This window comes from Rhodococcus sp. ARC_M6 (genome assembly GCF_022810305.1).
Taxonomy (GTDB): domain Bacteria; phylum Actinomycetota; class Actinomycetes; order Mycobacteriales; family Mycobacteriaceae; genus Rhodococcus_F.
In genome coordinates this window covers 1-57,671 of the sequence record NZ_JALGQH010000036.1, presented here as the reverse complement: position 1 = coordinate 57,671, position 57,671 = coordinate 1, and the positions used below count along the sequence as shown (strand labels likewise).

Genomic DNA, 57,671 nt, shown 5'->3' with positions numbered 1-57,671 from the left:
GCGGGCACCGAATGTTTCGACGGGTAGGTGGGCAGCTTCGTAGAACTGCCGTCCGACGCTCGGCCAGGTGGCGACTTCCAGTGCTTCGTAGCTGGTTTCGGCAGCCCAGGCCGCGATCTGTTCCAGACTGAGCATCGGTAGGGCGGCGGTCAGAAAACCTAGCTTCACTCACCTGTTCTAACAGTGTGAGCGCGTTCGAGTTTCGACAGTCTTGGTCAGTGAGAGGCTGCCGCGATTGTGGCCGTGACACGTCCCCGCGGGGATCCTGCTAGTTCTCTGTCGGAAGTCTTCTTCGATGACGTGCGCACGGGGTCGGGATTGAATGCGGACCTTCCTAAAGCAACTTTGGGTACTGTCGACGCTATGACTTCACCGAAAGGCGCATGAGCAGCCACCGCACGCTCGCCGTGCAGATCGACGGACTCGCCATCGAGGATGCGGAGATTCCGCCGCCGAAGATCGGCATGGTGCTCGATTTCCCGCTTCAGTTCACGGAACTCCCTGCCGAGGACATGGACACCGTAACGATTCGTGCGGTCCTCATAGCCGATGGACATCCCCCAATCTTTCAGTACACGGGGAAGGATTCACCGCGCCGCTGGGAATGGAGCGGGGTACTACGCGGTGACGGGTGGGAAGCGTCGTGGCGAGGATTTTGTCCACGCTCCGGTCATGTGGAGTTGACCGGTCGATTCTACGGAACGCTGAGTCACCAGATCACATCACGAGTGCGTGGGCGCGTGACGCGGGTCCAGTTGGTCAGCATGCGATACCGGAGAGAACCCGACAGTCACGGGTGGGCGATTGTGCCAGGACACCGCTCACTGCGCGAGGTCACCGAATCACCACGGTTTTTCGACACCGACGTGTTGATGCGTGACGACGTGTACGAGGTGGACCGCGAAGACGGGGCATGGATCGAACTCGACCTCGACGACGTCCCACCCCACCCCGTTCGGCCGCGTTTCGTTCCGGGTGATGTGAGTGCGGCGGGAGATGTGTTGTGGACGGTCGACAGCGGACTACCACTCGTAGCGAGCATCGACTCCGAACATGTTGTTACCGAGCATCTCCTACCCGGGCCGATCGGAGTCTCACGGCACGTGTGGGCCACTCCGGGCGGGTGCTGGGTGGCCGGTACGGACGGAAGCTACCGATGCACACCTGGATTCGAACCTCGCCGCGTCAGCGACCTCGCGGTACACGCCGGTGCAGTCGTCGGGGAAATTTTCCTTGCCTGCTCACCGGGTGGACGGTGGTGGTTGCACTCGCCGGACTGCGATCCGGTTGCAGTGAAGACTCCGGACGAATACGTCAACAGTATTGCTGTAGAAGGTGATTCGTTTCTGGTATTGCTCGAGGCGAGAAAATCCGATCGAGAGTCGAGCAGGCGGTTGATCCGGGTCACCACTGCCGGGGACGTCACTACCGGGCCTGTCCTGTCGTCGATTCCGGGCCCACGTAGGCAGCGACTCTTCCTCGCTGGATCCCCGCTGCGTCTGTTCAATTCCGGTACCGCGTCGACAATCCTTCCCGACCTGTCACTGGGCGATGCGCACGATCTCGGTTGGGAACCGTTCTACGTCAAGCAGGTTGGCATCTATGTCTGCACGGTGGCTCATCCATCGAGCGGCACCCTTCCGATCGGACAGCGGCCGGTCGCCTGTGACCCGACACAACGATATCGACTGCTCACGCTCCTCGATGCCGCCACCCTCGAACCGGTGAAAAGCGCACCGATCTTCGCAATCCGACCGGGAATCGCGGTCGATGCAACGGGCACAGTGTGGATCATCGCGGACGGCTTGAAGTCCCTTTCCGAGCAATCCATGCAGTGGCCGAATCCGCTGGATGTCGCGACGCTCCTCGACTACCTGTGATCCAGCCGATCGCCTCGACGCGCCACCACATCAAGTGGCTCCTGATTCCCGCATGAACCCAAGCATCGACAAACAGGACAAATTCTTCACTGGGCGGGATCAGACGTCGAATACGGGTTGTCCAGTGGCCAGCGGACTGACAACACGCCCACTATCCCGATCATGCAGGAAAGCTTCGTCGAACTCATCTGGAGCGTGCGCGTGAGGATCGAACGACTCAACAGCCGAATCAAGATCTTCGAAAGTGCAGGCGCCCAGGCGGTTCCGCGAAGACATAAGGAATAGAAATGGAAATTCAAGGAACGGAAAGGCTTGTCATTCGCCTCTACCCTGACTATGGCCATCCCAGTTCTCTCTGGCCCTCGAAGGAACTGGTAAGAATCAGCCGGCCGAGGCAGCCGTACGTTCTCCCCAGCCAAATTGGGATTGACGATGCTCTGGGAAAGAAGATACTGGCGTGGACTGACCGCTTCCAAAAGTTTTTCGTGGAGGAGGTCGACGGTTTCGCATCGCGGCCGCGTTGGCTTCCCGGGATAAATGTCTTCGACTGGTATGACGAGGGCTACGAAATTATTGAGGAGCTTCGCGCACAGTTCCCCGACGTGCAGGTTAAGCCCCAATTTGCGCAGTATGTTTTTTCGGCTAACGAGCGCCGGGAAAGCATGGGGCTATTGCCGATCAGCCTTCCCAACGAACCGAAGGCTGGCTATATAAGCATTACTGATGTCCTGCACCCCAAGGGGCCAAAATAGTCGGCGGGTGACCTACGGCCGTGGGTGTTGCCACTGTCGACGTTCGGGCCTCGTGAGTTTGCGGATCAGATCGGCAAGTTCTTCCGGCTGATCGATCATCGCGTGATGGTGGGCGGGCCGCAGGACAGAGAAGCGGCCGCCCAGATAGGTGGCCAACCGTTGTTGCTTGGCCATCCATCCAACGGACCACGGTGTGTTGCGGCCGGTGTGGGCAGCAACGACATTGATCGGAATATCGGGGAGAATATGGTCCGTGGAGTCTCGTAACTCGTTGAGCTCCAACGCCATATCGGTGTATGCGACGTATTCGACGAGTGCGGCTTCGAGATAATGCGGATCGCGGTAGATGCGCTTCACCCAGTTGTCCATGGTGGCGGACGGACCGTCCGGTGGAACGGAATGATTGAGCATTCTGCGAGTGGTGGTGCCCAATAGTCGTTGAAGGCCGGTGGTGATGAAAGATGTTGCGACGGTATGGGATGCGGCCAGAAGAATATCTCGGGAGATGAGGCGCTTCGGGTTTTTCTCGGCGCTGGAGTCGAGGAGCAGTACGCCGGCGGCTCGATCGGGGAACAGTCGGGCAAAGCCTTCGGCATAGAATCCCGCTATCGAGTGGCCAACTACCACAGCGGGTTCGGGGATTCCCAGGGCGTCGAGTACGTCGATAATGCGCTGGGCCTCGCCATGCACGGTCGGCGGTTCCGGCGACGGCTCACTGAGCCCGAAGCCGGGCCGGTCGAAACGAACGACTGTGTGGTCCGGCGAGAGATGGCGGGCACAGTCGTCCCAGTCGAACCAGTTGCCGGCCAAGCCTCCGCAGAGGACGACGACGGGTCCGTCGCCCTCCACGAGAAGGTGCAGCCTGATCCCACCGACAGTCATCATGTCGCCTGGCGGTTTCACGTGAAACAGGCTCTACTGGCGTGGTTTCGCAAGCGGGAAGGCCAGGGTTTCGCGGATGCTGCCACCGGTGATCAGCATGACCACACGGTCGACACCCATCCCGAGTCCACCCGTCGGAGGCATTGCATGCTCGAGAGCCTGGAGGAAGTCTTCGTCCACTTCCATGGCTTCGGGGTCGCCGGCCGCTGCCAGCAGCGACTGCTCGGTCAGGCGGTTGCGCTGATCCACCGGGTCGGTGAGCTCGCTGTAGGCCGTCCCGAGTTCAACGCCCCACGCCACCAGGTCCCACTTTTCGGCAACGCCCGCAATGCTGCGGTGTGGTCGGGTGAGGGGAGACATGGAGGTGGGGAAGTTGGTGTAAAACGTCGGAAACTCGGTGAAGTCCTCGACCAGATGCTCGTACATTTCCTGCGCGATCGCGCCCGTGTCCCAGTTGGCCTGGTACGGGATTTCGTTGTCGTCGCACAGTTTTTGGAGCTCGTCGAGGCTGGTTTCAGGAGAGACGTCGACGCCGAGCTTTTCGGCGACAGCCCCGTGCATCGTCTTGACCGGCCACTCGCCGGAGATGTCGACCTCCACCAATTCGCCGTCCGGGCCGGGACGCATGATGATTTCGCGTCCGAAGGCTGCAACGGCGGCAGCCTGGATGAGCTCGCGGCACATCCGCATCATGTCCTCGTAGTCGCTGTGCGCCTCGTAGGCCTCGAGGATCGTGAACTCGGGATTGTGTTTGAAGTCGACGCCCTCGTTGCGGAACACTCGACCGATTTCGAACACTTTCTCCATACCGGCGACGCACAATCGCTTGAGGTACAGCTCGGGCGCGATGCGCAGATACAGATCCAGGTTGTAGGCATTGATGTGTGTCAGGAACGGAGCTGCGTTGGCGCCGCCGTGCACCTGCTGCAGGATCGGTGTCTCCACTTCGAGGAATCCGCGGCCGTCGAGGGAATCGCGCAGTGACTTCACGACGGCACTTCTGGCCTCGAGCAGTTTCCGGGCCTTCGAGTTGATAGCGATGTCCAGATAGCGTTGACGGACCCGGGTTTCGGGATCAGCGAGGCCCTTCCACTTGTCCGGCAGCGGGTGCAGGCACTTGCCGTTCATCCGCCAGGAGGTGGCGATCAACGACAGCTCGCCTTTTCGGCTGCGGCCGATGGTTCCGCTGACCTCGATCAGGTCGCCGAGGTCGAATTCGGCGGCGAACTTCGCCAACTCTTCGCGCCCGACGTGGTCTTGATCGACCAGAACCTGGATATCGCCGGACCAGTCACGCACATCCGTGAACATCACTCCGCCGTAGTCGCGCACTCGTAGGATTCGGCCGGCGATACGCACCCGGGTGCCCTCGGGAGACTGTGCCGCCGCGGCAATCGTGTGCGTCGGCGGGTACGCGATGGGATAGGCGCTGATGCCTGCGTCGTGGAGCGTTGCGAGTTTGTTCATGCGGACGCGAACCTGCTCGGGCCTTCGCGGTCCCGACGCGATCAGTGCGGGTGCGGAGTCCGGCGGGCTGCCGTCGGCATGCAGACCTTCGGCAGTGACGAGTGCGGCCGGCAGTGCCTCGTGAATTCCGGTGTGTTTGGTGGCCTTGCTCGATCTACGGCTGAAGCTGGGAAGGACGACGAAGCCTTCGGCGATCGCGGACGCGAATCCGACGCGTGGGAGTTCACGGTTGTCTTCGAAGCACAGGAAGCGAGGTTCCCAGTCGGGCTGATATTTGACGTTCGATCGGTACAAAGCTTCGAGCTGCCACCAGCGCGAGAAGAAGACCAGCACGCCGCGCCAGATGCGCAGGATCGGGCCGGCGCCGATGCGTGAGCCTTCCTCGAACACCGACCGGAACACGGCAAAGTTGAGCGAAACCTTGACGACGCCGATCTCGTCGGAACGTGTCGCGAGTTCGGAGACCATCAACTCCACAACACCATTTGGCGACGAGGGTTTACGACGCATCAAGTCGAGCGAAACTCCGTTGGGTCCCCACGGAACGAGGGACAGCATGCCGACGACGGACTCGTCGTCCGTTCCCTCGCCCATCACGGCTTCGACGAGGAGGCAGTCGCCGTCGAGAGGATCACCGAGTCGGCCGAGCGCCATCGAGAATCCACGTTCGGTTTCGGTATCGCGCCAGTCGTCGGCGCGAGTGATGGCGGCGGCCATGTCTTCGGGTGAGACGTCGCGGTGGCGTCGCATCCGGACCGTCACGCCTTGGCGTCGTACGCGGGTGACGGCTTGGCGCACCGGACGCATATCGCGCCCGTTCAGATTGAATTCGCGAGTGCGCAGGATGGCTTCGTCGCCCAGTTGCAGGACGTTCAGGCCCGCCCGTTTGTAGGCGGTGGCTCCGGTTTCGCTGGCCCCCATGACGGCGGTCGCCCAACCGTATTGCGAGGCCAAATCCTGCCACGCCTCGATGGCGTGCGGCCAGGCTTCGGGGTCGCCGACGGGGTCGCCGCTGGCCAGGCAGACTCCGATTTCCACACGATAGGTGATCGCGGCTTTGCCACTGGGCGCGAAGATGACGGCCTTGTCGCGGCGAGTGGCGAAGTAGGCGAGGGAATCGTCGGCACTGTAACCCGCGATCAATCCGCGAAGTGCGGATTCGTCATTGCCGGTCAGTGCGTTGTTGGAGCGTTGGGCACGAAAGAGCGTGATGACAGCAGCGAGTAGGGCCATGGCACCGAGGAGGCCGAGGATTGTGTTGACGAATGCGCGAGGGTGGCCTTCGAAGTTTTCGTTGTCGACCGCTCCGGCGGCGGTGACGCGGTTCAGTGCCCACAGGAATCGCTGAGCAGTTCCCTCGAGTGTTCCCGGGAAAAGTTCGACCAGACCCCAGCCCACCAAGGTGGCCAATGCCAGGCCGACGATGAGGACGCCGAGAGCTTTCCAGCCGGCACCGCGTCTAACTCGTGTGTAGAACTCGGGGCGTGCCGCGATCAGAATTCCGACGACGATCAGCAGAACCACAATGGCGACGGCGCTGTTGATGTTCTTTTCCTGGATCGTGGTGTTGACGTTGTTGAGTGCGCCCAGGAACAGATAAATCGTCAGTATCCACCAAGCGATCCGCTTGCGACTGGCAAGCGCCGCGGCAAGCAGGCCGACGACGAGCGCCCACGACAGGCTCGTATCCGGTGCGTCGAAGTAGTAACTGTCGATGTACTCGCGGGGCACTCGAACGATATGTCTGAGCGTGGGAGAAAGGCTCCACAGGAAGACCAGGACGGAGAACACTCCGAGGATCAATCCCGAGATATGCGGGACCTGGCTCAGCCGACCCTTGTGGGGCCGACGCGATTTTCGCGGACTTCCCGGCGGAGATTCAACTAACTCTGCGGTTGTGTCCGTGGCTTCGCTGATAGGTGCCATCGAGCTTCCTCCCATACCGGTCGATCAGTCCTCACCGCTTCAGTGTGGTCTGTCGTGTCCGATTTTGTGCGAGGGAGGAGAATGTTGCTCATGACCGCCAACATTCCTGCAGTTCAGATCCGTGACGAAATGATCCGACTCGGCCAGTTTCTCAAGCTCGCAAACCTCATCGAGTCCGGTGCCGAGGCCAAGGAAGTGATTGCCGACGGTTTGGTGTCGGTCAACGGCGAGGTGGAGGACCGTCGAGGCCGTCAGCTTCGCGACGGCGATGTGGTCGAGATCGGCGGGATGGCTGCCAAGGTGGAAGCTCCCGCCTGATCCCGTTTCTACTTTTCGCGGACGACTATCCCGTCGTGGTCGCTGTAGACGATCTCGCCCGGATTGAAGGTGACGCCGCCGATTTCGACGGGCACGTTCTTTTCACCGGAGCCGGTCTGCGTGCTCTTGCGGGGGTTGGTACCCAGTGCCTTGACGCCGATATCGAGGGTGCGCAGGATCGCGGAGTCGCGGACCGCTCCGTTGACGATGACGCCGGCCCAGCCGTTGTCGACGCCGCGTCCGGCGATGATGTCGCCGACCAGTGCGGTGTGAATGCCGGCGTCACCGTCAACGACGAGGACACCGCCGTTGCCGGGTTCGCTGAGGGTCTGCTTGACCAGCAGGTTGTCCTGGAAGCACTTGATGGTGGTGATGGGGCCCGCAAAAACTTCGCGGCCGCCGAACTGGGTGAACTGCGTATCGCAGCTACGGATGTCGGGTCCGATTTCGTCGGCAAGGTCAGCAGTGGCTACAGGCTCAGTCATGCGTCACAGAATAGTCGGCACGTCAGGCCTGGGCCTGTTGGTCGGTTCTGAGGTGCTTGACGGGGCATCCGGTGGGGAATGTTCCCAGTTCTTCGACCTTGTAGCCGGCTGGGTAGCTGCGAATGCTTGGCTGCTCGCGTGCGAACTTTCGGGTGGTGCGTACCGGGAAGAGACGCAGTAGTCGGCCTCGGGCTTTGAGGGCGCCCCGCGAGATCAGGCGCATCGCGGCGGAAGGACGTTTGTACCCGAATGCGTCGAGAAGGTGGTTGTCCATGAGAGAGAAGGCAAATCCCTTGACGAGCGCTTTTGGTGCGAAGTTGTTGGGCGGGAACGTGCACATCAGGTCGAGGGTGGCGTCGGCGACCGCACGAGCGCCGGGGTCGAACGAAAAGTGCTCTCTCTCATAGTTATCCATGAACTCTGCAAACTTTTCGTACGTGTCGGGAGTGTCCTTGATGTTCATGTGTCGACCGAGTTGGCGGTAGTAGTTCACGGACCCGGCGATTTCGTTGGTGGTCATCTTGCGCCAACCGTAGGCATCGAGCCAGCGCACGGGAGTGACGACAAACGTGGACAGCACATAAACCATGTCGTCGTTGGAAATGTCGTACGAGCCGTGCATTTGATTCATTCGCCGGACACTTGTACGACCTTCGGGGCTCCCGAGGCCATGTTCGAGTATCGAGTCGAGGATCAGAGTGGTGTCGTCGTAGCGCTTTTGGACTTTGTCGGTGAACTCGCCGGTGGAGAACAGCAGCTTGCCGATGGAGGGCACCGCGTAGGTGCGGAACAGCGCAAAACTGAGTGCCTGAGTGACGTCCCACGGGAATTCTTGTGTGGTCAGGATGCGCGACATTTCCTCGTAGTCGGTTTCGGGATCGAGTCGATCCGTGCGACTGCGGAGTTCGTATCGCTTCATGGGAACACTCCAGGGCTAGGTGTGGGCTATGCCACCGAGAGTAGTTCTGACAACGCATGTTGTCTAGTGCTTCGGATTGGTCGGTATCCGATCGTTTCAGGGGTTGTAGCAGGGGTATCCGATCAACGGAATTGTCGAACCGAGGAGTTCCCATGAGCGTGCCCCGCACCGTCCGAATCCTGGCAGCTGTCGGACTGCCAATCGTCGCGTCAGTTATGTACGCGGGCACTGCATCCGCGGATCCGCCTCATCCCTTCGGTGGCGCCGCCGTGACCATCGGATGCCCCAATCAGGGTTCGTTGGCATCGTTTACCGGTTTGACCGGGCAGTCCGGTCCCGAAGCGAATCCGCCCATCGCCAAGGGTGACATCCGCTTCGAGTCCTTCCCGGCGGCCGCGCCCCTTCCGGCCGCCGGTCAGGTCACTGTTGCCTGGGTCAATACCGATACGGGCAAATCGGGAATCGTCGATTTGATGGGGTCCTATCCCTATCTCTCGGCAACCGTGAACACCGGACCTGGCAATGTGGTTGCGACCGCATTCGGCTCCATCAACTGGGGCAGTAGCCCTATCTGCCAAAGCAATCCGACGATCGGTCGATTTATTGCCTAGAAATCTCCGGTAGGCAGCGCTCGAGCTCGGTGGGCGTGTAGAAGAAGCTACCGCTTGCTACCGGCGTGCAGGGCTCGGCAAACGCGGTTTCGCGCTCGTTGTAGAGCATGCGAACCAGTTGCGCATTGTCGGGTCCGGAGTAGACATCCCACGAGATGTTCGCGGCCATCGGGCTGACGTGCTCCCCGCGCCAGGGGTTGTTCGCGTACGTGTACAGCTCGCCCTCAGGCTGCTGAACTGTGCTGCCGGGCAGCTTCAGCAGTGCCGCGAACGGGATGATCGTCTCTGCGTGTGCAAATCGGAAATCCGCTCCGGGCAATGTATTTGCGCTCGTATGTGCCTTCAGGCCGGCGAGGAACTCGTCACGCAGGACGGTCGCCATCCGGTAGGTCACGTCTTCGCCGGCAAAGCCGGGTCCTTTGGCGTAGAAATCCTCGGCGTCGTTGGTGTACGCCAGCCACTGGGCGTCATCCTGATCGATGAAGCGCCCGAAGTTCCAGTCGCCTTCCTCGCCCATGCCCGGGGTGATGATGTACGTGTTGTAAAGCATGTACGCGGCATCAACTTCGTCGTTGATCTTTTCCGAGCCCTTTCCTCGGTCGACGAGTGAGAACTCCCCGGCGACAAGGCGATCCACGAAGCTCTCGCTGTACAGCTTTGTCATCATGTGCCGCGAAACCTCACGAGTGCGAGGCAGGTTCGAGATCTCCTCGTCGACTGCCTCCAAGCGAGGATCGGAGTCTTCGTACTCCTTGTACTCGTCATCGGAGTCGTGGAAGTAGAGGACATCCGGGTCGTTCGTGACGGCTCCGATGTTGCCGGCAACATCGGGGTAGGCGGCGCTCAGGCCCTGGCCGAAGTTCGCGGCGCTGTCCACGGCGCGGTCGACGCCCGACGACGTCAACGTGATCGCGCCGTCCTGGGCTGCGATGGCGCCGAAAAGCTGCGGAAGACGTTCCGTCACCCGAGCGCCCAACTCGCGGTGTTCGGTGATGCCGAGACCGCTGAGGTTGCCGTAACCCAATGTGTTGTTGGCGGCCATGAGCTTACGAAGCTCCGGACCGAAGTCCTTGCCGACGGAAGTCAAGGCATTCTCGGCGTCGGCGATCTCCCAGAGTTGCAGACTCAAGTCGTCGTACTTGAGGCTGGAAAGGGCTCGTGAACCATGCCGTGCAACGTTTTCCGTGTACACGGGTGTGAAACCGGCCGGCGCGCTCTGAAGGTCGCTGATGCGCTGACCCTGTGAATACGGGGTCTTGGACGTGAAGCCGCCGACGGCGGGTGTGCCCGCCGCATCGGAAGACCCTGAGCTGGAGCTGAAATCGACCGAGCCGAACGGTGATGCGGCAGAGCTGGCCGCCGTACCGGTCGTGACGAGCATGAGTCCGACAGCTCCCGCTGCCGCCAGCAAACCGAAGCGTGGGCTCCGCATGGTGTTAATCCTCTCCGTCAGTGCCGAGATGGCACGACCGTAGGAAAGTTAGAGCGACTAAGTATCTGGAGATGGCAGATTGGCGGGCCTGCGAGTGGACGCGAGGTTACAAGTCGGATTCACCTACGTCAGGCCGACCGCGCCCTTGGCCAGCAGTACTGTAGCGGCCGCGATGATGATGTAGGTGGTGGCGCGACTCAAGGCGGACAGCGATATTCGCCGCGACAGGTAGGAGCCGAGCACGTGGCCGCAGGCCAGTAGGGGAGAGAATACCGCCGCAGTCAGTAGTTCTGTTCCGGTGATGCCAACCTGCAGTTCGAGAGCAAGCAGCGTTGCCACCGCCATGACAAGAAAGATCGTCGAGAGCGTGGAACGCAGTGTGGCGGCGTCGTTCGGGCGATAGGTGAGTGAGAGCGGTGGACCGGGCATCGCGGCCAATGCGCCCATGAATCCGGCCGCCGCGCCGGCGCCGGCAAGTGTTCGCCACGAACCCACTACAGACTTGCCCGAGAGCAGAACCGCCCCTGCACTCAATGCAAGTACGGCAACCAGACATCGCACGGCCGCGGTATCGACCCGCTGCAGAAACCACAGACCGACGACGATTCCGGGAATCATTGTGACGGCGGCAATTCCTACTGTCCGAGCGTCGCAGTGTGTGCGCTCTCGTATCGCCACCATGAGCATCATCGGAATTGTGAGAATCAGCAACGGCGCTGGAACAAGTTGGGGTGCAACGAGAATCAGGGTAGGTCCGGCGATCAAACCGAAGCCCGATCCGGCTGCCGATTGAATCGTCGCTGAGACGACGAGCGTGCAGGCAACCAGGAGAAGAATCACATTTCCCAGTCTGCGGCGCATCTGGCACTGATGGAAGATCCAGTTTGTGCAAGCATTGAGAGGGCCAGAATGTGGGCCGGTACAAGGAGGAATGCACAGTGCGATCGCACGACGATCTCGGTCAACTGTTACAAGACACGTCGGCACTTCTCGACGCGGACTCCACTGTGCCGATGTACCGACGGGTTCGAGCGATGATCGAAGATCTACTTGCTCGCGGTGTGTTCGACAGCGGTCGGCCGATGCCGTCCACCCGGTATCTGGCCCAGGAACTCGGTGTTTCCCGAAACACGGTAGCCGCTGCCTATGACGAGTTGATAGCGCTCGGAGTCATCGAGAGCCGTCCTCGCAGTGGACTTTACGCGGCCGCTCCGCTCACCCGCGCATCTCCGCTCGAGTCGGCTTCGCGCGCAGTACCGGTCGACTGGTCCACGCTGCTGCAACCGCGAGAAAGTGTCGAGTTCACTCGAACCCTCGGGCACCCTGACGCATTCGACTACCCGTACCCGTTCATCAGCTCTCAGCCCGAACTGCGTTCGTTCCCGGTGCGCGGGTGGCTTCGCGCCGCCAGTGAGGCAATGACCGGTCCGCACCTCAAATACAGCGTGCGCGACGCCGTCGACCAGGATGATCCGCTACTCGTCGAGGCCTTGCGCAAAGAGATTCTCCCGTCGCGCGGTATCGAGGCGAACGCCGACGAGATTCTCGTGACCAGTGGTACCCAGCAAGGGTTGTCGTTGATTGCCGACGTACTGATGCATCCCGGCAAGATCATGGGATTCGAGAACCCCGGATACCTCGACGCCATGCATATCTTCAAGCGCTCCGGAGTGGAGTTGTCTCCGATACCCGTCGACGGCCGCGGCGCAGTATTCGAGCAATCGACAGTGTTCGACGCTATGTACCTCACGCCCAGCCATCATCACCCCACCAATGTCACGTTGAGTCTCCCCCGGCGCAAGTTGCTCCTCGAATTGCTGGAGGAGAGAAACGGTTTCGTGATCGAAGACGACTACGACAGCGAATTCCGTTTCCGCGGGCGGCCGACGCCGTCGCTCAAATCGCTGGGGGACAACCGCCGCGTCATCTATCTCGGATCGTTCTCGAAATTCCTGTCGGCGGGACTGCGAATCGGCTACATCGTGGCGGATCCTCCTGTTATCGCGGCACTTCGAGCCGAGCGGCACCACCGGACGAAGCATCTGCCGGGGCACATCCAACGCTCGTTGGCGCTGTTCATCACCTCCGGTGACTATCACAAGGTTCTGCGTTCACACCGTCGCAGGCTCAAGCAGAACTGGGAGATCATCACCGACTCCGTCAACAAATACATGCCCCGCGTAGAAGCGCCGTCGTTTCCTCCGGGCGGTGTCAGCATCTGGTACACCGGCCCGGAGGATCTCGATGCCGCCGAGTTGACAGACAGAGCGGCACGTCAAGGCATTCTGGTTGCGGATGGATCGCGCTATTTCTTTCCCGGTACGGGTTCCCGCAACTGCCTGCGCTTGGGCTTCGGTTCGATTGCGCAGCAGTCGATCGAACCGGGTATCGCGCTGCTCGGCAGCATCGCTCACCGGATGCTCGAGGAGTCACGATCCGCTAGTGGTCACCGCGGGCCGTCGTAGTACGAGTCGGCCACGTCGAGTGCCGTGTCGAGCATCGCCATCGCGGCGTCGACCTGGGTGGGCGTCACAGTGCACGGGGGGACGACATGGATGCGGTGGTAGTTGTTGAAGACGAGCAGACCGGCCTCGCGAGCAGCGGCCATCGTCTGACCAATGGCAGCATTGGTTCCGCCATACGGAGAGAGCGGCTCTCGGGTCTCACGGTTTGTCACCAGATCCAGTGCCCAGAAGACGCCGAGCCCGCGGACATCGCCGACGCTGGGGTGCTTCTCGGCGAGCGCACGCAAGCCGGGGCCGAGTGACGTGCGGCCGATGAACTCGGCGTTCTCGACAATGGATTCCTCGTGCATCGTCGTTATCGTCGCGACGGCCGCAGCACAGGCCAGGGGGTGGCCGGAGTAGGTCATCCCACCGGGGTACGGACGCTCGGCAAACGAGTTGTAGATCTTCTCGCCGATGATGACTCCGCCGAGAGGTACGTAGCCCGAGTTGACGCCCTTGGCGAAGGTGATCAGATCCGGAATTGCGTCGTAGTGGTCGATGGCCATCCACGCGCCGGTACGACCGAAGCCGGACATGACCTCGTCGCAGATCATGACAATGCCGTACCGATCGCAGATGTCACGAACGCCCGCCATGTATCCGGGCGGCGGCGGCATGATGCCGGACGTACCCGGGACGGATTCGACGATGAGGGCGGCAAAGGCTGCCGGTCCCTCGAATCGGATCAACGTCTCGAGGTGTTCCAGAGCGCGCTCACATTCCTGTTCCTCTGTCTCGGAACGGAACTCGGACCGATAGAGGAATGGTCCGTGGAAGTGGACGGCACCCGAGTTGCCGTAGTCGTTCGGCCAGCGTCGGTGGTCTCCGGAGAGATTGATCGTCTCGGCGGTAGCGCCGTGATAGGAGCGGTAGGCCGAGAGGATCTTGTATCGTCCGGTGTGCAAGCGCGCCATACGAATTGCATGCTCGTTGGCATCGGCGCCGCCACTGGTGAAGAAGACCCGTTCCATCCCTTCGGGCGAAATTTCGGCGATCAGACGCGCTGCCTCGGACCGTGCCTCGTTGGCGTGAGCCGGCGCAATGGTGCACAGCTTTGCGGCCTGCTCTTGAATTGCCGCAACAACCTTCGGATGCTGGTGGCCGACATTCGTGTAGACGAGCTGGGAAGAGAAGTCGAGGTACGCCTTGCCGTCCCCGTCCCAGAGGTAGCAGCCGTCTGTGCGCTCGACAACCATGGGCTGCAATGACTTCTGTGCCGACCACGAATGGAAGACGTGGGCTCGGTCCAGTTCATACGTCCGTTGTGCGGTGCTGATTGCGGGAGCTGCCATGGCAGGTACCTCCTGATCGAGGGGTTGAAACTGTGCGTCCACTCAATGATGGAGAACGGATGTGGTCCTCCGCCAGATCCAGATTCCGGGGAATCTCGAGGGGCCAGTTACACGGACGAACCATTGCGTTAACACGAGAACGGAACGTTACGACTGGCCCGAGAAAATGACCATGCAGGTGGCTCTGGAGTAGGTGCCAGATCCGGAGAACACTGGTGCACAGTTCAGCAGCGCCTTGGGGTATCTCTCAGGGCCGAAACATTATTCACCGAGGAGTTCCCAACTATGTCCGTCATGAAAACTCCAGTTGCCGTGGTTACCGGGGCCAGCAGTGGCATTGGCGCCGCTACGGTGCGGCACCTCGTCAAGGAGGGGTTCGACGTGGTGATGGGCGCACGCAGAATGGATCGACTCGAGGAGTTGGCTCGTGAAACAGGCGCTCGCGCTGTGCCTCTCGATGTCACCGATGTCGCATCGGTCGAGGCCTTCTGTGGCCAGGTCGACCGATGTGACGTACTGGTCAACAACGCCGGCGGCGCACTGGGAGCAGACACCATCGCGGACGCTGACGAGGCAGACTGGACCGCGATGTTCGATGTGAACGTGCTCGGCGTACTGCGCGTCACGCAGCGCCTCCTCCCGCGTCTCCGTGAGAGCGAAAACGCTACCGTCGTCAGCATCGGGTCAATCGCCGGACGTGAACCGTATCTCGGAGGTGGCGGGTACAACGCCGCGAAACATGCTGTGACAGCACTTACTCGGGTGCTGCGACTCGAATTGCTGGGCGAGCCCATTCGCGTTTGTCAGATCGACCCCGGCATGGTGGAAACCGAATTCAGCATGGTCCGCTTCGGCGGCGACAAGGCGCGCGCCGACGCCGTGTACGCGGGCGCAGATCCGCTCACCGCTGATGATATCGCCGAATGTGTTGCCTGGGTGGTCACCCGGCCGAGCCGCGTCAATGTCGATTCGATGCTCGTCCTCGCTCGTGACCAGACATCCGCACAACGAGTGCACCGGAGGACCGTATGACAACTATCAGCCCCGCGCCGGCGATCACGAAGACGCTACCCAGTGCTCCGGTACCGGCAGTGTCACGGCCGCGTAAGAAGAAGTACTTTTCGCCGAGCCGGCTGCGCTCCATCGGAGTTCGGTGTGCGGCACTGTTTGCCTTTCTGGTCATCTGGTGGGGAATTACCGCCGCCGGTGTGATCGACGAATTGTTCCTTCCCTCGCCGGGTTCGGTGTGGGATGCGTTTATCAGGGCCAATACGTGGCATCAGGTTGCACCCGGAGTCGACCGCGAAGTACTCGGCGAGCAGAACTACTTCCTCTGGGAGCATCTGATCGCCAGTGGGCAGCGCATTGCGGCCGGTGTCGGAGCGGCTGTCATCGTGGGACCGTTGATCGGTTTTGCGATGGGTATGTCGGTTCCGATCAGGACTTTCGTGGAGCCGTACCTGAACTTCTTGCGTGCATTGCCGCCGCTCGGATACATCGGTCTGCTGATCGTCTGGTTCGGAATCGGTGACACATCCAAGATTTGGCTGCTTTTCCTCGCAGCTTTTCCACCCATCGCGATCGCCACGCTGAACGGCGTCACCTCCGTCAAGGTGGATCAGATCAATGCCGCGAAGGCGCTGGGCGCCAGCCGTACTCAGGTTCTCACCAATGTGGTCTTTCCGTCGACGTTGCCGGAAGTAATCAACGGAATTCGGATTGCCGTCGGATTTGCCTGGACGACGGTGGTTGCCGCGGAACTCAACAACGGTATTCCCGGTATCGGCGGACTCGCGTATCTGGCCGGCACACAGCTCAATACTCCTCTGACAATTGCGTGCATCATCGTTATCGGTTGTGCCGCACTTGTTCTCGACTCGGCCATCAAGGCAGTGGGAACACTCGTAGCGCCATGGAAGGGTAAGGCATGATCAGCAATTCAGGACGCACGGCAATTGCAGTGATGACGGCTGCGGCCCTGGGAACCACCCTCACCGGCTGTGTGGAAACGGGCCGTGGTGAGATGAGCCGCTCGATGGCCACTTCGGTGACTTGTCCTGTTGTGATGGATGAATCGGTCACCACGACAGCCCGCATCGGGTATCAGGACATTCCCAACGGTGATCTGATAGTCAAGGATCAGGGGTTGCTCGAGGCCTGTATGCCCAACGCAGACATCACGTGGAGCAAGTTCAGCTCCGGTCAGGATGTAGTGCAGGCCTTCGGTTCCGGAAGCCTGGATCTGGGAACGTTGGGTTCGAGTCCGGCAACAATGGCGTTGTCGGCTCCGCTGAACATTCCCATGCAGGTGGTGTGGATCCAGGACGTCATCGGAGAAGCGGAATCGCTGGTCGTGAAAGATCCGTCCATCACAACACTGGAAGGACTGCGCGGCAAGAAGATCGCCACACCGTTCGGTAGTACGTCGCATTACAGCCTCCTTGCTGCTCTCAGTGCTGCGAACATGGCCGCGGATGTCACTCTGATGAGTTTGAAGCCCGATGCGATGCTCGGCGCCTGGCAGGGTGGGCAGATTGATGCCGCGTGGGTCTGGGATCCGACACTGTCAAAGTTGACCGCCGACGGGCACGTCATCATGAGTAGCGCCGATGTCTCCGAGATGGGTGCCCCCACGTTCGATTTATCCGGTGCCACGACTGAATTCGTTTCTGCCAATCCGGAATTCATGGCCATGTGGACCAAGCTGCAAGACTATGCGGCCGGTCGGATCAACGCAGATCCCACGGGCGCGGCGGTGTCGATGTCGGCGCAACTCGGTATCGCACCGAATCTGATCACGCCGCAGTTGGCCGGCTACAAGTATCTGTCGGCCGCTGATCAGGCGAGCAATACCTACCTCGGTGGAGATTTTGCGCAGAGCCTGTCGGGGACTGCGAAGTTCCTTCTGGAGCAGGGAAATATCGACGCGGTCAGTCCCGATAGCGCCTACGTCAGCGGAATCTACACGGATGCAGTGAAGAAAGTAGGCCAGCCATGACTACCGCTGTCGATCTCAGCACCCGGGTAGTGCTCACCGATGTTCGGAAAGAATACGTCGCCGCCGGCGAATCTGTCCTTGCGCTCGACTCGACCAGCTTGACCTTCGAACCGGAAGAATTTGTATGCGTCGTCGGACCTTCCGGTTGCGGCAAGACGACGCTCTTGCAGATGCTCGCCGGTTTTCAGGAGCCGACCGAAGGCACCATCATGGTCGGAAACACTCACATCAAGGGGCCCGATCCGGATCGTGGTGTGGTGTTTCAACATTCGAACCTGTATCCGTGGTTGTCCGTGCGGAAGAACGTGGAGTTCGGCCTGAAGATGCGGGGTGCGCCTCGCGCGGAACGTGCGGCTGAGGCTGATCGGATGTTGGAACTGGTGGGCTTGGAATTGTACGGCGACCGTAAGCCGTACGAGCTGTCCGGTGGTCAGCAGCAGCGCTGTCAGATCGCCCGCGTTCTCATTACCGATCCGCGAATCATACTGATGGACGAGCCTTTCGGTGCGCTCGACGCGATGACCCGCGAGAAGCTGCAACTCGAATTGCTCGATCTGTGGCGTGAGCGTCGTAAAACCGTGTTCTTCGTGACGCACAGTGTAGAAGAGGCAATCTTCCTCGGTACCCGAGTCATCGTGATGAGTGCTCGCCCCGGGCGGGTGATCTACGACCACAAAGTGTGGTTCAAGGGCGACAACCAGCAGCCGACGGATACCGCGATCCGTTCGACACCGGAGTTCGTGGCGATGCGTGACGAGGTCGCCGCCAAGATCTACGAAGCCCAAGGTTTGATCGGCGCAACAGTCGCCTTGCACTGATCGTTTCCAATTGACTTACTGTGGAGGTAATTTCGTGAAGGTTGTTCAGAAGAAGCGTGTTGTCCGACTATCCAGCGGAACTCTGGCGCTGTGCGCGGCTGTATCGGCAGCTGCCTTTACTTCCACGGCGTCGGCTGAGGGATCTCTTTCCTTCGGGTCCGTTCAAGCCGCACCTCAGTTGTCGCCGGGAACATTGATCACCGCGCATAATCTGATCGAATCTGCGGCCCTGCCCAGCGCCGCCAAGAACGAGCGCATCACGTACCTGTCTCAAAGTGCCTCCGGAAAAAATATTCTGGTGTCCGGAGTGGTCGCCATTCCCAAGACACCCGCTCCGGCGGGCGGCTGGCCGGTAGTCAGTTGGGCGCACGGAACCACCGGTGTCGCCGATGCGTGTGCGCCGTCGGCAGATACCCCGAAGGGCCCGGTGCACGATTACCTTTCGGGGGTGGACCAGACGCTCGATAAATGGGTCGCCAATGGATATGTCGTGGTGCAAACCGATTTCGAAGGGCTCGGCACACCCGGCGGGCATCCGTACATGAACGGGACCAGCGCGGCCAACACCGTGACGGATATCGTTCGCGCTGCGCGGCAGGTGGACCCGTCGGTCGGCAAGGACTGGTTTGCTATGGGACACAGTCAGGGTGGACAGGCGGCGGTCTTTACCGCGGCACTCGGTCAGGACCGTGCGCCCGAATTGAATCTGAAGGGCGCTGTGTCGGTTGCTCCCGGAAACGGAACTGCCAAGATTCCGGAGTTGGTGTCATCCGGCAACGCGGCCATGTCGGGTGCGGTGCCGTTTGTTCCGGTCATCCTTCTCGGCGCCCAGGCAGCAGACCCGTCGATTATCGCCGAAGAGTTGCTCTCCGACGAGGCGCAGCCTCTCCTCGAAGCGGCACGCACGGGTTGTCTCGCCGCGGTTCGGGCAGTGCCGCCGATACCCGTCAACCAGATCTTCCGGGCGGGAGCGGATCTCACGGCTCTGACGGCAAACCTGAACAAGCAGGAGTTGGCGACGGTGACACCCAAGGTGCCCACGCTGTTCGCCCAGGGAACTGCGGATGTGCTTGTCTCGGTGGGAAGTACAACCGGAGCGGTCAAGGATTTCTGCAGCAAGGGTTCGGAGGTCGAGTTCATGACCTACGAGGGTGCTGATCACCGGGGAGCTATCGGGGCATCCTACGACGACGCCCTGGATTTCACGACGAGGATGCTCGCCGGGCAGGCAGTGAACTCCGGCACCTGCTAGTCGGCTCAGCGACCGTGACGCTTTTCGTAGTCCTCACGGTCGCTGTCGGCGCGGCGCTGCGCTTTCTCGTTCAGTAGATCCGGATCGAGGCCGTGGCTCAGGAGGCGGTGCCGGCGGTAGATGGTGCCCAAGGCCACGACAAAGTAAGCCAGCGGGATGAGCAGTAGAGCCATCATTGCCAGCGGAATCCAGATCGGTCCCGGGATCAAGAGGAACAGCATGAGGATGAGCATCGCCGGCACGGTGAAACGAACGATGTAGCGGACCTGTGCGCCCGGACCGACAAGATCGTTGCGAACCCAATCCTGGTAGGTGTCGGGGAGCGTCTTACCCAGAAGGTATCCGCAGTACTGGGGGAAACTCGGGCGGGTCTGTTCGGCCATACTCCCAGGATAGTTGCCCCGTTCGGTCGGTTTACGCCGGTGCCTGGAATATGCGTCGATCGAGGTGGCGGAGCAAGGGCCCACTTCTTTCGGGGGCGTCGAACCTGCAGAATTCTCTCTGTGAGTTCTGAGACCGCACTGCCGAAATCCGCCCCACGGCGCTTTCACCGCGCCTGGTCGGTTGCGATCGTGGCGTTTCTCGCATTGGTGGGTGCAGCGAGCTTCCGCGCGGCCCCGTCGATATTGATCGAACCGCTCCACGAGGACTTCGGCTGGTCACGGGCCAGTATTTCGGCTGCCGTCTCGGTGAACCTTGTTCTGTACGGCCTCACGTCACCGTTTGCGGCAGCGCTCATGGAGCGCTTCGGGATTCGGGCCGTCGTCACCTCGGCGCTGGTTCTGATCTCGCTCGGCAGTGGCTTGACCATCTTCATGACATCGAGTTGGCAGCTCGTCCTGCTGTGGGGCGTTTTTGTCGGCCTCGGTACCGGATCGATGGCCCTGGCATTTGTCGCGACCATCGTCGACCGCTGGTTTGTCGAGAAGCGTGGACTCGTGACCGGCATTCTGACCGCCGGCGGTGCGGCCGGTCAGCTGGTGTTCCTGCCCGTTCTGGCGAAGATCGCCGAGACTTACGACTGGCAGAGCGTCGCCTTCACCGTCTCGTTCGCCGCGTTGGCCGTCGTACCGTTTGTTCTCCTGTTCCTGCGAAATTTCCCGTCCGACGTAGGTACGACGCCTTACGGTGCTCCAGCCGATTACGTTGCCCCGGCCTTGCCCGTCCACCAACGCGGCGGCGCTGCGGGCCGCGCGATTTCGGTGCTGGTGACGGCGTCGAAAACCAAGGTGTTCTGGCTCCTTGCCGGAACTTTCGCAATCTGCGGTGCGAGCACCAACGGGCTCATCGGTACGCACTTCGTTCCGGCGTCGCACGATCACGGCATGCCGATCACGACGGCCGCGTCGCTCCTGGCGGTGATCGGAATCTTGGACATGGTCGGGACCATCGCGTCGGGGTGGTTCACCGACCAGATGGACTCTCGGAAACTTCTCGGCGTCTACTACCTGTTTCGCGGGATCTCGCTGCTCTTCCTGCCGTTGCTTCTCGCCAACACGGTCAATCCGCCGATGATCGCGTTCGTCATTTTCTACGGACTCGACTGGGTGGCGACGGTTCCGCCGACTGTCGCGCTGTGCCGGCAGCATTTCGGGGCCGACGCCCCTATTGTGTTCGGTTGGGTGCTGGCGTCGCATCAGATCGGTGCCGGCCTCGTGGCTTTCCTCGCGGGCCTGGTCCGCGATCAGATCGGCTCGTACGACGCGGCCTTCTATGTGGCGGGCGGGCTGTGTGCGATCGCAGCGGTGATGTCACTGCTCATCGCGAAGCGACCGAAACACGCGGTAGTGGTCTCTGTGTGAATCGGCACTGTGATCGGCACCACGGACGGGGTAGGTTGTGTGTAACTTAAGGAACTACTCACCAGTAGGGGTAAAGAAATGCCTGCTCCGTCCGCTGCGACCTTCTCGCGGCTCGCCGAACTGATCGCCATCGACAATGCTGCCGATCGCCCGACGAAGTCCATCACCGAGGTGTTCACCGGCAAGGAGCTGGCGACCATCCCCGTCGGCACCGCCGACGATGCTCTCGCGGCCATCGCCCGTGCCCGCGTCGCTCAGAAGGAATGGGCCAAGCGTCCCGTTCTCGAGCGCGCTGCCATCTTCCACCGTTACCGCGACCTCATCCTCGAGAACCGTGACGCACTCATGGACATGGCTCAGGCCGAGACCGGCAAGTCGCGCACTGCGGCGCAGGAAGAAGTCCTCGACATTTCGATGACGGCACGCCACTACGCACGCGTTGCCCCGAAGCTGCTGCGTCCGCGCCGCGTCTCGGGCATGCTGCCGGGCCTGACCAAAACTGTCGTCCGCTACCAGCCCAAGGGTGTTGTCGGCGTCATCTCGCCGTGGAACTACCCGATGACACTGGCAGTTTCCGACGCCATCGCTGCGCTGATCGCCGGCAACGCCGTCGTTCTCAAGCCGGACAGTCAGACGCCGTACTGTGCGCTCGCCTGCGTAGAACTGATGTACAAGGCCGGTTTGCCGCGAGACCTGTTTGCAGTTGTTCCCGGACCGGGCTCAGTTGTGGGCACCGCGCTGGTCGAGAACACCGACTACCTGATGTTCACCGGTTCCACTGCCACCGGTCAGCTGCTGGCCGAGCAGGCCGGACGCCGTCTCATCGGTTTCTCCGCCGAGCTCGGTGGCAAGAACCCGATGATCGTCGCTGCCGGTGCTGATCTGCGTGAGGTCACGGACGCCGCAGTGCGAGCGTGCTTCTCCAACTCCGGCCAGCTGTGCATCTCGATCGAGCGTATCTACGTCGAAGAGTCCATCGCACCCGAGTTCATCCGCATGTTCGGTGACCGCGTCAAGAAGATGAACATCGCGGCCGGCTACGAATTCGGCATCGAGATGGGCAGCCTCGTCTCCGAGGCTCAGGTCAAGGCCATCTCCGCGCATGTCGACGACGCAGTTGTGAAGGGTGCCACCGTCATTGCCGGTGGAAAGGCCCGCCCGGACATCGGACCGCTGTTCTACGAGCCCACCCTGCTCACCGGAGTTCCTGCTGACGCCGACTGCTACCGCGACGAGACTTTCGGGCCCCTCGTCTCGATCTACCCGGTCAAGGATGTCGAAGAGGCCATCGCTCAGGCCAATGACACCGAGTACGGCCTCAACGCCAGCGTCTGGGCCGGCAGCAAGGCTGCGGGCGAGGCAATTGCCGCACGTATTCACGCGGGAACCGTCAACGTCGACGAAGGCTACGCACCCACCTGGGGCAGTACCGCAGCGCCGATGGGCGGTATGGGCGTCTCGGGTATCGGACGCCGTCACGGACCCGAAGGTTTGACCAAGTACACCGAACCGCAGACGATTGCGACCACCCGCATCATGAATCTCGGTGGGCCGCGGGGAATCCCGGCCAAGGTGTGGGCCAAGCTCATGCCTCACGCCATCAAGATCATGTCCTGGGTTCCGGGTCGGTAACGGGTGGAACGCGCAAGCGCTTATATCGAGGCAACACCGTCAGCGGTCTGGGCAGTGGTCAGCGACCTCGAAGGAATGGGTCGCTTCAGTCCCGAAAACACCGGCGGCAAGTGGACTTCCGGAAAGCCAGGGACAGTTAGTGCGAAGTTCATCGGCACCAACAAGCATGGTCTGATTCGCTGGAGCACTCGCTGCACTGTCACTGAAGTTGTTGATGGTCAGAAGTTTTCCTTCGAAGTGGACGAGTCGAAGGCTCGGTGGACTTTCCTCGTGGAACCCTCCGATGCGGGAACCCTGCTCACCGAGACCCGCGAGGTCTTTGCGTCGGCGCCACTCCACGTGCGAATTCTGTCCGGAAGTGGAGTGCTGGGGCGGGGCCGAGATCAGCTGATGCAGAGCGGTATCGAAACCACACTGACGCGCATCAAGGCGTTTCTCGAAAAGTAGTACCCACAAAAGCGGGCCGCACTCATATCGAGTGCGGCCCGCTTTGTCTGGTGTTCTGATCAGCCGGCAGCGTCGATGAGTGCTGTGTAGACCCGTTCCGGTTCTTCGGCAATACGATTGAGTACGTAGAGCCACCACTCGGTTCCGAAGAGCACGTATTCGCGAGTGGTGAAGCCCGCCGCGCTCAGAGCATCGAGTTGCTCGGTTCCGAGGCCCAGCAACATTTCGAACTCGACATGGTCGGCCTTCAGTGCCGAATCATGTTCTGTGCATACCGCTTCGATGATGTCGCGATCATGCGTTGCAATCGCAATCGGGTGACCAGCGTCCACGATCTGTGACACGTACTTCAGGTAGGCGTTGCGCAATTGCGCGCTTCCGCGCGGATAAGCGATCGAATCCGGTTCCAGGAAAGCGCCTTTCACCACACGGATACGGCCGGGACGCCCCAGGAGAGTCGTGATGTCCTCGGCGGTTCGATGCAGTCGTGCCTGAACAGTGATGCCTACGTGGGTAAATCGCTCTGCCAGCCGGGCATGCATATCGAGAACCAGATCAGTGCGATCGGACCCCTCGGCTGAGATCATCAACTCGGTACCGGCTCGCTCGGTTGCCTCGGCTAGGCGAATGACGTTGTTGTAGCACAGTTCCGGATCAACTACGAGGCCGATGTGTGAGAGATCGAAGGACACCGTGCTGTCGACGCCCGTCGTGCCGATGCGCTCTGCAACTTCGACGAATACGTCGGTTTCGGAGTTTGCGAGTTCGGAATCGCGAACACTCTCTCCGGTGTATTCAATGCTGCCTTTGTGTCCGCGGGCAATGATTGCGGGTAGGCGATCGAAGGCGTCGTCGATCGTTTCGCCGGCGACGTAGCGATCGGCGACTCGACGTGCGAGTGCTGCCGACGTGGCGTCCGCCATCGTGCGTGCTTTCAACGTTTCATCGAGCGCGAGACGCCGAAGTACGTCGGCAGCCTGAGCTTGCAGGTCATTGTTCACGGCCTCAGCCTACGTTCGTGAGATTCCGGGAATTATTCTTCCAACCCTTGCGTTCGATCTATTGTCGATATATCGTCGATACGTCAAGTAAATACAAACCGTCCAGGAGGACAACATGTACGCCCCAAACAACAACCCAGAACTGCAAGAACGCCGTGAAGATTGCGGACGTGACCATGAACGTCGTGGACGCCGTGAACATGGACCTCGCGGAGGTCGCGGATTCGAAGGCCGTCCCGAAGGCCGGCGCGGCCGCCCCGATCATCGAGGCTCTGGTCATCGTGGATTCGGCCGCCCGGACTTCACTGAATCCGGCGCAACATTGCGTCCGGAAATGGGACTTCTCCGAGGTGCCGTTATCGCGGTAGCCGCCGGTGGAACGCCCGAGCAGGTGGCCAAGGCCGAGGCGGTTCTTGCCGAAGCGCGCCGTGCACTGTTCGAACTGCTGGCCGAGAAGCCTGCAGAAACTGAGCCGGCCGAAACCCCGACTGAAACATCCACTGATACAACAGCTAAGTGATCACGGTGCTTTCACTCTCGCACGCCGCCGTGCACCGAGGCATGTTTCTGCCCCGGTGCACCCGTTGACTATTCGGTTGTTCAGGCTGCTGTCGGCGGACTGTTCCCCGATATCGGAACCTGATACGGATCCACCGACATCGGCGGATAGAACCGGGTTTTCCGATCATCCCCGATCTCGACACTCCACTCGGTGTGGTGCAGTAACCGATGGTGGTGACCGCACAAAAGTATGAGGTTGTCGAAATCTGTTGGGCCACTGTCCATCCAATGAACAATATGGTGGGCGTCGCACCATCCGGCCGGAGTGCCGCAGCCAGGAAAAGCGCATCCGCCATCTCTGACGGCCAAAGCTCGCCGCTGCGGGACTGTCGCTGTTCGCTCGTCGAGTCCATGATCGAGCGGAACACCGTTCTGGTCGAGCAGGATTCGGGTGACCGTGCAATCGCACGCCAGCATGCGGGCACTGTCGAGGCTGACGGGGCCGGCCCAGTTGGTGATCGCATACCCGAGTTCTTCGGTGGACGGCAAAAGGTCCTTGAGAGCTTGCAGATCCGTGAGGTCTTTCGCAGTAGCCGTAATCGTCAGGTGCGGTTTGACGCCACCTTCGACGGGGCCGAGGCCAGCCATCTCGAAGCGGCGCAACATCTCACAGAAACCGTCGGCACGTCGAAGGGCCGGGGTGCGAGCATCTTTCACGCCGTCAATTTCGGGAGTCGGCTTCGACAGTCCGGACAGTAGCGCGATCAACCGGGCACCGCTGACGGCGTCGAGGTCACCTTTCACGCTGACGCGGCCGTACAAACCTTTGGAGGCGTAGAACTCGTTACGCTGAAGAATCTTCCCCGACGGGGACTCCGTCGTCGCGATTGCCATACTTCTTTTCGATACGCTGGATGGCCGCTCGGACTTCCGTCGCAGTCGGAAACCTTCTTCGAAGCGAGGTCCAGCAGGATGTCGCGGGCCTTCTCGATGTCCGCGGTATGCATGTTCTTGGGTGGGTGCTGGCAGAACTGGGCCACCTGCCGTGCCTTCTGCATATCGATATCACCGTCGTGAAAGGATTGTGCGACTACGGGTTCGAACATGAACAACCGTGCGAGGCTGACCAGTTGGCTGCATTCGCCGATCTCGAGGTTGGTGGATCGGTGCAGCCACTGGGCGATAGCGCGGAAGCCTGTGTCGGGAAGAGCGTCACGAGTGAACATTTCGACAACGAGGTGCACCAGGCGCGATTGCAGGCCGTGGCGGGCGCGGACCAGGTCGAGGGCCTCTACTTTGAGACCCTCGCTGTCCAGTTGCCACGCTTCCCGATTCTCCATGAGCTAATTCTCATCGAACAGGATTTCGATTCCTAGAGACATTTCGGACAGGTTTTCGAGAAAGTTCTCTCGAGAGTTGTTGATATGCAATTGCATTCGATCGAACAACTGGGTCGAGCCGATCCTCGTATTAGCCTTAGATCGAGCCGAGTTCCCGTGCCCGGGCGACGGCCGAGGTTCGAGATTTCACACCTAATTTGCCGAAGATGTGGACCAGGTGCGATTTTACGGTGGTCTCGCTGAGGAATAGTTCCTTGCCGATTTCGCGGTTCGACTTGCCGGCGGCAACCAGCTTCAGAACCTCGATCTCCCTTGGGCTGAGGCTGGTTTCGGGCTTTCGGACGCGGGTCATCAACTTGGATGCGATCGAGGGGGATAGGACGCTGTCTCCCGCCGCTGCGGAGCGGACGGCCGCGAGCAGTTCGGAAGGCGGAGTGTCCTTGAGGAGGTAGCCACTTGCTCCGGCCTCGACGGCGCTGAGGATATCGGCGTCGGTGTCGTAATTGGTCACCACCAGAACGTGGGGCGGGTTCGGCAGGGCGCAGACGGCGCGGGTGGCGTCGACTCCGGATTTGCCGGCGCCGAAGCGTAAATCCATGAGTACCAAGTCGACTGGAGTGGTGGCACAGAACGCGATTGCTTCTTCGGCTGTCCCGGCTTCGCCGATTACCTCGATGTCCGTTTCACTCTCGAGCAAGGCGCGCAAGCCGGCGCGAACGATGGCGTGATCGTCAGCCAAGAGCAACCGGATCATTCTTCACCGTCTTGGAGGGGAAAAGTTACGGTGACGGCCGAGTGGCCGGGTTCGGATTCGATGTCGAAGGTGCCGCCCTGTAGTTGGACGCGTCGTCGAATGGCATTGAGCCCGAAGGATTCGACCGGTCCCCGGTCGAGTGCCGCTACGTCGAAACCGATTCCGTTGTCGACGATATCGAGGCTCACGGTGTCTTCGGAGTAGGTGAGGGTCACGGCCATCCTGGTGGCTTCGGAGTGCCGAAGCACATTGGCTACTGCGCCCTGCGCGATGCGGACCAGGGTGGCTTCGAGGGGCATCGGCAACGCTATCGCGTCACCTTCGATAACGGCGTGAGCCTCCAAGTCGGCACTCGCCGCACGTTCGCAGATGCGGCCGAGTGCGTCAGCCAATGACTGGCCGTCGAGGGCTGCCGGTGTCAATTCCGCTATCAGCTGCCTGGTTTCGGCGAGACTGTCGGCGGCGGCTTCACGGGCGAGACTGATCTGTCGAATGGCGGGACTTTCCGGATCGGCCCGTTCGGCAGCGTGCAGCAGCATCTGAATACTTGAAAGTCCTTGTGCCACCGTGTCATGAATTTCGGCCGCCAACCGCTCGCGCTCGGCGAACTTGCCGGCTTCCCGTGACGTCGCTGCCAATTCTTCTCGTGTGTTCATCAATTCGTCGATGAGGCGACCACGCTCGGCTGCTTCGCGATACAGCGCTTGATAGCCGAGTCCGATCGCGACGGCGACCGCGGCGCCGATGATCGGTCCGATCGCGCCCGCAACCGACCATTCCCGATGCAGGGCTGTACCGATCACGGAGATCGCGGTAGTGACGACTACTGCGATCAGGCTCCAGGGTCGTCGGAGAAGGTGCACGTACAGGAAGAAGAGACCGAATACGAGATAGGCAGCCTCGGCGGACAACGCCATCAGGACTATCCACACCAAGGTCAGTGCGGCCAGCCACCAGCGTGCAGCATTGCCGCGCAGGCGCTTGAACACCCCGAACAGGTAGACGGCGGCAAAGATCACCGACAGAGAAACGATGTAGGGCGTCAGTGTGGACTCGTCGACGATTGCCCGGAGGAACACGACACCGGTCAGCGCGACTACAAGCACATGCAGGCCGAGCTGAAGGCCGGCAAAGACGGGTGTGAGCGGTGATCGATGCATCCCGCCCAGCATAACCAGATTCGGGCGGTCGCCATCCATCGAAAGTTGTAACGAAGAGTCGTACTTTCGGTGGCCGCGATGTCCGTCCGAGGTGTGATGGAAAGAGTGTGAATCAGCGGGAGTGTAGAGGCAAGCACAGGAAAGGAATTCACAGTGTTTGTCGCAATGAGGGACTTACGAGCAGCGCGAGGTCGTTTCGCGTTGATCTCGGTAGTGGTTCTGATGGTTGCACTTCTGGTCAGTTTTCTCAGCGGTTTGACCGCTGGGCTCCGTCATCAGAACGTTTCTGCCATCGAATCAATGAAGGCCGATACCGTCGTTTTCGCCGATACCGGTTCGGGAGCGTCGTTCGACGAATCGGCGATCACCGCAGATCAGCTCAAGGCCTGGACGGCGGGCGCAAAGACTGTCGACCCGGTGGGAATTGCCCGCGGAAAAGCAGGATTGGTGGGTTCCAACCAGCAGTCGGTGTCGCTGTTCGGTGCGGACAGCGGTTTCGGTGACTTGACGCCGGGTGCGCCGGGAACGGTTGTCCTCAGTGAAGGCGCGGCTCGCGATTTGGGCGCCGCTGCCGGTGACCGCATAAGTGTGGGTGCCGACCAGTTCACCGTCACTGCGGTTCGCGGCGACGACTGGTACAGCCACACTCCTGTTGTCTGGATGACACTCGGTGATTGGCAGGATGCAAATCCGCGCGGCGGGGTAGCGACAATCCTCGCGGTTTCCGGAGCGTCGGACGCTTCGGCAATCAATTCTGCAGCGGGCACTACGTCGACGACGGTGAGCGGTTCGCTCCAGGCCATCGGATCCTACGCAGCTGAGAACGGCTCGTTGACGCTGATGACCTTCATGCTCTTCGCGATCTCGGCTCTGGTGATCGGCGCGTTCTTCACGGTGTGGACCATCCAGCGCATGCCTGACGTCGCGACGCTGAAAGCGCTTGGCGCGACAACAGGTTCGCTTGTGCGCGATGCCTTGGGTCAGGCGTTCATCGTTCTGCTGATCGGCGTGTCGATCGGTATCGGATTGACGGCAATCGCAGGAACTCTCATGGGTGGCGCGATGCCGTTCGTGCTGAGTCTCTCGACCACGTTGGTCCCGGCATTGGCGCTCATCGGACTCGGATTGGTCGGCGCAGCGTTCGCCCTCCGTTTCCTCGTGACCACAGATCCACTCACAGCCCTAGGGAGCACACGATGACAATCGGCAGCACTGTTCTCGATCTCCAGAACGTCAACCTCACCTTCCCCGACGGCCAGTCGCGGATCACGGCGCTCGACAATGTGTCGTTGAGCTTGCGCCGCGGCGAGATTGCGGCGATTACCGGACCGTCGGGCTCGGGCAAGTCCACCCTGCTCGCGGTGGCGTCGACGCTCATCCGTCCGGATTCGGGTCACGTCTACTTCCGTACGCCGGAAGGCAGCACCGACATCGCTGCGCTCAGCCGTAAGGCTGCGTCTGAGTTACGACGCAATTCGATCGGGATCGTGTTCCAGCAGTCCAATCTTGTGTCGTCGTTGACGGCTCTGGAACAGCTCGAGGTGATGGCACATTTGGGTCAGTCGGTGTTCACGTCACGGGCGCAGCGCAAGGCTGTGAAAGAGAAAGCGATGGATTTGCTCGACGCCGTCGGATTGGCGGATCAGAGCGGAAAGCGGCCTGCGCAACTGTCGGGCGGGCAGCGTCAGCGAGTGAATCTTGCGCGCGCGTTGATGAACGATCCGCAACTCCTCGTGGTCGACGAGCCGACGAGTGCTCTCGATCAGGAGCGTGGTGCCGCAGTGATGGATCTGATCATCGGGGTGGTGCGAGAACGTGAGGCGGCAACCCTTCTCGTCACTCACGATCGCGGTCATCTGCATCGGATGGATGTTGTCTATCGGGTGGTCGACGGAGCGTTGACTACAGATCAGTCGGTGTTCGCAGCCTGATCTCGCCGACTGCGTCGTCATGCCCCGACACGTCTGGGGAACCGGTAGACAACCGATCATTTGCTGGGACGCTAGACTGTTGTCGACTTGGGCAACATGAGAGGACGTGTTATGGAACGCCGCCGCAATGTTGCGCCGCCGACGCAATCACCGATAGCTGATCTGGAGCAGATGCCGGCTCTGATCCTGCTCGACAGATTGCCCGTGCCGGTGATGGCCGTGCACCGTGACGGAAGCATTGTCTTTGCCAATCCGTCGTTCGCGGACATGATGGGTTACCCCAAAAAGGCCGTCTCAGCACTGCGTTTGCAGGACATCCTGTATGACAAGGATGCCGACGACGTCAGTGCTGAGCAGGCCCACCGCGAGTTGAGTTCGGAGCCGGGGTCCATCAAGGAATTTGTGCACGCCGACAGCACTTTGGTGCGTGCGACGGTCAGTCAGTCGTTGCTTCGCCGCGACGACGACACGATCACGCTGGCGGTTCTGCACGATCTGACCGAGCGTCTGTGGAACAACCCGCGTCACACCTTGGACAATCCGATCGGCTGATCAGCCGCTTCGCGGCCTGGATTTCGGTTGCCGGTCCAGGCCGAGGGTTGCCGAGAGAGTGTCGACTACCCACTCCTCGTAGCGTTGACCGCTCCAGCCCGCATCGATCACCAGATCGGTAAAGGTTTCGGCGCTCGACAAGCTGAGTGCAGTACTCACCGCAGTCTCGAGGTTGACGGTCGGCGCTTTCTCGACAAGTCCGATCATGAGGTGCTGCTGAACAGTTCGACGCTGCTCGCGATTGATATGCCAGAGAAGTGCTGCGTCTTCGTCGGCGGATGCGGCAGCCCGCAAAGCCAGCAGGATATCTGCAGTTCTTTCGAGGATGAGCCGTCCGTGATGTACCTGAATTCGGAGTTGCCCGAGCGGGTGCGGAGCACCGAGCGCGGCTGCCACCCAAGGCCGATCGAGAGTGTTCACCCTTGCCTCGTCGCCGCTCACCGAATCATCGAGTACTGCTGCCAAGACACTTGGTTTGTTGCCGAAGACGAAGTACACACTTTGCACCGAAACTTCGGCTGCCTCGGCGAGTAGTTTGATGGTCGCTGCCGCATAACCAGGATTCATGAAGACGCGTCGTGCTGCCTCGATGATCTTGGTCCGCGCTGAAGTATCCCCGGTAATTCTTGTTGCCCCCGTCATGAATCGGAGCTTAGCTTTAGAGCGAAGCTCTAGCGACTGGGACAAAACGAGGTCGACAGACCAAACGGCCCGAAAGAGTAGATTTCGGGCCGTTTGTGGTCTGCTTGATCAATTCTCGGGGCTTGGGCTACCCGAGAATGCGAGCCTTCTGCGCATCGAACTCGGCGTCGGTGAGGACGCCCGCAGCCTTCAATTCGCCGAGTTTGGTGAGTTGCTCGATCTTGGCGTCCATGGAAATTTCCGCCGCGACGGGTAGCGGCGGCAGATCGGGAATCGGCTGAACCACCGGGACCTGCTGGGCCTGAGTCTCCGCTGCGCGCTGGTCTGCCTCGGCCCAACGGGTTCGCTGACGGCGCTGAACATTTCCGTGAATGGAACTTGCGACGGCTACGCGGCTGGCTCGCCTGATGAAGCTCATGCTTCGTTCTCCGTCTCGTTCAATGCTGTTGCCAACTCGTCGAGTGAGATGTGGCCCTCGGTGATCACTCGGCCACCGGCTCGCGCCCACGCGTCGAGTACCGGCAGTAGGGTCATCTCTTCGTAGACGAGCACTGCTGCAACACTTCCGGCGGCGATGTCTTCGCCGACGGCGGCGATGTCAGCCGCGTCCAGGAGTCCCGAAGCGGCACCGTCGAACTGGGACAGATCAAAATCTTCCGGGTCGAAGGACGACGCCGGAACCACGCTCAGTGAACTATCCGCAGCCTTGGCGACGAACTCGAGATCGAGGATGCGGATGGTTCCGTTGTCGACGGCTGCGAGCAACTGCTCGAAACCGTCGGCAGTGACTGTGCCGTCGGGAAACTCGACGGCGATGTACTCGACTGGACCGAACTGGTCTTGATTGGCCATCAGCTACTTCTTGCCCTTCGTGGGGGTCGGTGTTTTTCACGAGTGTGGTGACTTCGTTCGGCATCCGGCCTGCTGGAATGATCGTCAGTAACGATAGTCCGTGGGCGTCGGCAACGGCGTTCGCAACACCAAGGAGTTTCGACCTGTGGACGGCACCACTCATTCCCCTGAGCTCGACCTGGAGTCACATCTACCGCGTTTGACGGCGCGCGGAGTGATCCTGAGTTTGCTTGTCAGCAATCATCCAGCCCGTCCCACTCCCGCGCAGGTGGTTCGCGCTGCCGGCGCATTCGACATCAAGGAGTCGGCGGCGCGCGCTGCGCTCAGCCGAATGGTTACGGGCGGTGATCTGATTCGCGTCGACGACGGATTCACGTTGAGTGCGCCGCTTCTGGAACGCCGCCAGCGGGTGCTGCACGAGGTCGAGCAGGTGACCCGTCCGTGGGACGGGGACTGGGAAATCGTGGTGGTGACGGGGGTCGGTCGTGATCCGGGCGATCGAGCGATTCTGCGTTCTCGGCTTTCGCGATTGCGCCTGGCGGAATTGCGTGAAGGTGTGTGGATGCGGCCCGCGAACCTGATTCGACCGTTGGACTTGGCCGATCAGCCGGTGCAACGATTTCGCGCTGTTCCGACGGAGGACGGCGCCGCGTTGGTTGCGCAGTTGTGGGACCTCGAGGGATGGGACGCGGAGTCGCGTCGTCTGTTGGCTCTGATGGACGTAGCCGATACGACGGTGGATCGGTTCACGGTCGCGACGGCAATCGTGCGGCACCTGCTGACCGATCCGGTGTTGCCTTCCGAGATGTTGCCGCCGGCGTGGTCTGCGGCGCGAGTGCACTTGGCGTGGGCAAATTATCAGGAGGAGTTTGTTGCAATTCCCGAGGTCGGAGGCAGTGGCGAGGATTAATATTGCATATTGACATCGACTGTTTTGAATCTGTAATGTCCATTGAAACAGTCGAAGGAGACAGTCATGCAGACACATGAGGTTTTCAATCAGGCCAACCCCCTTCTCGGCCACAACGTCGCGGACGATCGGACGCTGCTGGACGGACTGCTTCGTGAGGGCGCCGGGTGGGCGACGGACGAGGTCAACGACCTCGGGATCCTGGCGGGGACCGAGAAGGTACAGGACTGGGGGCGCCTCGCCAACGAGAACCCGCCGATCCTCAAGCCCTACGACCGCTTCGGTCACCGGATCGACGACATCGAATTCCATCCGGCCTGGCACGACCTCATGTCGACGGCAGTCGCCAACGGATTGCACGGATCCCCGTGGAGTGACGACCGCGCGGGAAGTCACGTTGCACGCGCGGCAAAGTTCTACGTCTGGAGCAATGTCGAGGCCGGCCACACCTGCCCGATCTCCGCGACGTACGCCGCAATTCCGGCGCTGCGCGACACTCCGGAGTTGGCGGACACCTACGAAGCATTGCTGTCCAACCGGCTTTACGAGCCTGGCCTGAAAGCGCCGCTGAGCAAGGCCGGACTGTTGGCGACGATGTCGATGACGGAGAAGCAGGGCGGTTCCGACATCCGCGCCAACACCACCCGTGCGACGCGCCAGTTCGACGGCAGCTACCTGATCGTCGGCCACAAATGGTTCACCTCGGCAACCATGGCCGATCTGTATCTTGCTCTGGCGCAGACGGATTCCGGCGTCACCTGCTTCCTGGTTCCCCGAGTACTTCCCGACGGCACCCACAACAACATTCGTCTGATGCGGCTCAAGGACAAGCTGGGCAATCGCTCGAATCCTTCGGGTGAGATCGAGTACGAGAACGCGATTGGTTGGCGGATCGGCGAAGAGGGCCGCGGGGTTCCGACCATCATCAAGATGGTCAACATGACGCGCTTGGATTGCCTGATCGGTGCGGCATCCGGAATGCGCCGCGGAGTCACGCAGGCAGCGCACCACGCGACGTACCGTAAGGCATTCGGAAGCTATCTCATTGACCAGCCCTTGATGCGAAACGTACTGTCCGACTTGGCAATAGAGTCGGAAGCTGCATCGCTGCTCATGATGCGACTGGCCGGAGCTCACGACCGCTCCACCCGCGGAGACAAAGCCGAAGCCGAATTCCTGCGACTGGCACTGGCTGTCGGCAAGTACTGGATCTGCAAGCGCTGGCCGGCACATGCTGCGGAATCGCTGGAATGCTTCGGTGGCAACGGATTTATCGAGGAATCGCAGATGCCGCGTCTGTTCCGCGAGTCGCCGCTCAACGGAATCTGGGAAGGCAGTGGCAACGTTGCCGCCCTCGACGTCCTGCGTGCGATGAACAAGAGCCCACAAACAGTCGAAGCCTTCTTTGCCGAGGTCGAGTTGGCGGGTGACGAGCCGAGCATCGCGCGGACGGTGCGTGAAATCCGCGTTGAGCTTGCCGATGTGGCGAGCGCAGAAGTGCTGGCGCGCAGAGTGATCGAAAAGATGGCACTGGTATTGCAGGCATCCCTGCTTGTCCGCCAGGGGCATCAGGCTGTAGCCGACGCATTCATCGCCACCCGGTTGAACGGTGATCGCGGAAGCGTCTACGGAACTCTTCCGCGCAGTGTAGATTTCGCAGCAATTCTCGATCGCGTTACCCCGAAGGTCTGACAGATCTCCAGGCACACTTTGAGAAAAAGGAGTCGATCAATGCAGGGAATCGGTGACTGGGCAGTCCGTCGAGCTCAGTTGAGTGGCAACAAGACAGCGTTTGTCTCTGCGGGAAAATCCTGGACGTATCGCGAATTCAACGAGCGCACAGACAGACTGGCCAATCATCTCCGTGACGGAATCGGGATCCGGGCCGGCGACCGGATCGCGGCCGTAGTCGCGACCTCGGTGGAATGCCTGGAGATTCTTTTTGCCAGCGCGAAGATCGGGGCTATCTTCACACCGATCAATGTCCGCCTCACGGCTCCCGAGATCGGTTATGTCCTCTCCGATCTCGGGGCACAGACACTGTTCGTGCATCCGATGTTCCCGCAGGTTTCGGACGCGTTGACGCAGCCGGGAGTACGTATTCGAGATGTGATCACGGTCGGTGACGAGTACGAAACCCTGCTGGCCGCCGCAAGTCCGGAGCCGGTACATCCGCAGGCGAAGCGGCACGACGTCGCCGTGATCATGTACACCTCGGGCACGACCGGGCACCCCAAGGGCGCAATGCTCACTCACGAAAATCTGCGTGCCAACGCTGCGGCAGTGACGGCGTCGTTTGGATTGCGCGAACGCGATGTCACCATCACGGCATTGCCGATGTTCCATATCGGCGGGCTGGGATTGCATACGTTGCCGTTCATCTACGTCGGCGGAACCAACGTGATCCTGCCTGCGTTCGATCCCGTCAAGGTTCTCGATTTGGTGCAGTCGGAACGTGCGACGCAACTGCTGCTGGTGCCCACCATGTGGCAAGCGATCATGTCGATTCCGAATCTCGCGGAATACGATCTGTCCTCGCTGGACTCGGCACTGTCGTCCGGTGCGCCGGCGCCGATGGCGGTGCTGGAGTACTTTGCCGAGCTGGGCATTCCGTTCCAGGAGGGCTTCGGAATGACGGAATGCGCGCCGTCGGTGGCGTTGCTTCCGGCCGAGTCGATTCGCGAGAAGGCCGGATCCATCGGTCGGGCACTGTTCGGCATCGAAACTCGGTTGGTCGACGAACAGGACCACGACGTGCCGGTGGGAACCGTCGGAGAGTTGCTCGTTCGCGGTGACAATGTGTTCGTCGGATACTGGATGCGTCCAGTGGAGACCGAAGAGGTCATGCGCGGCGGTTGGTACCACTCCGGCGACATGGGCCGTGTGGACGAGGACGGGTTCATTACGCTGGTCGATCGCAAGAAGGACATGCTGATCAGTGGAGGCGAGAACGTCTACTCCCGCGAGGTGGAGTTGGTGATCGCCTCGATGCCTCAGGTGCGTGACGTGGCTGTAGTTGCTGCGCCGCACGAGAAGTGGGGTGAGACGCCGGTGGCTTTCGTGGTTCTCGTGGACAATGCGGAACTCAGTGAATCCGACGTCATCGAATTCTGTCGAGAACGCCTGGCGACTTTCAAGATTCCCACCAGAGTCGAGTTCCTGGAGGCGCTTCCGACGACGGCGACGGGCAAGGTACGCAAGAACGCGCTCCGAGATCTTACGGTCTCGGCTCGCTGATACCCGCTCTGCGCTCAGGATCCGTGACGGAGACGGGTTCCTGAGCGCTACGGGCGCGGTAGACGATCATCTCGCGCTGTAGCGCCCGGCGGAACCGCGGTTGTTCGGCCAGCAACACGGCCATCACGGTCAGCAGTAGCCAGGTCGCGGCGGCGCTCGCAATAAGCATGCCCACCGGAATCCACGGTCCGCCCATCTGCTCGAGCAGAGTTGTCTTAGCCCAAACACGCCAGTAGAGCATGAGATTGACGATCAGGCCGACGCCGTACGAGATGGCGAAGGACATGAGAAACGGCTTCCAGGTGCCGTCGTAGCGGCGTTCGAGCATCGGTTCGGCACGTAGCGGAAAGACTACCGACATCACGTTGGCCACACCGAGCCAGAGCAGGATCATCGTCAGGACCTGTCCGCAGGCTTTCACCAATTCGGTGCTGGTTCCGGCCCGCCACGACAGGACTGCGCTGAGCAGGAATCCGGCTGCACCCACGAAGATCAGCATGACGATGTTCTTGGCTACCAGTACATGCCACAAGCGAGTGCCACCCGAGAGCGCAGCCCGTACGCGGGCAGCGTCGAAACTCAGGGCGTTGGTGCACACGACGCTTCCGATGACGCCCGACAACGCGTACAGCGCAAGGTAGGGGAGGCGGTCTTCCTTGCTGTCCCACTGGAAGATACGGATGAACGCGAGGTAGCCGAAACCGAGTCCGAGACTCAGTCCCAGCCGGAATGCGATGGATCGAGGTTTGCCGACAAAGACATGCCGGAATTCCTCGCCGATTCGCCGGCCGAGATCCTGGAAGTGCCGCACAGCCGGATTCCCCGCTGCGAGAGGGACATAGCCGCGAATTGCCGCGGCAACGTCGTCGGTATCACCGGCGTCGAGTGCGGCCACTCGCGCTTCGAGGACTGCCAGATGCGCTGCCCGCAAGGCGATCCGTGCCGTCGTGACCGCAGCGGTTGCGTCGGCTTCTGCTTGGGCTGCGGCGCCGATGGTAGGTTCGGCCGGCAACGGTGGTTGGAGACGGGTGATCAACTCGAGTTGACGGGCCATGTGCGGCGACGGAGAGAGGCCGCTGTACGTCGGCTGGCTCAGTGCCGAGCGTTCGTCGTCCAACGCAGCCCGAACCGACATCGCCGCTTTCTGCACGGCGGTTCGGCTCTGCCACCGGACCGAGCGCGCCTCACTTTCAGCCGCGACGGCGCGGGATGCAACCTCGGCCAGGTCCTCGACCGCAGTCATCTGCTGGTTCCCCTCGGTAGGTGTAACACTGGCGGATATGACGACAACTCAGGACAAGGCGGATCTGCAGCGTTACCTTCAGACGGCTCGTGATGCCTTGCTCTGGAAACTCGACGGTCTTTCGGAGTACGACATCAGACGGCCGATGACGCCTACCGGCACTAATCTCTTGGGACTTGTGAAACACATGATCGGTGTGGAGTACGGGTACTTCGGTCCGGTTTTCGGCCGGGCAGTACATGATCTTCCGTCGTGGTTGCGTTCGGACGAGCCCAATGCGGATATGTGGGCAACCTCCGAGGAATCCCGTGAGGACATCGTCGACGCATACCGTCGTGCTTGGGTTTTCGCCGATTTAACGATTTCCGAATTGGATCTTGATTCGCCGGGCTTGGTCAAACCGTGGCCCGAGGAACGCCGCGATGTGACGTTGCATCAGATCCTCGTGCACGTCGTCGCTGAGATTCATCGTCATGCTGGCCACGCGGACGTCGTTCGCGAAATGATTGACGGCAGTGCAGGTCTGCGACCCGATTACAGTAATCTCGGTTCGAGCGATCAGGCGTGGTGGGCCGACTACTGTGATCACCTCGAAAAGGTTGCCCGTTCGGCCGACCACGCCTGATCCGAAATCTATTCGAGTATCGCGGCCGCACCGATCACGACGACGACGATGACGAAGTTGATCGCCACCAACGGCCAGACGAAGCGTAGGAACTTGTCGTAGCCAACCTTGGCCATCGCGAGACCACCGACAACGACGACGTTGGTGGGCGCAACCATCAGCATCAGGCCATGGCCCATCTGGAAGGCAGTGATCACCAAAGACCGGCTGACTCCGGCGAAGTCGCCCAGCGGCGCCAGGAGCGGCATAGCGAGGGTGGCGTGACCCGAGCTGGACGGAATGAGGAATGCCAGCGGGATGTTGACAATCATCACGAGAATCGCGAACACGCCGGCAGACGCGCCGTTCACCAAACTCTCCATCGCATTGAGGATGGTGTCGAGGGTTTCGGTGTTGGTCATGATGACCGAGACACCGCGAGCGAGCAGGATGACGATGGCCGGACCGACCATGTCGCCGGCGCCGCGGGTGATCAGCGAGACGATTTTCTTCTCACCCATCTTGGCGACGATGCCCACGAGGACTGCGGCGAGAATGAAGAGCATCGCCAGTTGCGGGAACCACCAGTTCAATTCGAACCAGTACGGCTCGGTCGTGGTGAGGTGGTAGGCGTCGTACTCGGCGGGGCCGGTGGTGGCTCCGAAGATGCTCGACCACGGAATGACCGAGAAGATCATCAGGCCGAAGGTGAGTCCGGTGATGGCGAGGACCAGCTTTTGCGTACCGGTGAGCTTGCCGTCGACGTCGACAGGCGGCGCTGCTTCTTCCTCGTCGTCCTCGTCGACGTCGAATCCGACGATGGATGCACTCGGATCCTTCTTGACCTTGGCTGCGTACCGAAGCACGAATACCACTGCAACAGCGGTCAATATGATCCACAGGATCACGCGCAGAACGATACCGTCGCCGATGGAGACGCCGGCTTCACCGGACGCGACACCGATCGAGAACGGGTTGACGGTCGATGCCATGTTGCCGATGAGAGCGCCGAGGATGATCATGGTGGCGGCGACCATGCGGTCGTAGCCGAGTGCCGTCATCAGCGGGATCAGAAGGGCGTAGAAACCGAAGGTCTCGACGGAGAAACCCATCGTCGATCCGAGCAGCGAGAACAACACCATGATGACGGTGATGAGCAGCCAGCCCTTGTCGCTGAGCTTCGTAGCAAGCTGCGAGACAGCGGTTTCCAGGCTTCGGGTCGCGAAGCTGACCGAGATGAAGGCGCCGAGCGCCATGATGAACAGTACAACGCCGACGGAACCGAAGAGCCGTCCGATGTTGTCGGTGTCGACAAATCCGGTGAGAGAATCCTGAACGCCGTACAGGCCGTTCACCGGTGAGAGAATCAGCTGCTGAATGCGTTCCCAGAACGTCAGCGGCGAGGATACCGTCTCGAAGCTACCGGGAACGGGCGAGCCATCCACGTCGACGCCGAAGCGGCCGGCCGGAATAAACAGTGCGGCAACCCAAACCAGAACCGTGACGATGGCAAGCATCGTGACGGCGCCGGGAAATTCGAACTTCTTTTTCACCGGCGACTGCGCGGCGCCTTCTTCGGTCTTGGTGCTCATTTCTTCCCTTCGAATGTGCGGGCGTACTCCTGGAAGAACAGTGCTTTGGCGACGACGGCCTTCTCGAGTTCGTCGAGAAGGACCCGCTCGTTGGGACCGTGGATGTTCGCGTAACCGTCTGTGGCACCGAACAGCAGCTTTTCGGCGGCGGGAACAGCGGTGTCCAGCGCCATGACGATGGGGATTGACCCGCCGCCGGCCATCTGACCCGCTTCTTCGCCCCACGACTCGGACAGGGCGAACATCGCGGCGTCGAATGCCGGACCGCCCTGGGCGGCAGCAAATCCGTCGCCGGTCTCGCCTGCCTTGACGTCCAACTCGAGGCCGAACGGGCGAAGCGCCTGCAAGTGCTCGACCAGTGCAGCCTGAGCCTCTACAGCCGGCTGTCGGGGGTGCACACGAAGGTTGATCACGGCGCGAGCCGTACTGGCAACGGCATTGACCGCCCCGTCGACTGGAGGTGCGTCGATACCGGTGACGGTGATCGCCGGCCCGGACCAGATTCGTTCTCCGATTCCGCCGGTGCCCAGCAAGGGAAGTCCGTCGCGAACCTCGGCGAGGGTGCGGAATTCTTCGTCGGTGTAACTGATTCCGGTCCAGGGCTCACGCAGCAGACCTTCGACGGCCACGTCACCGTTGTCGTCGTGCAACGTCGCGAGCGCACGGATCAGAGCGAGTCGCGCATCCGGAGCAGCGCCGCCGTAGAGGCCGTTGTGCTTGTCGGCGCCCAGAGTTGTCAGTTCCACGATCACCTGAGCGGAGCCACGTAGCGCGACCGTCAAAGTGGGGGAGCCGGGTCGAACACTGCCGACGTCTGCGATCACCATGGCGTCGGACTGGAAAAGCTCCGGCGCTTCGGGCGGGTAATTGTCGAAGGGACTACCGAATTCTTCCTGACCTTCGATGACGAATTTGACCGTCACGGGCGGTTTTCCGTCGAATACGCGGAGCGCGCCGATCATGCCGACCACGTTAGCCTTGGAGTCGGCCGTTCCGCGGCCGTAGAGTGCGCCGTCGCGTTCTGTCGGCTCGAAGGGAGGTGAGTCCCAGAGTTCGAGATCTTCGGCGGGAACGACGTCGTAGTGCGAGTACAGCAGAACAGTCGGAGCGTCTGCCGGGCCGGGAACGGTGGCAATGATGACGGGTGCAGTCTTGCCGGGAATCTCCAGACGGTCGATCTGGGTGACACCGGCCTTCTCCAAGAGCGAGACGATCAGATCGTGAGCTTCGAAGAGCGGCGCTGCGGGGTAGCCGTCTGTTGCGACCGACGGTATCCGTACCAGGTCCATCAATTCGGACTTGAGTGCCGGCATCAAATCTGCGGCAGCATTCTTGATCTGAAGAGGCGTCATCGGCCCTGATTTTTCAGGCATAAGGTGATCTCCTTCTGCAAGCACTATTGACAGGGATGCCGAGCTCCCGACGAGACGAGCAGAGCACCTGTTCGGACCGGTCAGTCCGTCGTCGGAAAGATTACGGTTGTCTCGTTGATTCGGCGCGTCCGGTATGCGAATGGTGTGTCCTGATCACGAACTCGCCTGGGCGAATTATGCGAATAGTCCGAATTGATGAATTCGAGTGTTGTTTTCCGTGATGTATTCGGTGACGTGCAGCTCGATATTCGGATTACTTAAAGGCCTAATAGTAACTATTCGGCTAATTTATCGTTCAGCCAGTGGTATCGAGTTCGAATAAATCGGACGGATTGGCAATGAGCGTTCACGTTTCCGAATCGACATAGCCGTATCTGGATATTTTCTGTGAACCCGCTGCTTAGTTGATGTATTTTCCTACCTGGTGCAGCGTCTGAAAATTGCCTTCAGCCTCCGGGTGCGGGTGGCGTATGTAACTCTTTGCCGGGAAATGCCTGGTTGGCATGAATATTTCCACAGTCTGTAATCATCGCAATCGTTCGGCAATCTGCTAGTTATCGACTGGCGCGGCACTGCCGACGGCTGCTTTCATCGCGTCGGCGTGTGAGGGAACGGATACCGCCGACAACGTTCCCGGGTCGAATGAGCTAATGATCTCCGGTCAGCGTTTGGAGAACTACAACGACGGAAATGTCATGCCCTCTACAACAACGGTTACGTTGACGGCGTGGGTCCCCGGCCGGAATGGATGTACTGCACGGATGCCGACCTGGACACCTGCGATGAGTTGCCGGCAATGACCGTCTGGACGACGATCAGGAACTAGTCATCAGTTACCTCCTCCAGAATCCGCATCCGTTCACTGCCCTCACGCCGAACGGGTGCAAAACGACAAACTCGCGGGCGACGCAACGGTGACCTCCGATACGACGCCGAAGACGACTGCGGTTCCGACCGATCATTCCGGCGCTCCCCGGAGCGCCGGTCAGTCCGGGTGTGCTGAACGTGCCGGCCCGAATCTGGCGCTCACTCTCGGTGGGCTGGGTCTGATCGGCTTGGCGGACTGCGGCGCTATCGCAGTCCGACGCAACCGTGCATAAGCAGTACGACGACCTGAACCAGATCGCATGAGTTGACGTCCGGTGTCGAAGACCCCCCACTTCGGCACCGGACGTTGCTATTGCTTGACTTTGACGGCGATGTCAAAACACACTGTGGCGGTGACTGGATGCGACGTTTTCGAATGAGACTGCTGATCGCCAACCGAGGCGAGATTGCCCTGCGCATCATTCGCACTGCTCGTGAATTCGGCATCGAAACGGTGTCCGTGTATGCCGAAGACGATGCGGGTAGTCCGCATGTCGATGCTGCTACCGAGTCCTATCCCTTGCGGGGCAGCGGCGCAGCCGCCTACCTGGATCAGGATTCGTTGTTGGAGATTGCGACGAATTCCGTTGTTACGCATATCCATCCGGGGTACGGCTTTCTCAGTGAGAATGCAGACTTCGCGCAGGCATGTACTGATGCGGGTGTCGTCTTTGTCGGCCCGGACGCCGGTGTGCTCCGCACTTTCGGTGACAAAGCGAGTGCACGAGCGACCGCGGTCGGGTCCGGAATTCCGGTATTGCCCGCGACGGCAGGTGGCGTAAGTCTTGATGAGGTTCGAGAATTCTTTGCGCGCAACCCTCGCGGAATCATGATCAAAGCACTTGCCGGCGGCGGTGGCCGCGGCATGAGGGCCGTTACCGATGCCCGATCTCTCGGCGAGGCCTACCGGGTGTGTGCTGCCGAAGCGCTTGCCGGATTCGGCACCGAGGTGCTGTTCGCAGAAGTGCTCAGTGAACGTGCACGTCATATCGAGGTGCAGGTCGTAGCGGCGCCCGGGGCCGGGGGAGCACGCGCCCTGGCCTTGGGCGATCGAGATTGCAGTGTTCAGCGACGCCACCAAAAACTAATTGAAATTGCTCCGGCGCAGGGACTTTCGGATCCGCTGCGCGAGCGTCTGCATTCGGCGGCGGCGCGTTTGTGTGCCGCGGTCGTGTATCGCGGAATTGCCACCGTCGAGTTTCTGCTCGAGGAGCGCGGGTTCGTTTTCCTCGAGGTCAACCCGCGAATTCAGGTAGAACACACGGTTACCGAGGAGGTTACCGGCGTTGATCTGGTAGCGGTGCAGTTGATGATTGCGGACGGCATGCATTTCGACGATCTGGATCTGCCCAGTGGAATTACTTGGGCAGAAGGAGATTTCGAGCATCGTGGAAAGTTGGCACACGCGTCGGGAATTGCGATTCAGGCGCGGGTCAACCTGGAAGCCATGACGCGCGACGGCAATGCTCTTCCGGCGTCCGGGACACTCGACGTGTTCGCTCCGCCCAGCGGGCCGGGCGTGCGGGTGGATACCTACGGCGTGCCCGGACTGACGCCGAGCGTCCGATACGATTCCCTGCTGGCGAAGGTGATCGCGCATACCCGACGGCCTGATTTCCTTGCAGCGGTGCGTAAATCGATCGCAGCTCTCGATGATTTTGCCATCGACGGAGTTTCGACGAATCTATCGTTCCTGCGGGCAATACTGTCCGACAAGGATTTCCGTGAATCTGTGATCGACGTCGATTGGCTCGGCTCTCGCCTGGCGGATTTGGTTCCTGAGTCCGTTTCGCCCGGCTGTGTGCCGAGTGTGGATGTCGGATCCGGCGAAGTTGTCGTGCGGGCGCAGATGGCCGGCATCGTTGTCGAACTCGCCGCAGTCGGTGACGGTGTGCACGCCGGTGGTCAGGTGGCGATTCTCGAGGCAATGAAGATGCAACATGTGTTGCCGGCCGAGGGTGATCTCGAAGTGGTTCGGGTGCTCTCGTCAGCTGGACGGTCGGTGAGCGCCGGTGAACCACTGCTCGTCGTCCGCAGTGCGACCGCCGGCGCGCATCTGGCCGATATCGACACGGTTGACCTCGACGCGGTGCGCCCGGATCTGGCCGAAATCATTGCCCGCCATGAGGTCACGCTGGATGCGGCGCGTCCCGCTGCAGTGGCGAAGCGGCACAAGTTGGGGCGCAGAACTGCTCGCGAAAACGTCTACGATTTGGTCGACGACAACAGTCTGGTCGAGTACGGTGCATTAGCGCTGGCGGCCCAACGTAGTCGACGCAGCGAAGAAGACCTGATTGCCAACACTCCGGCTGACGGGTTGATCGGCGGCGTCGCCACCATCGGCGGCGGCGCGAGCGTCGTCATCTCCTACGACTACTCGGTTCTCGCCGGCACACAAGGTATGCGCAATCATGCGAAGACTGATCGACTGCTCGAGATCGCGGGCCGCAAGCGAGTTCCGGTGGTGCTCTTCGCCGAAGGCGGCGGTGGACGCCCGGGTGATACGGATGCCGGAGCGGGTTCGGGACTCGAGCTGGGTACTTTTCGGGCGATGGCGGCGTTGAGTGGTCGAGTTCCGTTGGTGGCTGTCGTGTCCGGGCGTTGTTTTGCCGGCAACGCGGCGCTGGCCGGCGCGTGTGACGTCCTGATCGCTACCCCCGATGCCAACATCGGGATGGGTGGCCCGGCAATGGTCGAGGGCGGCGGACTCGGGAGCTTCCGCCCCGAGGACATCGGACCCGTCGACGTGCAACGACGCAATGGCGTCGTACATCTGGTGGCGGACGACGACGCTCAGGCGGTGGCTCTGGCGAAGAAGTATTTGGGATATTTCCAGGGCACGTCGGCGGATTGGACGGCGCCGGATCCGAGGCTGTCGCGGCAGGTGGTGCCGGAGAACCGATTACGTTCCTACGATGTGCGCGGAGCGATCGACTCAATTGCAGATGTCGGCAGCGTTCTGGAACTGCGACGTGATTACGGACGGGGTGTTGTCACGGCGCTGATCCGCGTCGAAGGTGTCGCGTACGGGGTGCTGGCCAACAGTAGTGAGCATCTCGGTGGCGCTATCGACGCGGAGGCGTCGGACAAGGCGGTGGACTTCCTGGAATTGGTGGAAGCCCATCGCATTCCGCTGGTGACGCTGTGCGATACACCGGGATTCATGGTGGGGCCGGATTCCGAGGAAGATGCGACGGTTCGGAGGTTCGGCAAGTTCTTCGTGGCGGGCGCGAGACTTACCGTGCCGTTCGGAACCGTCATCCTGCGTAAGGGATACGGGTTGGGCGCCATGGCGATGGCCGGTGGTTCGTTCCACGCTCCGGAGTTCACGGTGGCCTGGCCGACCGGTGAGATCGGCCCCATGGGCTTGGAAGGCGCTGTGCGGTTGGGTTTCCGGAAGGAACTGGAGTCGATCGAAGATCCGGTGGCGAGAGAGACCCTGTTCGGTCAGTTCGTGGAATTGGCCTATGCGCAGGGCAAGGCTCTGATGGCGGCAACAACATTCGAGTTGGACGACGTCATCGACCCGGCCGATACCCGAAAGTGGATCAGGCAGCTTCGCCGCCCGTGAGCCTTTTTGGTAGTTCGCCCTACCAAAAGGCGCACAGGGTCGAAGGCCCTAGGCAGTTGTCGCCAGCGCTGCAGCAAGACCGAAAGCGATTGCCATGAAGACAACTTCACCGATCGCGCGTCGCAAGGACCCGTCCGCGCTGATTCGGTGAGAGCCGCTCGCGACCACCCATGTTCGACGCCACCACCAGCCCAAGACGACCAGTAGGGCGATGGCAACGATCTTGGCGAGTACGACGCGTCCGTACGCGGTGTCATAGAGGGCGGTTACAGATCCGAGGCGCACGGCTGCGTTGATCGTTCCCGTGATGACAAGTGCGAGAACGCATCGCCAGGCGAGTTCGGAGTATTTGGGCAGCCAGAGCGCCCAGGCGCCGCGGGCGGGCATTGCCAGCACGAGGGCGGCAAGGACACCGAACCACAGTGCGGCCGCGAGCACATGGACGGCGTCGAGGATGGAGCCGAAGTTCTGCTGCGCCATGTGGCCGGTGATGGGGCGGGCGGCGAGGGCGAGTGCCGTGACAACCAATGCCGGTGCCACGGTCACTGTTTCAGGGTTCTTGAATCCGTAGACGCTGTAGCAGACGACGGCAAACGCGCACACGATGATGGCGACACCGACGCGGCCGACGTTGACTTCGCTGACAAATGTTCCGAAGTTGCCGACTGTCAAAGAAGTGATCGGCGTTCCGTCGGCGGCCGCAGCTCCCAATGCGAGGAGGGCGATTTCGGCAACGAACCACGCTGCGGCAAAGGCGGTGAGTTGAGTCCACATGGTGGATGCGGGCGCCGCGGGTCGACGCTCCCCGCGTCCCATCCACGCCAAGGTCGCGATCCCCAGTGTCACAGAACCACTACCGATGGCGAGGGCGCGGACGGTGCTCGACGCCTCGGGGCCGGCGGGGGTTGCCAGCCCCCAGGCGATCAGCACTCCCAGGAGAGCTGTGGGTACGGCAAACAGCAACCACCATCTGTTTGCCGTACCGGTCATCGGATCAGCTCGACTTGGGCTTGCGGAGCACGAAGAACAGTGCGCCGCCGAAGACGACTACACCGGCGACGATGAAGGCCCACACCGGAATGCTGTTCGACGACGAGGATGACGACGAAGTGTCACCGCCCCCAGCTGCCGGAGTGGCGGGAGTACCCGGACCGGGTTCGGTGAGCGTGAAGTTCAAAGTTCCCTGAACCGGGTGGCCGTCGGCCGAGGTCACGCGATACGCGATCGTGTACACGCCGGCGGGTCCCAGATCTCCGAGATCCACACTCACCGTTGCGCCCTCCACCGAGGGGTCGCCCTTGGTCCACTGGTCGCGACTGTCGCCGGGGCCGGTGACCGTCAGCGCGGCGAACTGCGCCTGTAAGGCCTCGTTGAAGCTGACGGAGACGTTGTCCGGTGGAACCTGGATCGACGTTCCGTTCTCGGGGTTGGAACTGGTGACGGCGGAATGTGCACTGGCGGTGCCCACTCCGATCATCGAGGCGAGCATCGCGAGGAGACCGACCGTAATTACCTTGATGCGTGTACTCATGAACGCTTGCTCCTCACCAGTGCGCCCAGGCCCAGTGCGGCGCCGAGAGCGCCGAGCACCAGTCCGGCTCCTCCGAGCCAGCGGGCGGTGTTGTCGTTCGCTGATTCTGTCGTAGATTCCGTCGCAGTTGCGGCGTTTGCCCCATGAGCGTCGCCGGTCGAAGCTGCCAACGTCAGCGTCGGTGCCGGCTTGTCGGGCTCACTGCCGTCGGCGAGAGCTTCCTGATCCCAGTTGACGATCTTGCCGTCGCTGTACGTCTGCACTGCCTTGAATTCGATTTCGTCCTGCGTCGGGAGCGGACCGGCAGAGAGAACGAACTGCTGGAACTGGCCGGGTCCGACGCCGACGCCGGGATCTGCTGTCCAGGTCACGGACTTGGCGACCAGTGACGTCGGGTCCTTCTCGACGACGGATGTCCAACCGGGCATCGGTTCGGTGCGAGCCGACTTCAGGTCGGGTAGTGCCACCGTCACCTTGGTGGTGGATGCGGCGTCCGATTCGGTGGGAACGCGGAAGGTCAGAACGGTGTATCCGCCCTGTGTTGCCCCGGGAGCTACGACGCTGACGTGCGCGGATGCAATTCCGCCGGCGATCAGAAGGGCTCCGCCGGTGGCTGTTGCCGTGAAAAGCGCACGCGAAATTAGGGTCTTCTTCATGTTGGGTTGTGTCCTCTGGTGAACGTTTCGATGACTGACGAGTTCTTCAGACCAGAGCAGGAGGGCCGCGCCGCGAGATGCTGGCGCGAAGGAGAGCGTCGACGGTGCTGGGGTGGGTGCCGGCATAGGAGACGCGTCGGCTAACTCGAACAACTGGCGCAATTGGCGCCAGGACAGTCCGGGCGACGTTGGTGACGACAGCGAGCAGACGCTCAGCGGCGAGGACGAGTACCGCGCACACTGCGGTAGCCACTGCGTGCGCCCCGAGCATCATGAGGCCGGGAGCGGATGAATGAGAGTGCACGGAGACGGTCATGGCGGCGTGCGCTGCGAGTTGACCGGCGCCGAGTGCCGCAATCAGGGGCAACGGTCCTCGTGCCAGTGCCGGAAGTGTTGCGGTGATCGCGCCAACCGCCACGCAGACGGCGAGCAGCAACGTCATCGCCGACGCCGGTGGAATTTCACCGCCGCCAATCCCGTGCGCTGCTACCGCCAGGGCACCCGACGCGGCCCCGACAACACTGCCCCGAAGGGGTGCTGTCGTGGGCGCGCCGAGTGAAGACACTTTTCTCTAGCGCACGCCGAGGCGCGCAAGCAGATCTGCTTCGACGCCGTCGAGTTCGGTAGCGATGGCGTGGTGCGCAGCCTTGCGTCGTGCCTGGGGCATCTGCTCGGATGCCCGAACTGCGGTGCTCAGATCGCTCAGACGCTCACGGATGGCCGCGGCAAAACGCTGCGTCTCGGCATCGTTCGGCTTGCGGCTCAGGATTTCGGTGACCGAACTTTCGGCTCCCGCGATTCGGGCGCTGAGTTTGGCACCGTGCCCGGTGTAATCGCCCAATTGGTCGACGGCAATGCCCATCTTCTGAGCTCGAGCAGTGTCCAACTGGCCACGAATGGTGGTTGCCGCTCGATAAACGATCGGCAGCAGAACTGGTGCCAAGAGGCGAGCGACACCGAGGTACTTACGGACCTTGGCGACGGTCAGGCCCTGGTTCGCGGCAGCCTTTTCCTGGGCTTTCAGTGTTGCGAGCTGGGCTTTCTCGATCTTGTGCGTCGAGTCGATTTCGGTCTTTTCCAGTTTTTTGATCGACTTGGTCTCGACCTTGTCGCGCTTGCGCTGGCTCTTGGCGTTGAGTTTTGCCTCGACCTCAGCCTTGTGCTTGAGAGCCTTCGCCTCTGCCTTGCGGGTGGCACGAGACTTCCGCTTCTTGAACAACCCCATCGAAAAGGACCCCGTTTCCAGGTGTTTGTGCGCTGCCAGGTACCTGCGCTTCGGCTTCAGCCTAGGGGAGCACATAATCTTCGTCATCGTGTGTTCCGATAACAACCTCGCGCCCAAGCTCCCGCTGATCGATTCGGGAGCGTTGACTCGTTGCCGTCACCGGGTGCGTCTCGACGGATTATTTCCGGGGAAGTCGGCGTCGGAACCTGTCGATACCGGAGTCAAGCAACGTCAGGAATCGGCGATTGCCAAGCGCGCCGAGATCGCGGACCTCGTGATCGGTGCGGATCCGGAGCGGTGGGTACGCATCAATTCCGATCAGTCGACGGCGGCGCAGGCCCGCGACACCCTTGCAGCCTGTGAGGCCGGCGCGGACAGAATTTGGGGCGCGGTGCTGCCCGTCGAGCGTGACACCGGACGCAAGGGTCGTTGCGAGATGCTGATCCGTGATGTCGACGGTGGCGGCTACATCCCGGTGATCGTCGTCAACCACAAAGTCACCGATCCCGGGCAGGGTGCCATCACGTCGGGATTGTTCGAGTGGGAGCCCGCGACGGATCCGAAGCGCAAGGTCCGAAGCCAGGTCCGCGACCAGATGCGTGTCGCCCAGGTGTACCGGATGCTCGAGCGTCGAGGCCTCGCGAGTCCGTCGTTGCAAGCCGGTGCCGTCGGCTATAACGGTGACTGCATTCTCGTGTACGACCTCAGTGGGATTCTCGAGGATTACGACGAGCGTTACGACGACAGAATTGCCGTGGCGCGCGGTGAGATCTTGACGTCGCCTTCGCAGATCAGTGAGTGCAAATCGTGCTCGTGGTGGACGGAATGCAAGCAAGAATTGATTCGCAATCGTGACGTCAGTCTGGTGGCCGTCGGCTCGCGGGCCGAGCTGCTGCGTGACGCCGGCTGCAACACCATCGATCAACTTGCCGCGTGGGAAGGCGAGCCGCTCGAGGATTGGCCGCACGGGAACTTCGGCGACGCCGTCGTGATCGCGAAAGCCTGGCTGGTGGGCGCTCCGTTGGTGCGACGCTTCGAGGAAATTTCGGTGACTCGCGCCGATATCGAAATCGACGTCGACATGGAGAGCTACCAGGAGCACGGTGCATACCTGTGGGGGACTTTGCTCAATGTTGGTGGCTTCTCGATGTATCGGGGTTTTGCGACGTGGGATCCGTTGCCGACGCGTGACGAGGCGCGGTCGTTCGCCGAATTCTGGGGTTGGTTGATGGCGGAGCGCGCTGCTGCCGCTGCTTCCGGTAAAACCTTTGCCGCATACTGCTATTCGCGGTCAGCTGAGGACAAGTGGTTGTTGGATTCGGCTCGAAGATTTGCCGGGGAACCGGGCATTCCAACCAAAGATGAGATCCGGGAATTCATCGACAGCCCGCAATGGGTGGACATTTACCAGGCGGTCAGTGATCAGTTCATCTGCCCAGAAGGTAAGGGGCTCAAGAAGGTTGCTCCGGTCGCGGGATTCAATTGGCGTGACGCCGAGGCCGGCGGCGAGGCATCCATGGCCTGGTACCGCGAAGCAGTCGGCTACGACGGAGAGCCCGACGAGTCGCAACGGACACGGATCCTGCAGTACAACGAGGACGACGTCATCGCCACCAAGGTCCTACGTGAATGGATGACGGATCGTGCGGTGAAGGAGATTCCCTTGGCGTCGGACCTCTGAACTCGAGCGTTCGTTCTATACTGTGCGACATTGTGCGAGTTGGGGGGTCTGGCTCGTAGGTCCGAGGGGGGCTTGTGGGTACGTTTGCGGCAGATATCGCGGAACTCGAAAAGCTGGGCGGTGTCCTGCACGGGCTCGCTGACGAAGCAGCGCAGCTGTCGGTCGGTCCACCAGCCGGTGGCGCCTCGGGCGCGAATGGTTCATTCGGCTCCTGGTTCAACAATAATTCGATGCCGTCCGAGCCCCTGCCATTCACACCGATGTTCGGAGACCCAGCGATGTTCGGAGACCCATCGGCTGGGTCTTCGTCGAGTGTGCTCAACTCCTATCTCGAAGCCTCATCGATCTCGTCTGAGCTCATCGATGGTGTATTGGTTCCTTCGTTGACAGAGCGGCTCGGCGAGACCGGCGACATCATGGTCAACGTTGCTGAACAATTTCGAAGCCGCGACGAGCAGTCGGCTGCAGATCTGGCCACCACGTACACCTCTGCAACCGGTGACTGGAACACTCAGGATTCCATCGCATGACCCCGACGCGCGCGCAGCTCAACTCGTGGGATCCGGCCGCCCTGAACACTATTGCCGACTCATGGACTTCTTTGGGCAGCAAGGTAGAGGACCTGTTCGCCAGGTACCTCAGCAGTGTGACGATGGTGAACGGTAACTACTGGGAAGGGAAGACTGCCGAAGCAGCTCAGGACAGAGCTGACGCGGACAAAAAGACGGCCGGGGAGATTGCCGACGCACTCGAGGCTCTCGCAACTACAGCGAAGAACGGCTACTACGAGATCGAGTCTCCCTTGAGGGATGCCCGGTTGGCGATCGATACAGCGGCTGGTAACAATTTCTCGGTCTCTGAATCCCTTGTGCTCACTGACTCGAGCGCAGAACCGGACGCCGCTCGCGTTGCTTTGATGCAGGAATGTCAACGCGAACTTACCGACAAGGCAAATGCGGCAGAAACAGCCGACAACAACCTCCGAAGTTCCCTGGCAGCTGCTCGTGACGGGCTGCGGGTGAAATTCACTTCGGTAGCTACGTCGGGTGGGCAACAGGGTAAGAGTGATTTTGATGCGATGGCCAAGCATCCGGAGTCGATGACGCCGGAGCAACTGCAGCGAATTTCGGAAAGCGGGCACTTGACGCCGGAGCAGGCTGCTGCATTGGAACGCGGTGATACCGCGGCAATTCCGGCTTCGCAGATGGAATACCTCAACCAACTCAGTAGGTCGCTGGACGGCAAATCGCCTCAGCAGATCGAAGACCTGCTCTCGAAACTGCCACCGGATGCGCGGGCGTCGGTCGCCAACTCGTTGCAGATTCTCTCCAACGAAAACGTGACCGCATCAGTGGTAGGTGATTCCGAAATTCCGACCAAGGGCGGACTGGACGCACTGCCGGACAAGATGCGTGAATCCTTGACTCGGGATGACTTGGTCACGGGCGACTTCCAGATTATAGGCCAGACCTTCACTCACACAGTCGAACTCAACGGCGTTGCCGATAATCTGGCTATCGCCGACATAGTGGCGATGAGTGACGATCAGTACAAGACCGGTAGTGAACTCGATAAATCACTGTTGGAGGTGGGTAGGCAGTATCTGAATGCGGAGGTCGCTCAGGAACAGCTCAGGCCCACTGATCGTCCCGCATTCTTTGCCGACGGGGGCAGTCCTGACAAGGGGCTCACCGAGCGGATCTTCGCCGCTGTCGGAGATGACAAGGTTGCTGTCGATGCTGCTGTGAACAATCCTGAGCATGGCAGTGATTTTGTGAAGGATGTGCTGTCCCACAACTGGACTGACGACGGCAAGGCTGCGTCGACGCTCTTCAATTTCCCGGCAGGTGATGCCACGGTAGAAAATCCGAATGATCCGACGGATGTGGCGACGGCAACTCGTTCCGGCAGCATCATGTCAGCTGTTGGTGAGGCGGTCAGTACTGGCGATGCGTGGAAACTGTTGTCGAATGTTCCCGAAGCTGATGGAAAGTCGGTTGGTCAGCTCAATCCTGATTTGTTGCAGACAGTTTCGAAAAGTATGTGCCCGTACATGCTTGATCTGTCAGGACGGTCGGGCGCCGATGTGGCAGGCTTCGATGGTAGTGGATGGGCGGATCCAGATGGCCATAACCAGTACAAAGGTTCGGCAAACGTGTTCGCTTTGATGAATACCGACGAAGAGGCCGGGAAAATTTTCACTCAGGCGGCTATCGCGGAGCAGTTGGCGTCCGAGGGTAGATATGCTGCCGCTCCGAATGCTCCAGATGCGGGGGCAGAACTGATGACAGCTGGTACGCTGCACGGCTTGATGGATCGAGGCATGCTCGAGGCGGTGCAGGATCAGTATGACGACAAGGCGGCCCAGGCGCAGGCTATCTATGATCGCAAGGAGGCCGCATACACTGCGCTCTCCACATTGGGTTCGGCTGGCATAGACAAACTTCCGGGTGGGGAGTTCATCAATTTGATGGTTGATGCGTCGGGCGATTCTTTGCAGGAGTCGATTATCGGGAAGGAGCCGGGCGGGGCCGAGCATGCGACGTTGACGCCTCCCAACTTCTATCACGACTACTACAATATTCTGAGTGCAGTACCGGAACTTCCAGAAGAGTTCAAGACTGACTACCCGAAACTGTTCGACGAGTCTGGAGCACTGAAGGGCTGGGACACGATTACGCCGAACGTCATGGATCCAACACTTCGGAACAATGCGTACGAGACGATGCTCAATACGCTGACTGGCAAGCTTGATGGCCATCAGATTCGAGATACCTATGAAGATGTGGTGCGCCTCGATGGGTAGGCGTGCTCGGCATTTGGCGGCTCTGTCAATTTCTGCGGTTATGCTCGTAACTGCCTGCAGCACAGCGGACTCCGGTGGTAGCGAGGCGACTAGCGAAGTCCCGGTGTTCGGCAACTTCGCGCCGCATGTGTGGTCTGCGGACGCTGGTATCGACTTGTTTTCGCGCGGATCGGAATTGTTGCGCGCCGCGTACGAGGCGGGCTATTACTGGCCTGTCATCAAGGAAGTCGATGACTTCTTCCCCGGATACACCAAAGCTCTCGGGAGTGACCGTGATGTCTTCGGTAACACGAGGTTCGAGACTGGATCGGAGTTTTCGGCTCCGGTCGCGCAGACGGAATTTACTCATATTACCGACTATTCGGCGACCGATTCCGCCGTCTCCGGCACGATCTGCAAGTACTGGATCAGCACATCGGAGGGAATGAATGGTTCGGTGTCCCCGCCGACCGCCGCGTATCGAATTGTGTTGGAGAATCGGGGGAAGAGTCCGGGTTTGCCAGGTGTTGCCGATTCGGATCCGGAGTTCGGGGAGTCCAGCGATCGGATACCGTCGTGGGATGTGTTCGGTTCGTGGAAAATTCGGTCCGGATCGTGGCTATTCGGCACGTCGGGACGGTCCGCTCCAGACGGTGAAGGTGTTCCGCCGGGGTGTCATGATTGGTGGTTACAGCAGTTTCCGGGGCTGACGTACGTGGGTCCGACTGATCAGTTTCGGAGTCAGCCGGAGGGTTTTGTGGCTCCGGTGATGCCGTTGGGTGTGCAGTATCCGGGGTGGATCAGTCCGGCAAATGTGTCGTAATCGGCTGCGAAGATGACTGCCTTGATCGCGATTTCGCGGTCGCTGGAGCACGCTGCGTCGACGCTCTTCGATTTCTAGGGTCGGCCTTCGAGGACATTGTGCAAGAAGCGTCGGAGAATGCCACGGCCTTGCCGGACAAAAGCTCCATCAAGATCATGTTGGCAGCACCCACTGAGGTTGTCATGGATGCGGTAATCGGGTCCGAACCGATGGATGAGAAGGGGGTCAGGCGGTTCAATGCCTGCTGGGACTCCGAAGGCATGCTTGCCACCATGCCAAGCCTTCCCGCCTCTTTTCGGACGAATTTCCCTGATTTTTTCGATGCTGACGGAAAGGTTGAAGCGATCAGCTGAACTCGAAAAAGATGAAGTCGGCTCCGTGCCGCAAACTTTTGACACGATGTTCACCGGGATGGGAGTCCTGGGCACTGACAGTGGACGCCGAATCAGTGCTGCTTTCGGCAGCATTGTGTACCGAGACCGCTAAGAGACCCAAATTGGTTGATATGTCCGGGTTTTGGTTGTCGATGTAACTTTCGGGACCGTAATTGGTCAGAGGTCTGGAACACTACTTCCGTAGGCGCCTGTGTTGGTAGCTGCGTATGGGAGGGCTGTTGAATGTCGAGCAACGCGGACACCGGTGGAGCCGTATCCGAATTGTCGGAAATCGAGCAGCAAGATCTCTTTGCGAGGCAAATGGGCCAAGCGACAACGGTTGCACCACTATCCAACATTGCCAATATCTTCAGCTTGTGTGCGTTATTGATGTACATCGTACCGTCGGACCATCAGAACTTCCGAATATTCTGGGGAACTGCCGCCATTTTGGTGGCAGGAAATTCGGTTCGAGTATGGCTGCCGCGGAGTAAATATGTCTCCTTGTGGCGTGCACGGGCGCACACAACTCTGTACGACTACTGGGCGCTGATGATCGAGGTGATCCTTCTCGGGGTTCTCATGACCATCTTTGCCGCAAAAATGCTTCCCGTCGTGGATGGCCCTCGCCGAATGGTGTTGATGGCCACGATAGCCGGGCTCATGGGCGCCGGCGCCGTGGCTCTGTCGACGGTTCGATCCATTAGTTTGGCGTGGATCCTCGTGCACGGGCTAGGCCTCCTGCTCGTCATACTCCTGAGGCCTGAAGTGGAATATCGTTATCTGGCATTCCAACTCGTCATGTACACGTTTTCATTGTGTGTTGCGGCGGTGTATCTCTCGTCTTCGTTCCGGGCTCGTTGTCTTGCAGAATTCGAGGCTGCGGCGGAGCGCGAAACGGTGGGACTGCTCCTCGATGACTTTGAGGGCGGATCGCGCGATTGGCTCTGGGAAGTCGGCATCGACGGCAAAATGTCGCGCGCTTCGGCGCGACTGTCGCAGGTATCAGGAATTCCTGTCGCAGAGTTGCGGGAGCTCACCTTTCACGGACTCCTCGAACGGCTCGAGATCGGATCCACCCGGGGCGGAGCACAGGCACTGGAGGCGCTGGTTGGCCATCTCGAAGCACTGGTTCCGTTCCGCGACGTGGTTGTTCCGGTTCGTGTGGACGACGGCGATCGGTGGTGGTCGCTGTCAGGTAATCCGCTAGTTTCCCAAGACGGTTCGAACCGTGGCTGGCGTGGAATCGGATCGGACATAACGGAAAGATACAATTTTGAGCAGAAGATCTTGTGGCTGGCGGCAACGGACGCATTGACCGGATTACCGAACCGGCGAGCATTCAGCGAAGAACTCGACGCTGCGCTCGATAGCACTCGAGGCGACCAGCATGTTCACGTCGCCATTCTCGACCTCGACAACTTCAAATCCGTCAACGACACCCTGGGGCATTCGGTCGGTGACAAACTGCTGATCGAGGTCGCGGCAAGGTTGGATAAAGTGGCCGAGAAAGGCCTGTGTGCTCGCATTGGTGGGGACGAATTCGGACTTGTTCACCGTTCCCCAGCAGATGATGGCGACACAGATCGGTTCACCGGCTACTTGGAGGCGTTACGTGAACCGTTCTTGGTGAATGGCAACAGGATCGAAGTTCACGCAACCATCGGTTACGCCAGCAGTCCAGTTGATTCCGAGGAATCCGATGGATTGGTGATGTTCGCGGACTTGGCGTTGTACGACGCAAAAGCTGCGGGCCGGAATCGTATCGGTAGGTTCTCAGCGGCACTTCGAGCGAGGGCGAGCGAGCGATCGGTTGCGTTGCAAGAGCTTGGGCGGGCGATTGAATCGCGTGAATTCGAGCTGTACTACCAACCCCAGATCCATGCGGCGACAGGCCAAATCGAGGGGTTCGAGGCTTTACTGCGCTGGAACCACCCGGACCGGGGAATGCTGGCGCCCGGCCATTTCATCGACGTCGCCGAAGAAACCGGACTGATCATCCCGCTCGGTGTGCAGGTATTGGAAATGGCGTGCGCCGCAGCTATGACCTGGCCCGACGACATTCTGGTCGCAGTCAATGTTTCACCAATGCAATTGGCGTCCTTGGATTTCGGTGCGGAGGTGACACAAGCGCTCGCCAGATCAGGGCTGCCGGGGTCGCGACTGCAGCTCGAGATTACCGAGACTGGTACCGTCGACGATCGCGCTATCGATCAACTGGTTGCGTTCCGCGGCTCCGGGATATCGATTGCACTCGACGATTTCGGTACAGGCTATTCGTCTTTCGAGACCGTCCGCCGACTACCTCTCGACGTACTGAAGATCGACCGGCTGTTTGTCTCGGAACTGCACCACGATTCTGCCGTCGTCGAATCGCTTGTCGAAGTTTCCCGTTCGATGGGGATCAGGTCCCTCGCCGAAGGAGTGGAAACGGTAGGGCAGCTCGATCAACTTCGTTCTGCCGGTTGCGAACTCATCCAAGGGTTTTACATCAGCCGTCCGCTTCCGGCATCCAAAATTGCGGACTACCTGGAAAACAGCAGGGCCACTGCAGGTTTCCCTGGCAGTGGCCCCTAGCGTGCGTTTTGTGGCTAGCGCGGCGTCATGCGCAGTGCGCCATCCATACGGATGGTCTCGCCGTTGAGGTAATCGTGCTCGACGATCATCTGAGCAAGCTGCGCGTACTCCGACGGCTGGCCCAGACGAGACGGGAACGGAACGCCGGCTTCGAGGCCCTTGCGGTACTCGTCCGTGACACCCGCGAGCATCGGGGTGTCGATGATGCCGGGAGCAATCGTGTTGACGCGGATGCCGAACTGCGCGAGGTCGCGGGCAGCGGGAACCGTCATGCCGTGCACGCCACCCTTGGAAGCGGAGTACGCAATTTGGCCGATCTGGCCCTCGAACGCGGCAACGGACGCGGTGTTGATGACAACGCCGCGCTGACCGGACTCGTCGACGGTATCCGTCTTGGACATAGCGTCGGCAGCCAGGCGCATCACGTTGAACGTGCCCAGCAGGTTGACGGTGATGACCGTGCGGAACA

General features: G+C 60.7%; 53 protein-coding genes and 1 pseudogene (1 of these 54 running past the window's edge). 29 read left to right on the top strand and 25 right to left on the bottom strand.

The features are described from left to right. Positions 1-168, bottom strand: the start of a protein-coding gene (locus tag MTX36_RS25975) for a sugar phosphate isomerase/epimerase (RefSeq protein WP_243622539.1). 750 nt of this gene lie to the left of the window's left edge; 168 of the gene's 918 nt are visible here — the first part of the coding sequence; it begins with the start codon at positions 166-168; its stop codon lies beyond the left edge, outside the window. Between the two features lie 215 nt (positions 169-383). Here MTX36_RS25975 and MTX36_RS25970 point away from each other — a divergent pair, with 215 nt between their 5' ends. Together MTX36_RS25970 and MTX36_RS25965 are read left to right on the top strand one after the other, a co-directional pair. Further along, on the top strand, positions 384-1,880 hold the full coding sequence (locus MTX36_RS25970) for a hypothetical protein (RefSeq protein WP_243622538.1): 1,497 nt from the start codon (positions 384-386) through the stop codon (positions 1,878-1,880). Positions 1,881-2,167: 287 nt separating this feature from the next. Beyond that, on the top strand, positions 2,168-2,632 hold the full coding sequence (locus MTX36_RS25965; RefSeq protein WP_243622536.1) for a hypothetical protein: 465 nt from the start codon (positions 2,168-2,170) through the stop codon (positions 2,630-2,632). 12 nt (positions 2,633-2,644) lie between these two features. Here MTX36_RS25965 and MTX36_RS25960 read toward each other — a convergent pair whose 3' ends face one another. After that, the gene (locus MTX36_RS25960; RefSeq protein ID WP_243622545.1) at positions 2,645-3,517 is read right to left on the bottom strand and encodes an alpha/beta fold hydrolase; all 873 of its coding nucleotides are present in this window, start codon (positions 3,515-3,517) and stop codon (positions 2,645-2,647) included. A gap of 30 nt (positions 3,518-3,547) precedes the next feature. Continuing rightward, positions 3,548-6,907, bottom strand: a complete 3,360-nt coding sequence (gene lysX / locus MTX36_RS25955; RefSeq protein WP_243622535.1) for a bifunctional lysylphosphatidylglycerol synthetase/lysine--tRNA ligase LysX — start codon at positions 6,905-6,907, stop codon at positions 3,548-3,550. A 90-nt stretch (positions 6,908-6,997) separates the two neighbouring features. Between lysX and MTX36_RS25950 the strand changes: the two genes are divergently transcribed. Next, positions 6,998-7,225 (top strand): RNA-binding S4 domain-containing protein, encoded by a 228-nt coding sequence (locus MTX36_RS25950; RefSeq protein WP_094274684.1) that lies wholly within the window; start codon positions 6,998-7,000, stop codon positions 7,223-7,225. Between the two features lie 8 nt (positions 7,226-7,233). Here MTX36_RS25950 and rraA read toward each other — a convergent pair whose 3' ends face one another. After that, positions 7,234-7,710 (bottom strand): ribonuclease E activity regulator RraA, encoded by a 477-nt coding sequence (rraA, locus tag MTX36_RS25945; protein WP_243622533.1) that lies wholly within the window; start codon positions 7,708-7,710, stop codon positions 7,234-7,236. A gap of 22 nt (positions 7,711-7,732) precedes the next feature. Next, positions 7,733-8,629, bottom strand: a complete 897-nt coding sequence (locus tag MTX36_RS25940) for an oxygenase MpaB family protein (protein ID WP_243622532.1) — start codon at positions 8,627-8,629, stop codon at positions 7,733-7,735. Positions 8,630-8,781: 152 nt separating this feature from the next. Between MTX36_RS25940 and MTX36_RS25935 the strand changes: the two genes are divergently transcribed. After that, positions 8,782-9,240, top strand: coding sequence for a hypothetical protein (locus tag MTX36_RS25935; RefSeq protein ID WP_243622531.1), 459 nt, complete (start codon positions 8,782-8,784; stop codon positions 9,238-9,240). On the opposite strand, the gene MTX36_RS25930 is transcribed toward MTX36_RS25935, so the two are convergent. After that, positions 9,230-10,672, bottom strand: coding sequence for a histidine-type phosphatase (locus tag MTX36_RS25930; RefSeq protein WP_243622530.1), 1,443 nt, complete (start codon positions 10,670-10,672; stop codon positions 9,230-9,232). The two genes, MTX36_RS25935 and MTX36_RS25930, sit on opposite strands and share 11 nt — an antisense overlap. A 123-nt stretch (positions 10,673-10,795) precedes the next feature. Next, positions 10,796-11,512, bottom strand: a complete 717-nt coding sequence (locus MTX36_RS25925; RefSeq protein WP_243622529.1) for a sulfite exporter TauE/SafE family protein — start codon at positions 11,510-11,512, stop codon at positions 10,796-10,798. Positions 11,513-11,610: 98 nt separating this feature from the next. On the opposite strand from MTX36_RS25925, the gene MTX36_RS25920 reads away from it, so the two are divergent. Beyond that, positions 11,611-13,137 (top strand): PLP-dependent aminotransferase family protein, encoded by a 1,527-nt coding sequence (locus MTX36_RS25920; RefSeq protein ID WP_243622528.1) that lies wholly within the window; start codon positions 11,611-11,613, stop codon positions 13,135-13,137. Here MTX36_RS25920 and MTX36_RS25915 read toward each other — a convergent pair. After that, on the bottom strand, positions 13,119-14,471 hold the full coding sequence (locus MTX36_RS25915) for an aspartate aminotransferase family protein (protein ID WP_243622527.1): 1,353 nt from the start codon (positions 14,469-14,471) through the stop codon (positions 13,119-13,121). The two genes, MTX36_RS25920 and MTX36_RS25915, sit on opposite strands and share 19 nt — an antisense overlap. A gap of 294 nt (positions 14,472-14,765) precedes the next feature. On the opposite strand from MTX36_RS25915, the gene MTX36_RS25910 reads away from it, so the two are divergent. The 5 genes from MTX36_RS25910 to MTX36_RS25890 are packed head-to-tail and all read left to right on the top strand — an operon-like array spanning position 14,766 to position 19,539. Further along, the gene (locus MTX36_RS25910) at positions 14,766-15,503 is read left to right on the top strand and encodes an SDR family NAD(P)-dependent oxidoreductase (RefSeq protein ID WP_243622525.1); all 738 of its coding nucleotides are present in this window, start codon (positions 14,766-14,768) and stop codon (positions 15,501-15,503) included. Next, the gene (locus MTX36_RS25905) at positions 15,500-16,402 is read left to right on the top strand and encodes an ABC transporter permease (RefSeq protein ID WP_243622524.1); all 903 of its coding nucleotides are present in this window, start codon (positions 15,500-15,502) and stop codon (positions 16,400-16,402) included. Before MTX36_RS25910 ends, MTX36_RS25905 begins: the two co-directional genes overlap by 4 nt. Beyond that, positions 16,399-17,469 (top strand): ABC transporter substrate-binding protein, encoded by a 1,071-nt coding sequence (locus MTX36_RS25900; RefSeq protein WP_243622523.1) that lies wholly within the window; start codon positions 16,399-16,401, stop codon positions 17,467-17,469. The genes MTX36_RS25905 and MTX36_RS25900 overlap by 4 nt, the downstream gene beginning before the upstream one ends. After that, on the top strand, positions 17,466-18,287 hold the full coding sequence (locus tag MTX36_RS25895) for an ABC transporter ATP-binding protein (protein ID WP_243622521.1): 822 nt from the start codon (positions 17,466-17,468) through the stop codon (positions 18,285-18,287). Before MTX36_RS25900 ends, MTX36_RS25895 begins: the two co-directional genes overlap by 4 nt. A gap of 34 nt (positions 18,288-18,321) precedes the next feature. Next, complete coding sequence (locus tag MTX36_RS25890) at positions 18,322-19,539, top strand: lipase family protein (protein WP_243622520.1); 1,218 nt, start codon at positions 18,322-18,324, stop codon at positions 19,537-19,539. A gap of 5 nt (positions 19,540-19,544) precedes the next feature. On the opposite strand, the gene MTX36_RS25885 is transcribed toward MTX36_RS25890, so the two are convergent. Beyond that, a complete protein-coding gene (locus tag MTX36_RS25885; RefSeq protein ID WP_094270643.1) occupies positions 19,545-19,922 on the bottom strand; it encodes a DUF5313 family protein in 378 nt (125 codons plus the stop codon). A 120-nt stretch (positions 19,923-20,042) separates the two neighbouring features. Here MTX36_RS25885 and MTX36_RS25880 point away from each other — a divergent pair, with 120 nt between their 5' ends. The 3 genes from MTX36_RS25880 (at position 20,043) to MTX36_RS25870 (ending at position 23,420) form a co-directional block, all read left to right on the top strand. Next, the gene (locus MTX36_RS25880) at positions 20,043-21,341 is read left to right on the top strand and encodes an MFS transporter (RefSeq protein ID WP_243622518.1); all 1,299 of its coding nucleotides are present in this window, start codon (positions 20,043-20,045) and stop codon (positions 21,339-21,341) included. A gap of 78 nt (positions 21,342-21,419) precedes the next feature. Further along, complete coding sequence (locus MTX36_RS25875; RefSeq protein WP_243622517.1) at positions 21,420-22,973, top strand: succinic semialdehyde dehydrogenase; 1,554 nt, start codon at positions 21,420-21,422, stop codon at positions 22,971-22,973. Positions 22,974-22,976: 3 nt separating this feature from the next. Continuing rightward, the gene (locus MTX36_RS25870; protein WP_243622516.1) at positions 22,977-23,420 is read left to right on the top strand and encodes an SRPBCC family protein; all 444 of its coding nucleotides are present in this window, start codon (positions 22,977-22,979) and stop codon (positions 23,418-23,420) included. A gap of 59 nt (positions 23,421-23,479) precedes the next feature. Here MTX36_RS25870 and MTX36_RS25865 read toward each other — a convergent pair whose 3' ends face one another. Then, on the bottom strand, positions 23,480-24,421 hold the full coding sequence (locus tag MTX36_RS25865) for a proline dehydrogenase family protein (protein ID WP_243622514.1): 942 nt from the start codon (positions 24,419-24,421) through the stop codon (positions 23,480-23,482). A 115-nt stretch (positions 24,422-24,536) separates the two neighbouring features. Between MTX36_RS25865 and MTX36_RS25860 the strand changes: the two genes are divergently transcribed. Further along, positions 24,537-24,941 (top strand): hypothetical protein, encoded by a 405-nt coding sequence (locus tag MTX36_RS25860; protein WP_243622513.1) that lies wholly within the window; start codon positions 24,537-24,539, stop codon positions 24,939-24,941. A gap of 80 nt (positions 24,942-25,021) precedes the next feature. On the opposite strand, the pseudogene MTX36_RS30325 reads toward MTX36_RS25860, so the two are convergent. The 3 genes and pseudogenes from MTX36_RS30325 to MTX36_RS25840 form a co-directional block, all read right to left on the bottom strand. Continuing rightward, a pseudogene (locus MTX36_RS30325) lies at positions 25,022-26,262 on the bottom strand (DUF222 domain-containing protein). Between the two features lie 136 nt (positions 26,263-26,398). Next, positions 26,399-27,016: a response regulator transcription factor gene (locus MTX36_RS25845; RefSeq protein WP_243622509.1), complete on the bottom strand. Its 618-nt coding sequence runs from the start codon at positions 27,014-27,016 to the stop codon at positions 26,399-26,401. Further along, on the bottom strand, positions 27,013-28,215 hold the full coding sequence (locus tag MTX36_RS25840) for a sensor histidine kinase (protein ID WP_243622508.1): 1,203 nt from the start codon (positions 28,213-28,215) through the stop codon (positions 27,013-27,015). The genes MTX36_RS25845 and MTX36_RS25840 overlap by 4 nt, the downstream gene beginning before the upstream one ends. Before the next feature lie 114 nt (positions 28,216-28,329). On the opposite strand from MTX36_RS25840, the gene MTX36_RS25835 reads away from it, so the two are divergent. The 3 genes from MTX36_RS25835 to MTX36_RS25825 all read left to right on the top strand — a co-directional run bounded on the left by MTX36_RS25835 (position 28,330) and on the right by MTX36_RS25825 (position 30,659). Further along, positions 28,330-29,376, top strand: coding sequence for an ABC transporter permease (locus MTX36_RS25835; RefSeq protein ID WP_243622507.1), 1,047 nt, complete (start codon positions 28,330-28,332; stop codon positions 29,374-29,376). Further along, the gene (locus MTX36_RS25830) at positions 29,373-30,107 is read left to right on the top strand and encodes an ABC transporter ATP-binding protein (RefSeq protein WP_243622505.1); all 735 of its coding nucleotides are present in this window, start codon (positions 29,373-29,375) and stop codon (positions 30,105-30,107) included. Before MTX36_RS25835 ends, MTX36_RS25830 begins: the two co-directional genes overlap by 4 nt. A gap of 96 nt (positions 30,108-30,203) precedes the next feature. Beyond that, positions 30,204-30,659, top strand: coding sequence for a PAS domain S-box protein (locus tag MTX36_RS25825; protein ID WP_243622504.1), 456 nt, complete (start codon positions 30,204-30,206; stop codon positions 30,657-30,659). On the opposite strand, the gene MTX36_RS25820 is transcribed toward MTX36_RS25825, so the two are convergent. From MTX36_RS25820 to MTX36_RS25810, 3 genes are all read right to left on the bottom strand, one after another. Next, on the bottom strand, positions 30,660-31,301 hold the full coding sequence (locus MTX36_RS25820; protein WP_243622502.1) for a TetR/AcrR family transcriptional regulator: 642 nt from the start codon (positions 31,299-31,301) through the stop codon (positions 30,660-30,662). Between the two features lie 127 nt (positions 31,302-31,428). Next, a complete protein-coding gene (locus MTX36_RS25815; RefSeq protein ID WP_243622501.1) occupies positions 31,429-31,719 on the bottom strand; it encodes an SHOCT domain-containing protein in 291 nt (96 codons plus the stop codon). Then, positions 31,716-32,153 carry a DUF6325 family protein gene (locus MTX36_RS25810; RefSeq protein ID WP_243622500.1) on the bottom strand — a complete coding sequence of 146 codons (438 nt, stop codon included), beginning with the start codon at positions 32,151-32,153 and terminating at the stop codon, positions 31,716-31,718. The genes MTX36_RS25815 and MTX36_RS25810 overlap by 4 nt, the downstream gene beginning before the upstream one ends. 145 nt (positions 32,154-32,298) lie before the next feature. Between MTX36_RS25810 and MTX36_RS25805 the strand changes: the two genes are divergently transcribed. From MTX36_RS25805 to MTX36_RS25795, 3 genes are all read left to right on the top strand, one after another. Continuing rightward, complete coding sequence (locus MTX36_RS25805) at positions 32,299-33,063, top strand: PaaX family transcriptional regulator C-terminal domain-containing protein (protein WP_243622498.1); 765 nt, start codon at positions 32,299-32,301, stop codon at positions 33,061-33,063. Positions 33,064-33,129: 66 nt separating this feature from the next. Beyond that, positions 33,130-34,755, top strand: coding sequence for an acyl-CoA dehydrogenase family protein (locus tag MTX36_RS25800; RefSeq protein WP_243622497.1), 1,626 nt, complete (start codon positions 33,130-33,132; stop codon positions 34,753-34,755). Positions 34,756-34,794: 39 nt separating this feature from the next. Continuing rightward, positions 34,795-36,300 carry a long-chain fatty acid--CoA ligase gene (locus MTX36_RS25795; protein WP_243622495.1) on the top strand — a complete coding sequence of 502 codons (1,506 nt, stop codon included), beginning with the start codon at positions 34,795-34,797 and terminating at the stop codon, positions 36,298-36,300. Here the strand turns inward: MTX36_RS25795 and MTX36_RS25790 are convergent. Then, positions 36,281-37,543: a hypothetical protein gene (locus tag MTX36_RS25790; RefSeq protein WP_243622494.1), complete on the bottom strand. Its 1,263-nt coding sequence runs from the start codon at positions 37,541-37,543 to the stop codon at positions 36,281-36,283. The two genes, MTX36_RS25795 and MTX36_RS25790, sit on opposite strands and share 20 nt — an antisense overlap. Positions 37,544-37,580: 37 nt before the next feature. Between MTX36_RS25790 and MTX36_RS25785 the strand changes: the two genes are divergently transcribed. Next, positions 37,581-38,168: a DinB family protein gene (locus MTX36_RS25785; protein WP_243622491.1), complete on the top strand. Its 588-nt coding sequence runs from the start codon at positions 37,581-37,583 to the stop codon at positions 38,166-38,168. 8 nt (positions 38,169-38,176) lie between these two features. On the opposite strand, the gene MTX36_RS25780 is transcribed toward MTX36_RS25785, so the two are convergent. Both MTX36_RS25780 and MTX36_RS25775 read right to left on the bottom strand, forming a co-directional pair. Further along, positions 38,177-39,739, bottom strand: coding sequence for a YfcC family protein (locus MTX36_RS25780; RefSeq protein WP_243622490.1), 1,563 nt, complete (start codon positions 39,737-39,739; stop codon positions 38,177-38,179). Continuing rightward, positions 39,736-41,112, bottom strand: a complete 1,377-nt coding sequence (locus MTX36_RS25775; RefSeq protein WP_243622488.1) for a M20/M25/M40 family metallo-hydrolase — start codon at positions 41,110-41,112, stop codon at positions 39,736-39,738. Before MTX36_RS25775 ends, MTX36_RS25780 begins: the two co-directional genes overlap by 4 nt. Positions 41,113-41,993: 881 nt before the next feature. Between MTX36_RS25775 and MTX36_RS25770 the strand changes: the two genes are divergently transcribed. Beyond that, positions 41,994-42,212, top strand: a complete 219-nt coding sequence (locus MTX36_RS25770; RefSeq protein ID WP_243622487.1) for a hypothetical protein — start codon at positions 41,994-41,996, stop codon at positions 42,210-42,212. 143 nt (positions 42,213-42,355) lie between these two features. Further along, positions 42,356-45,550 (top strand): carboxyl transferase domain-containing protein, encoded by a 3,195-nt coding sequence (locus MTX36_RS25765; RefSeq protein ID WP_243622485.1) that lies wholly within the window; start codon positions 42,356-42,358, stop codon positions 45,548-45,550. Between the two features lie 48 nt (positions 45,551-45,598). On the opposite strand, the gene MTX36_RS25760 is transcribed toward MTX36_RS25765, so the two are convergent. Genes MTX36_RS25760 through MTX36_RS25740 form a run of 5 tightly spaced genes read right to left on the bottom strand, consistent with a single transcriptional unit; the run spans position 45,599 to position 48,962 of the window. Beyond that, entirely contained in the window at positions 45,599-46,540 is a 942-nt protein-coding gene (locus MTX36_RS25760; RefSeq protein ID WP_243622484.1) for a copper resistance D family protein, read from the bottom strand. Positions 46,541-46,544: 4 nt separating this feature from the next. After that, positions 46,545-47,081, bottom strand: coding sequence for a copper resistance CopC family protein (locus MTX36_RS25755; protein ID WP_243622483.1), 537 nt, complete (start codon positions 47,079-47,081; stop codon positions 46,545-46,547). Beyond that, a complete protein-coding gene (locus MTX36_RS25750) occupies positions 47,078-47,737 on the bottom strand; it encodes a YcnI family protein (RefSeq protein WP_243622482.1) in 660 nt (219 codons plus the stop codon). Before MTX36_RS25750 ends, MTX36_RS25755 begins: the two co-directional genes overlap by 4 nt. 46 nt (positions 47,738-47,783) lie before the next feature. Beyond that, entirely contained in the window at positions 47,784-48,302 is a 519-nt protein-coding gene (locus tag MTX36_RS25745) for a hypothetical protein (RefSeq protein ID WP_243622480.1), read from the bottom strand. Positions 48,303-48,308: 6 nt separating this feature from the next. Then, positions 48,309-48,962, bottom strand: a complete 654-nt coding sequence (locus MTX36_RS25740; protein ID WP_243622478.1) for a DUF6474 family protein — start codon at positions 48,960-48,962, stop codon at positions 48,309-48,311. A gap of 124 nt (positions 48,963-49,086) precedes the next feature. Here MTX36_RS25740 and MTX36_RS25735 point away from each other — a divergent pair, with 124 nt between their 5' ends. The 6 genes from MTX36_RS25735 to MTX36_RS25710 all read left to right on the top strand — a co-directional run bounded on the left by MTX36_RS25735 (position 49,087) and on the right by MTX36_RS25710 (position 57,202). Further along, positions 49,087-50,643, top strand: coding sequence for a TM0106 family RecB-like putative nuclease (locus MTX36_RS25735; protein ID WP_243622544.1), 1,557 nt, complete (start codon positions 49,087-49,089; stop codon positions 50,641-50,643). Positions 50,644-50,717: 74 nt separating this feature from the next. Further along, a complete protein-coding gene (locus tag MTX36_RS25730) occupies positions 50,718-51,173 on the top strand; it encodes a hypothetical protein (RefSeq protein ID WP_243622477.1) in 456 nt (151 codons plus the stop codon). After that, positions 51,170-53,449 carry a hypothetical protein gene (locus MTX36_RS25725; RefSeq protein WP_243622475.1) on the top strand — a complete coding sequence of 760 codons (2,280 nt, stop codon included), beginning with the start codon at positions 51,170-51,172 and terminating at the stop codon, positions 53,447-53,449. The genes MTX36_RS25730 and MTX36_RS25725 overlap by 4 nt, the downstream gene beginning before the upstream one ends. Positions 53,450-53,552: 103 nt before the next feature. Then, complete coding sequence (locus MTX36_RS25720) at positions 53,553-54,251, top strand: hypothetical protein (protein ID WP_243622474.1); 699 nt, start codon at positions 53,553-53,555, stop codon at positions 54,249-54,251. Then, entirely contained in the window at positions 54,224-54,604 is a 381-nt protein-coding gene (locus MTX36_RS25715; protein ID WP_243622473.1) for a hypothetical protein, read from the top strand. Before MTX36_RS25720 ends, MTX36_RS25715 begins: the two co-directional genes overlap by 28 nt. Before the next feature lie 264 nt (positions 54,605-54,868). Then, on the top strand, positions 54,869-57,202 hold the full coding sequence (locus MTX36_RS25710) for a bifunctional diguanylate cyclase/phosphodiesterase (protein WP_243622471.1): 2,334 nt from the start codon (positions 54,869-54,871) through the stop codon (positions 57,200-57,202). A 14-nt stretch (positions 57,203-57,216) separates the two neighbouring features. Here the strand turns inward: MTX36_RS25710 and MTX36_RS25705 are convergent. Beyond that, on the bottom strand, positions 57,217-57,671 hold a 455-nt coding region (locus MTX36_RS25705), incomplete at its 5' end, for an SDR family NAD(P)-dependent oxidoreductase (protein ID WP_243622470.1).

Bases quoted from the DNA above. Each gene is read 5' to 3' on its own strand.
- MTX36_RS25970 (WP_243622538.1), top strand. From the start codon at position 384: ATGAGCAGCCACCGCACGCTCGCCGTGCAGATCGACGGACTCGCCATC.
- MTX36_RS25965 (WP_243622536.1), top strand. From the start codon at position 2,168: ATGGAAATTCAAGGAACGGAAAGGCTTGTCATTCGCCTCTACCCTGAC.
- MTX36_RS25960 (WP_243622545.1), bottom strand. From the start codon at position 3,517: ATGATGACTGTCGGTGGGATCAGGCTGCACCTTCTCGTGGAGGGCGAC.
- lysX (WP_243622535.1), bottom strand. From the start codon at position 6,907: ATGGCACCTATCAGCGAAGCCACGGACACAACCGCAGAGTTAGTTGAA.
- MTX36_RS25950 (WP_094274684.1), top strand. From the start codon at position 6,998: ATGACCGCCAACATTCCTGCAGTTCAGATCCGTGACGAAATGATCCGA.
- rraA (WP_243622533.1), bottom strand. From the start codon at position 7,710: ATGACTGAGCCTGTAGCCACTGCTGACCTTGCCGACGAAATCGGACCC.
- MTX36_RS25940 (WP_243622532.1), bottom strand. From the start codon at position 8,629: ATGAAGCGATACGAACTCCGCAGTCGCACGGATCGACTCGATCCCGAA.
- MTX36_RS25935 (WP_243622531.1), top strand. From the start codon at position 8,782: ATGAGCGTGCCCCGCACCGTCCGAATCCTGGCAGCTGTCGGACTGCCA.
- MTX36_RS25930 (WP_243622530.1), bottom strand. From the start codon at position 10,672: ATGCGGAGCCCACGCTTCGGTTTGCTGGCGGCAGCGGGAGCTGTCGGA.
- MTX36_RS25915 (WP_243622527.1), bottom strand. From the start codon at position 14,471: ATGGCAGCTCCCGCAATCAGCACCGCACAACGGACGTATGAACTGGAC.
- MTX36_RS25910 (WP_243622525.1), top strand. From the start codon at position 14,766: ATGAAAACTCCAGTTGCCGTGGTTACCGGGGCCAGCAGTGGCATTGGC.
- MTX36_RS25905 (WP_243622524.1), top strand. From the start codon at position 15,500: ATGACAACTATCAGCCCCGCGCCGGCGATCACGAAGACGCTACCCAGT.
- MTX36_RS25900 (WP_243622523.1), top strand. From the start codon at position 16,399: ATGATCAGCAATTCAGGACGCACGGCAATTGCAGTGATGACGGCTGCG.
- MTX36_RS25895 (WP_243622521.1), top strand. From the start codon at position 17,466: ATGACTACCGCTGTCGATCTCAGCACCCGGGTAGTGCTCACCGATGTT.
- MTX36_RS25885 (WP_094270643.1), bottom strand. From the start codon at position 19,922: ATGGCCGAACAGACCCGCCCGAGTTTCCCCCAGTACTGCGGATACCTT.
- MTX36_RS25875 (WP_243622517.1), top strand. From the start codon at position 21,420: ATGCCTGCTCCGTCCGCTGCGACCTTCTCGCGGCTCGCCGAACTGATC.
- MTX36_RS25860 (WP_243622513.1), top strand. From the start codon at position 24,537: ATGTACGCCCCAAACAACAACCCAGAACTGCAAGAACGCCGTGAAGAT.
- MTX36_RS25845 (WP_243622509.1), bottom strand. From the start codon at position 27,016: ATGATCCGGTTGCTCTTGGCTGACGATCACGCCATCGTTCGCGCCGGC.
- MTX36_RS25840 (WP_243622508.1), bottom strand. From the start codon at position 28,215: ATGGATGGCGACCGCCCGAATCTGGTTATGCTGGGCGGGATGCATCGA.
- MTX36_RS25830 (WP_243622505.1), top strand. From the start codon at position 29,373: ATGACAATCGGCAGCACTGTTCTCGATCTCCAGAACGTCAACCTCACC.
- MTX36_RS25825 (WP_243622504.1), top strand. From the start codon at position 30,204: ATGAGAGGACGTGTTATGGAACGCCGCCGCAATGTTGCGCCGCCGACG.
- MTX36_RS25820 (WP_243622502.1), bottom strand. From the start codon at position 31,301: ATGACGGGGGCAACAAGAATTACCGGGGATACTTCAGCGCGGACCAAG.
- MTX36_RS25815 (WP_243622501.1), bottom strand. From the start codon at position 31,719: ATGAGCTTCATCAGGCGAGCCAGCCGCGTAGCCGTCGCAAGTTCCATT.
- MTX36_RS25810 (WP_243622500.1), bottom strand. From the start codon at position 32,153: ATGGCCAATCAAGACCAGTTCGGTCCAGTCGAGTACATCGCCGTCGAG.
- MTX36_RS25800 (WP_243622497.1), top strand. From the start codon at position 33,130: ATGCAGACACATGAGGTTTTCAATCAGGCCAACCCCCTTCTCGGCCAC.
- MTX36_RS25795 (WP_243622495.1), top strand. From the start codon at position 34,795: ATGCAGGGAATCGGTGACTGGGCAGTCCGTCGAGCTCAGTTGAGTGGC.
- MTX36_RS25790 (WP_243622494.1), bottom strand. From the start codon at position 37,543: ATGACTGCGGTCGAGGACCTGGCCGAGGTTGCATCCCGCGCCGTCGCG.
- MTX36_RS25785 (WP_243622491.1), top strand. From the start codon at position 37,581: ATGACGACAACTCAGGACAAGGCGGATCTGCAGCGTTACCTTCAGACG.
- MTX36_RS25780 (WP_243622490.1), bottom strand. From the start codon at position 39,739: ATGAGCACCAAGACCGAAGAAGGCGCCGCGCAGTCGCCGGTGAAAAAG.
- MTX36_RS25775 (WP_243622488.1), bottom strand. From the start codon at position 41,112: ATGCCTGAAAAATCAGGGCCGATGACGCCTCTTCAGATCAAGAATGCT.
- MTX36_RS25765 (WP_243622485.1), top strand. From the start codon at position 42,356: ATGAGACTGCTGATCGCCAACCGAGGCGAGATTGCCCTGCGCATCATT.
- MTX36_RS25760 (WP_243622484.1), bottom strand. From the start codon at position 46,540: ATGACCGGTACGGCAAACAGATGGTGGTTGCTGTTTGCCGTACCCACA.
- MTX36_RS25755 (WP_243622483.1), bottom strand. From the start codon at position 47,081: ATGAGTACACGCATCAAGGTAATTACGGTCGGTCTCCTCGCGATGCTC.
- MTX36_RS25750 (WP_243622482.1), bottom strand. From the start codon at position 47,737: ATGAAGAAGACCCTAATTTCGCGTGCGCTTTTCACGGCAACAGCCACC.
- MTX36_RS25740 (WP_243622478.1), bottom strand. From the start codon at position 48,962: ATGGGGTTGTTCAAGAAGCGGAAGTCTCGTGCCACCCGCAAGGCAGAG.
- MTX36_RS25725 (WP_243622475.1), top strand. From the start codon at position 51,170: ATGACCCCGACGCGCGCGCAGCTCAACTCGTGGGATCCGGCCGCCCTG.
- MTX36_RS25710 (WP_243622471.1), top strand. From the start codon at position 54,869: ATGTCGAGCAACGCGGACACCGGTGGAGCCGTATCCGAATTGTCGGAA.